Raw genomic sequence first — 51430 nt, 5'->3', positions numbered from 1 at the left:
CTTTTACATTCGACACACGGTCATATAAATACCAGCCTTCACCGGTAATATAAGTGAACTCTATATCATCACCCGCATTTCCCATGGTTACGGTACCTTGGGAATAGGCAGTAAAGTCAACCACGCATTTAGCTGTACTAGAGAACGTAGTCTTATAGTCATATACCCTGAAGTTAGACTTAAACGCTAAAGGGACTGTTAGCTTTACGGTCTTTTCTGATGGCAGAGCATTCCACGAAACACCATCCCACTGAGCATAATTTATACCATCATCAATCCATATACCGATTTGAAGTTCACCGGGGTTATTCTGGAAATACTGATCGCGCTCGATAGTATTGCCGAATTGGAACCATATGGGGACGTAAGGGTATACAATTTCAGGATTTACAGCATGGTCACAAGGAAGGAATACAATTTCATCCTCTTCTACCTGCTTAGTGTATCCGTGGATTGGCATATCATAAAATTCACGGATACGGATATTAGAGTAATGATTAGCAGCATTTAAGGTAGAAGGACGTACTTGGAGCAGTCTCTTCTCTGCGTCTTCTTTACCCTTAGCAATCTTTATACAAGTATAGATAGGGGTGTTTTGGTGCCCTTCTACTGGGTGAGTAAACCACCAGTTAACCGTAGCGCCTGCAGCATAAGCTGTACCAGTAAACTTCTGCTCGTATGCTTGCACACCAGTATCATCAGAACCATACCATACCTGATATATTAGCCAGTCACTCGCGGCCACTGGTTCTGTCACAATAAACTCTTGACCCAGCACAGAGTGGTTGCCTAGCATAGTAGCGGCCTTACCGTAGGCGACTGAGCCAACTCCAGCAGGGTCACCGTAGGGCTTAACTGTAATCATATCCTTGTAGATACGAATACTAGGTCTAACTATTCCATCTGCTCCACGGTTCTCAACGATGGCGTGGTTTTTAAGGCCACCCCATGCTGGGTAGAAGTTTACTCCGCTGTTTAGATTAGTGAAGAATACGTTCTCTGCTCCAGAACTGATTTTGTGCAGTTCACTTAGATAAAAACTATTCAGGGTGGTTTCGATTGCCCTTCTCGACTCAATGCGGTTTGAGTCTGGGTTATAACTTAAATATTTTGCAATATCTCCGCTAGATACGCTACCACCACCTACACCGCCATTCTTCCCAAAGTAGCCGCCCATGGCTATTCCTCCGCGTGAATGTAAACGTTACCAAATACCCAGCATTGCTCGCTGCCTTCACTGACAAAATAAAGGTTTTCAAAGCCAGCGGGGATAATGCGATAAGCAGCGGTGTTATTACTTGGTTTAGTTGGGCCAAAATGCAGGCGGTAAGGTTCGTTTGATTGATTCTGTATCGAAAACGGCTTACCCACATCTATGGAGAATAAGGCGTTAACCGATTCATATTCTTGGTTGTTTAGCTGTTGTCTGTTTGCGGTAGGCATTTTGTCACCTGCTTGCTTCTGGTTAATTCTCCTTTTTCAAATTAAGCCATCCTTGGCCGATCCCTTAAAACTCCCGAAGGTTAAATCCGATATACGCGCTTTGATAAATCGCGTTCTTCTGGCGTGTAATGGCGTCTAGCTTTTCGCGCTTCTCGCTGGCGCTAGCACTTGAGTTATTAACTACCTCAGCTTGCTTGTTAAGCGCTGACACTTGGCGCTGCACGCGGTTAAGCGCAATGCGCACGCCGAGTTTATCGCGGTTATCTTCAAGCACTTCCATCATGCGGCTTGAGTCTTGTTCCTCGGCTGCGCGCTTATAGCTGCCAAATGCTTGGTTAGCCGCATCAAGCGCCTTGTAAAACTCGTTCTGATAATAAGTATTGCCCTTTGGTGCATCGCCGCCGTAAAAGGCTTTGATGATTGGGTAGCGGCTGATAGGGGTTTCGGCGCTCTCGCGGCCAAGTATCTGGCGCGCCATCATATCGGACATAGCGAGTACATAGCCGCCCAATGTGCCAGCATAACCATTAACTAAGTGCTCGATTTTCTTAGGGCTAACGTTTAATAGCTGCCCTAATTCGCGCGCGGTGTCGCTGGTGTAAGCGTTATAGCGGTCGCCTGGCATACGCTGCTCATCGCCCATGCCCTCGATTGCAGTGCCTTTAAAGAATGACTTATTGGTCATCACTTCAACCACTGGCAAAGCAATTTGCGGGATTGGGTTTAATGCCATAGTGTTAAATACAGCATTGCCCACGGCGCGACCTAGGTCGCTGCCGGTCTGCGAACCTGTGCCAAAGCCAAGTAAGCGCTCAGGTAGGGTGCCGAAGATAATCCCAAGTTCAAACGGCTTAGGGATGCGGAAGTGATCATCACCTATCCAAAAATGCCAGTTGGCGTCTTTATCCCAGTCAGGCAATTCTTGATAGCGCTCGTCATCGTCATTCATCGCGGCAAGTGCCAGCGAGAAAGCGGCCACCTTAACGCCCTTCACCGCCAAATTTGCTGACAGTACCTTAAGCACTTTATCATTTTCGCCAGCGGCTGATGCCCGGGCTAATTTATACATACCCTGCAAGCGCGCGTTGAAGAACGGTAGAAAGTCGATCATGGTACTGATTAGCGCAAAGTTGCCTTTAAGTGAATAATCCATTAGGTCTTTAGCTTCAAAGGCGGCTTGACGGCGAGACTTACCCGCGGCTAAGCCTGCCTCATAGGTTGATAGCCGGTTAGCGTTTTCGACCTTATCGCTGGCGTTACGATACTTCTCTAGCAACATCTTGCCATTAGTGACTAAACTGCCCATGTAGCCGTCAATCTGCCTGCTCGATAATCCCTTCTTAGCCAGAGCACGGCGCATTTGCTGCGCGGACGCTTCTGGATCTGCCCCGTGAATATACCCGCCTTGAAACGCTGCGCCGCTGAATATTAAATCGCGGTAGGCTTCATCCTCTTTGAATGCCTTTTTCAATCCCTTAATTGAGTCAGTGCCTAGCTTGAAATCATCTTTGTTGATCATCCATGCGTGCGCCGCGTCGCGGACAAAGTTTTTAAAGATAAAGTCAGGCGACATGGTGATGCCAGTCGTTAAAAAGCGTTTGGCGCCTCGTCCCATGCGGTTAAACAGCGCTTGGCTGCCCACATCATTCACCGCAATTAACCCGCGCAGCAATGCAGGATCGGTAACGGCATAAGCTACCGCTTGACCATCGCGCATCACTTTAACTCGCTGGATGCTGTTAAGCTCGCGTTGGCTCAGTTTGGCAAACTCAGGGCTATCGACTTCGGTCATAAACTCGGTGCCACTTAAGTTATTAGTCACCTCTAGCATGGCTTTGTTTTTTAGCGCAGCGTCGAGCATGGTTGACTGACGCAAGATAATGTTTTCAAGCAGGTCTTTGGTGGATTGCTTGCCGCCTTTCAACTCTTTGATTTTGGCGTTCTGGCCTGCAATGCCTTTCTTGGTGAATGGCGCGGTAACCATCGAGGCAATATCCTGCATTTCTGGATCGACATCTTGCTCACGGAAGAACGGAACATAATACTGTTCGTCAAAACCGGCGCGCTGCTCTGCGCTGATAAGTCCTGCACCTTGGGCAACATCGAGCACGGCCGAGTTAATCTTGTTGTACTCGGCGCGCACTTCTTCAAATAGCTTTTCTTTGCCGTCGGCAAGGGCTAGCAACTCGTCAATATCAGCTTGAGATAGGTTATTCTCGCGGCCTTCGGCTTTAAGCTGCTTGGCGCGGTTAGCGCCCATCCATGCAAGCCAGTTATTGAACTCGCCATCAGGCAACATGCCAAACACTTCAAGCAATCCTTTCGTGTCTGCCTTGCGCTGAATGATGCCGTCTTTCCACATTGGCGCGCCGTAGTGTAAAACGCCGTGCAATACGTCCGATAAACCTGAGGCTAAACGGGCAGAAACATAACCCATCTTATTTGGGTCGGTAATTCCCGCGGCTTCTTCGGCTTTTTTGATACCGTGCAAACCGTCGAAAATTCCTTCATTTAAGCGGCTCCAAAAGCTTGATTGCTTAAGCGTGTCGGCGGTATTGCGGTAGTTCTCGGTGATCTTCTCTTTCAGTGTTTGCTCGGCTTCTTCCTCGAGCCCAAGCTTTTGTTTGGCGGTGCGGGTGTCATCCTCGAAAGCCATGCTAAAACGAATGTCGGTTTTTTTTACATCTTTTCTTGGGCCTGTACCCATTGAATCGATGATGGAATCTATATCAACTTTGCTTAACGCTTCCGCGCTTACTTCATAGCTACTTGAATAGTCGCCCAGTTCAAAGGGAATACCCATCCTAGTTAGCCTTTCGTACATATTTACGGATGCGTCAGAAAGTATAGTGTCTGAGTTCCAGCCAAGACCGTAAGATTGCGCTATTCTCAAGCCTTCTAAATATGCTCTTGTTACTGATCCTCGTCCGTGTATTTTTGGATTATCAGTAGTTGATAAGACCTCTAAATAAGGGCTCATTGTTGGTTTGTCGAATATTTCATTAACAGAAATAGTTAGTTGAAAATAATTATTTGCTTGGTCTGTTATAACTATTCTGCCATAGTTATCAGCTTTAACATCTAGTTCATAAACGTCTTTTAGCTCTATTTTGTTTCCTGCAAAATCATCAATAAAATCGGTAGCCTTATATTCTGAATCGTTAGAACTGTATGATCTGCCGTAAAATCTAGCGCCCTCTGGTGAAACGGTGTAATCTCTAAATGAAAGTGGCCTTGCCCCTTTGTTGAATCTAATCTCACCCATGCCTCTGCGTTGACGCTCCTTGCTGTGACGCTCAAGTAATTTTTGCGCCTTATATATCCTTAGTTTACGCTTATCAAATCCGCGCACAATGGCCTTCATCATATCTTCCATTTCATTGCGGGTAATGTTGGCCTTGATGATCCCCAACCCCTCGAGCTGACGGCGCAGCCATTTAGTCAACTCAAACCACCACGCCTTAGCCGTTCCGCGCTCTGGTTGATTTTGCACAAAGTTAGCAAAGACTTCCTCGGCTTTCACGGCATCGGATGCTCCTTTGTAATCCTTATCGATACGTGCCCAAAGCTCCTTAAACTCTTTACGGCTGCGGCTTGAATTTAGCTTGTTGATAAACTGCTGATACTTTTGCGCGCCGATCACGGTATGTAAGCCGCCGTGAGCTAACACCTCATGCACCAGCGTTGAGCGCAGTTCGTCAATGGATTTGAAGTTATCGAGGATCAAGTAAGCACTGTTGCGCCTGTCATCATAGGCGCCGTAAATGGTTTGGCCTTCCATTGCCATGGCTGGCACGTTGAAGCGTGATAAAAATTCATCCTGTGAGGTAAATAGGTTAACCCTGATCCCCGCTGCACCGGATAAGCGCTTCATTACATCATCAACGGCACGCTGCGCCTCGGCTTGAGTGAATAAGCGCGCGCCACGATTAGCGCCTCTGGCTTTAGCGCCACTAGGTTTATCGAAGAATGACAGCTGATCACTATCATCTACTGCTTTGGGTTCTGTTTTGGCTTTTAGTTTTTTAGTTGCTTCTGTAGCCTTAGGTTGTTCAGTTACTGTTTTTTCTGTGTTTGCTTCCGGCGCATCCAAACCAAACTCTTTGCGCAGTTCGGCATAGGCCATGCGGTTGATGCTTTCTGGCGTATCACTGTTAAATTGCTGGTAAGTTTCAAAGGATGACTCGGAAAGGGCTTTATCAATTTCGGTTTCGTATGAGTCGTTGAGCTTGGTTACTGCATCGCTGTAGCCTGGTGAATCCTTTTTAAAGCCCTGCTTTTTAATCTCAGCTTGTACCCACTTGGTTTTAGAGGTGCGCAGGATAGCAGGCGTGTCGGCTGTTTTGGCATCGGCTTGCTCAACGGTTGGTGTTGCCCCAGCCTGCGTTTCAGAACTTGGGAACTCACGGGCAAGAGTGATTAGCTCTTTAATCGGCGCATTCAGGCGGATCACTTTAATCTGCTCGCCCTTCTCGCGCTTGGTCAGCCATTGGTGATGGCCGTCAAGCACATGGTTATCACTCGATACCAAAATTGAACGGTCGCCACCTTCAAAACCTAAGGCTTTTTTCACTTTGGCGGGTGAAAACTCTGCCTGCGTTGGTTTAAGCGAGTCGGCTGGTACTTCTTCGGTAGTATGCTCAACGCCACGGGCTTTCATAAAGTTAACCATAGCGCCGCGATGTTCAGCCTTAATCTGTGGCATTTCAGAACGGGGAATATTCAGCGTGCCCGTTTCAGTGGCAAAGGCGGTCCACTCGTTATCTATCTTGTCGCCTGCGAGGTCTTGTGCGGGTTCAGCATTAGTTAGTGCAGTAGGCGTTGTTTGTTGCTCAGCTCTAACAGGAATATCCTCTGCACCGTTGGCTCGAGGTGTTTCGGAACTGTCTGAAACTTGCTCGGCGCTTGGTCGTTGTAGCTCAGAAACTGGTCTAGTTCCTGCGCTTCCTGCATCGATATTGCCTGCGCCTGTTGTGCTTGTTGTATCCATTGGCGCATTATTGATGCCCTCTATTGTTTCTGGCTCAACCTTAGGCACTACGCGCCAGCCAAAGCCATTATCCAACTTAACCGATTCAATCTCTGCACCTTCACGCTTAGCGGTACGAGCGCCTTTGCTGATTAATGCCTCCTTAGCGGAGGCAAATGGCGTGTTGTTCGATTTGACATTGATACCCTGCGATTGAGATGAAAAGTTATCAGGCGCAAAGATAACTCCCTTGTCGGCGATTTGCTTGGGCTGTGCTGCGGTTTGGCGCGCTGTATTGTCTGCAAATTGCTGCGCCGCCTGCATAGGTCGGCCATCATTAGCAAAAATGGTATCCGACTGGCCAATAAGGTTAGTTGGCTGCGCGGCCATCGTGTCGCGCGTGCGCTGGCGGCTTAGGTTTTCGCCGTCGATAAATGGCGCCGATAATAGCCCAGTAACAGGGCTGCGGCCTTCACCTTCTGGCGGTAACCATTCCCCTTCACGGCGCTGATCGGTAAGCCCCTGCACGGTATCCATTGCTTGCGTTAGTGGGCTCTTATTGAACTGTTCTGGCACAGTTGGAAAACTGCGGCCCTTCATTGCATTGTCTTTGGCGATAACGTCATCACCAAAGCGGCCAGCCTGCATAGTGTCACCCATGCCAGCACGACGTGCAGCGGTGGGTTGATCGTAATTAGGTTGCTGTAATGGCTGCGCTTGGCTTGTTTGCGCCATGCTGTCCATATCAGCTTTGCGGTCAGCGGCTTGCTGTGCGTCGGCATCCATAGCACCGGCTACGGTTGGGTTGCTTTCCCGAATAGGATCGGCGGCAGGATTCTTTGAGGGTTGAGAGTTAACAGGTTCACGGTTAGCAGGATTGCGATTAGCAAGGCCACCAACTGCTCCAGCGCCAGCACCAAAGCCAGCGCCAATAACACCCTCGTTAAGCGCGGCAAGTTTAACGCCAGCCATTGGATCACGTTGGTCTATTTGCGATAGCACGTTATCCACTGCATATTGACTCACCCCAGCTTGTGTGGCTTCGGTTGCGCCCTCGGTAATACCACCCGCTAATGCACTACGAAACGCGCCGGATTTTGCCAAGCGCACGCCCGTTAATGCGCGCCCAATAATCGGATCACCAATGGCAGAGGCGGCAAAGTTGGCTAGTAGCGCTTTTGGGTCGCTACGGACTTCGCTGGCAACTTGCTCTGCAAGCTGTGACTTTGCTTGGTTCCACTTGCTTACATCGTCTAAATCGGGTGATTGGGCATCAATATTTAGGAAGGTCTGCTTGAACAGGTCTGAATCTGCCAGTACTTGATCTGGCATCTTTAACACTTCTTGGCGCGCTTGCTCCATGGCTTGACCAGTCGCCGCACTGCCGCCAGTTGCGCCCATGCCTACCGCTTGCGCGACCTTTGCGCCAGTAGAACCAAGGCTTAGGGCTTTAGTGGCTAAACCTGCTGCGCCTGCGCCTGGCACTGCGGTAGGCACAAACTGCCCCGCGACGTTAGCGATTTGCAACAACCACGTATCAAGGTCTGTCATCCCCTCGCCTAACTCGGTTTCGCCTTGCGCGTTTTCGGTAAACATCTGTTTGCCCATGGCCTCTTGACCACGGCTAGACATTTGGTTGTATTGGTTATCAGCAATGCCATACAGTGACTTGGCAATACCATCGGCCCCAACAAAGTCAAAGATACCGCCTAAGCCAGAAGCGGCCCCCGCTTGAAATGAGTCCACCACATCACCAAAGCGGCCTTGTTCTTGTGGTTTAGTTTGCGCTGTGGTTGTAGTGCGGTATTTGTTAGGGTCAAAGCCGAGTAGCGACATTGTTCAGACTCCAAAAAAAGAAAACCCGTCACATGGACGGGTTAATAACGTTTTGCTGATTGTTTAGCGTGGCATCATTGAAGCGCCATAGGCGGATTGAATGCCGTTTTCACGCATCCGCTTTAGGTATTCATTTTGCTGCGAGATAGTATCTGGCGATAACAGCCCGGGCTTGCGTGTGATTTCGCCACGGTCGTTCAATAAAAAGTCCATTGCCATATCACGCTTAGTTTCGCCTTGCTTTGGCATTGCGCTACTAGCTTGTGCTTGTGCTTGTGGATGGCGCACGCCATTAGCCCAACCGCCAATATCAAAGCTTGGTTGCGCTGGTTGCGCAGACATTTGCGGCTCGATCACGGTTTTGGTTTCAGGCTCGGCTTCCGGCAAATACATGCTAAAGCCGTACTTATTGACTTGAGCCTCACTCATGCCGCTTTGCTGCACCATCCTGCTAGCGTCCTGCAGATAGCTTTTGTTTAGATCTGCCATAGCTGCGCGGTATGCTTCTTGGTCAGTGACTTGCTTGGTCATCGGGTCAACAAACATTTCTTGAATTTCTTTAGCTTTATCGTTCTTGATGGAGTCAAGACGCTCTAAGGCTTGGGCTAGCATGGCGGCTGATTGCTTTTCGTCCTGTCGACCTTCGCGGGCGTTGGCGCGGTTAGCATCTTGCTCGCGGAATTTTACCGAGTCTTGGTAACGAGCATCCTCTTTAGCGCTGCGCTCGGCGTAGCGTTGATCTTCCTTGGCTTGCTGCTGCTCATAACGGGCATCTTGCTTTGCAATGCGCTCGTCCTCTTTAGCCCAGCGCTTTTCCATGCTGGCTTCGCGCATCCGTTCGCGTTCATCGTCACGCATCGCCATGGCATAAGCATAAAGCCCTTGGCTAATCGCTTGACCAGCGCCCATTAAGCCTTGGCCTAATCCAACTAATAGAGACATTACATACCCCCTTGCGCGGCACGTTGCATTAACCCTTTAGGCGCTGCTGGTTGTGCACCTTGCTTTGGCACAATGCCCAACGCTTCGCCTTCTTTAGTTGCATCTTCAACTGACTGCTTTAGCTCGTTAACATCAAGCTCGCCCATGGCCTCTTTAGTTGAGATATAAGCGCTATAAGCTTGGCTGATAGCGGTATCAATAAACTGATCATTGATTTCATCGTTTGCTAGCGCGCCAGCTTCAACGGCCAATCCTGATAGTTCAAAAAAGATTTCCATGGCAAAAATAAGCTTAATATCGTCGCTAAATTCCATTTGCTTACTCACGGCTATGATCACCGTTGCGATAGCATTACCAATGCCCTTTGCAATATCCTCGGCATCTTTGATCATCGCAGCGATTTGGTCACCCGTTTGCCCTTCGCCGTGAATAATCACTTGGGCAACCTTCATCGCCTCGGCTAGCTGCTTTTCTTCCTCTGGCGTTAAATCTTCACCGTCGTCAGGCGCATTCATTGGTTTAGCTTGCATAGCCATACTCTTTGCCATAAATCAGCCCACCGAGTTAGTTAAGTCGTCTAGCGTTGACGGTTGCCAAGCGGGTTTAATGCCTGCGGGTGCAATGCTAGCCATAGGGGCAAGATTCACTTTACCCATCAAGCCGCCGATATTTAAATCGGTTTGATTGCCTTCGCCATCAACGCCCCAGTAAGTCATGCGCTTGCGGGCTTCTTCGGCTTCTTTTTCAGCCGCCTTACCCTGCATAGCACCGCCAATAAGCTGCGTTCCGGCTTGGATTCCAGTGCCTAATAACATGGCTTGGCCAGCACTCATGCCACCAAGCAAGCCGCCTCCAGTTGCGGCCCCTGCCGCGCCTGCTGCAGCTGCTGCGCCAGCTCCACCCGCAACAGCCGAACCGGTGACGCCTGCCGTGCCAGCACCAACACCAGTTGCATTGATCAGCGCCGTTTGTCCAGCCGCTAGCGTGGCGCCAGAACCAACCGCCGTACCTGCTCCGGTTGCGGCTCCTGCCCCTGCACCAGTGCCCCAAATGCCTGCACCAATCTGTGAAGCAGAGCCAGCGCCAACACCGCTACCAACACCAGCGGTTGTTGCTGCGGTTGTTGCACTAGTGGCTGCACCGCTTGCGGCTCCGGCAGTAGCGCCTGCAGTAGCACCAGCCGCTGCGCCAGCAGCCCCAGTCCAACCACCTGCAATTGCAGAACCAGCACCAGCTAAGTTGCCAGACATTAGCGCCGTGCCAGCGCCTTGCACCCCACCCCAAGCGGAAGCAATACCGCCTGCCGCCGTGCCGCCTGCGCTCATGGCCCCAATAAGGGCCGCACCTCCAAAGTAGATAAGCACGGCTGCGGCCACAACTTTAAAGATGGGGCTTTTCTCAATCTTTTCGCGGATTTTGGCGGTTTTCTTGTGAACCCATTTGAAAACAGGGTCTAAAGTCCCTGTGATTTTATGGGCAAATTTACGCAATTTTTTAAATGCTTTGCCGACAGCGCTCATACTGCCTCCTATCAAATAATTTGATTAATAGATGTATGGATTAGTTAAAGGATGCGATTGTAAAAACCGCCGACTAAGTTAAGCCCGTGCTTTTCGTATAACTGACCTATGCGTCCGTCAGCATCAAGGCCAGAGCTAACACCGAGTAAAATGCTTTTCACTTTGGGGAATGATTTAGCCCAGCGGATAAAGCGGCGCAGAAGCCAGACGGCTTGATCTGCATGCTCTGGTAGCACACAAAAGGTTAAGTCTGTGGCGTAACAGTCCTTGCTAAACCAGTGCTCCTCTTGCATTGCCAGCAAAAAGCCCACGACTTCGCCATCGACTACCGCAACAAATGCCTCCATGCTTTTATCGCTAATGCAGCGGCGCACCATATAGCTGGTTTTGGTATCGTCCATTTCAACCGGATAACTTGGCGCTTTGGCTAGGGTAATTCTGCCGATTTCTAAGATTCGTTTTAGGTCGGCGTGAGTGGCAGTGCGGATCATGGTTATCTCATTTGTTGGTTATAGCGATCATCGTTACCCGTTCCACCGCCACCAGATGAACCACCGCCAGTACCTCCACCAGTCGAACCTCCCCCACCCGTGCCGCCAGTCGACCCAGTACCGCCAGTGTTGCCGGTAGCAGGTGGAGGCGTAACGATTGGTTTAGGCGGCATTTGGCCGTCGCTTGCGCCATAAATAACTGCCAACATGCTGGCTTGGTTTTGTAACGAGGTCATGATGTTAGAAACTGCCGCTTTTTGCTGCTCTGCCGTCATATTGGGGTTTGACATTGCCATACCGATGGCTTGCATCGCTGCGTTAATCGCAGTGCTTTGGGCGTTGCCGTATTCCATCTTGGTTTGCTGATCAAAGCCTAATGCCTGTGATTTAAAGTTGGCTTCAATCTGCGCGTTAAGCTCCTTCCAACGCTGGTCATTTTGCAGTTCGTTAAGCTGGACGCTGTACTTTTGCAGCACAGCATCACGTTCAGTTTGAATTTGCGCGCTGCGCTCCATCTGTACTAACTGTAACGACTGCTGTTTATCGAGCGTGCCCAATTGCTGCTTATACTTTAAATCCTCAAGCTGCGCTTGGAATTGGCGATCGGTGTTCTTCTCGCCAGTTTGCCAACCCATTTGATTATTTTGCAGTTGGTTATTAATCGCGCCTTGCTTGTCAGCCATTGCCGCGTCTTGCTGATTCTTTTGGTTTAGCTGGTCTTGCTGCGCCTGTGTTTGCCATTGCTGGCTTTGCGCTTGGTTGTATGTCTGTGCGTCTTGCTGCGCAATGGGCAGTGCCTTATCAATCATTGACGATAAAGCCACCTCGTTACCGATAGAGCTTGACTGCAAACCACGGGCAGCGTTGTAACCCTGCGCGTTGGCAATCGCTTTGCGCATAATGTCGCTGTTAGGGTCGAGCAAGCCGGTAATTTGGTTTTGCACCAATGATTCTTTGCGCGGATCGTACTGGTATTGCTTATCGCTGGTAACGCCGTTAGTGCCAACGCTGTTATATTCATTTGGTTTGAAGGTGTTTTGCACAGGCGTTGGTGCGGTAACGGCGTACTGGCTGTTATCAATTGACTGTGTGCCCGTTGCATTAGTCGGCGTTGTTGCCGAGTTTTCGAGTCCACCTGTTGGTTGAGTGCCGGGCTTTTGCGGGACTTGATTTACAGGCACTTGGTTTGTAGTCGATGGGCTTGGCGCACTTTGGCTTGACGTAGTCATCTGCTGCGCTTTGCCCATTAACCCGCCAGTAGTGCTACCATCAAAGCCAAATCCCGCTTTATCCACGTTGCCCATCATGGACGCATTCTGCCCCTCATAGGGAAGCGTCTTATTGATTGGCTGCTCTGGTTTAATCGGATAGATGGGCTTGTTTTGTGGCTTTTCAGGCGCAGGCAGTTGCCCAATGCCCACAGGCTGAATCGTCTGCACTGGCTTAATTTGTTGCATGGCAAATGAACCTCGAAGAATGAGATTTAAAAAGTTATCAGTTAAGTGAGTAGAGATGATTTAAAGCAGATGGGCAGGCCAAATAAACACCTTTGGCACGATAGAAAAATCATATACCCATTAGATTTTAATTCAAGGTGTTTATAGCGTAATAAACTGCCAGTTTGCCGCCTTGTAGTCGTTAATGCGCGCGGCGGGTAAAGCTAGCGGCAAGCCAGCAGCATCAAGCAAGATTTGCGCCTCGTTCTGCGCTTTTACCATGGGTAGCTTTATCACTGGCGCGCCTGCTATCGCTGTATGTAGCTCGATATTGCTTATCACGCCGCGCAGACCAAAGGCGTATTCACTATCAGGCGCAAAACCCGAGCCAGTATCGCCAGGCACATTGTAAACGCGCTCGCCGTAACTTGGCCTACTACCTATGCGCAGCACCTCGCCTTTAGCGGTATTGGTCGGTTTTATTGCGCCATCAATGTGGTAAACCTGATAAATATCACTGCCTTTGGGTTTGCAGCTAATGCGCATCGAATCGTTTGTACCACTGCCTGTTAACCGGTAAAACTCAATAAGCCAGTCACCATCCTGCAGGCCAAATGCAATTTTACGCTGAAACACATAGCCAAAGTAATTCAGCTCCACAATGTCGCGCTGCGTTCCGCTAAAGCACAGTGAAACCTTAGCCATTTGCAGTTTATTGCCATAGCTAAACAGGGTTGATTTGCTGTTGATGGCGTCAACATTATCAAGCGTAAAGGCAATGCTAAACGCTTGATTGGCGCTAATCGCATCAGCTTGCTCAATCTCTATCGCGCTTTGATAACCAGTGAGCAGATAAGCAAAATGCCCGTTAGTTGGCAGTACAATAGGCGGTATCGGTTCGCTTGGGTTGTATGTTTTATCTCGATAGCGGTAAAGCAGTTGCAAGCGGTAATCTACTGCCATATCAGCTTGCTTTACAAGTACAGCGTCCGCTGTCACGGGCGTTGCGTATTCAATCGAATACCTATCCCGCTGCATCCGGTAAAAAATCGCACCAGAGCGCATATAGAACAGCATTACATCGCTGCGCGAATTAGACGTATCCCAACGAATATCAAATGTTGCATAAGGATAATTGCCGTCGCCAAACTCAGTAATAATATTTTGAACTAATACCGGATTAAACCAATATAACTTTAACTTATTATCCAGTGTTTCAAAAAACACCATAGGCCGACCAAGCTGGTCAAATGTAGCAGCCAATCTCTTAATGTTATCAACTAAAAAAACGGATGTTGCTGGTTCAAATACGGCGCCATTATGTTTGCTGGCGGTAACTTCGCTGCCTGTATATTCAAACAGCCACCATGCAGCCTTAATATTGCCGCCACTGGCATTTAATTGTTCAGGCCCTAACTCAAGCTCGAATGGATTATCTGAGGTATATTGCGGCTTGGTTATGCCGTAAGTGGCGAACGCGTTAAGTTGCTTATCATCACTCCATCCAGTTTCAGGAATCATATAAACTCCTATTTTCTGGAGATTGAGAATGATAGTGATACTGTGTATCCAACTGTATTATTTTTTGGTAGCGGCGGATCAAATGCTATCGCTATATTAGCAACGTTAGCAGATGTATATATTATGCAAAAACCTATGCTTGCTCCATTCGGTAATTGCGTCGTTGTTGGTATTGTACATGAAATAGTCTCTTTGATTACTCCGGCTACACTTCTGTCAGTTGTTGAACTGGCTGTTAGATTCACCCTATTTCCTGTGCCAGTATCTAGCCTTGCAGCTGTTCCAGTTGGTGGAATTGTCATTACTTCTTTAAAAAAGAATCCGTTAGTGGGTGTGTTTGCGTAAGGGTATCTAGTAGGTATTATAGATGCTTCTTTTGTGCTGCTAGATGCGTATGATTCTGGGTATCCAACAATAACGCTTGCTTGGTAATTAACGCCGCCTATAGTTAAAGTTTGAGCTGGCTGTCTTGTTTCAATTTCAACAAAAAAACTATATTCAACACTTAATTGATCCGACGCTGTTAGCGTTATGGAGGTTGGGTTTCCATTGGTGTCTTTTACTAATGTTCGAACAAGTATTGTGGACAATGTGGCGTTAGAGTTGTAAATCGCTATTTCTGATATATTCCCAACTACAGCACCCAAAGCAAAAGAGTAAACCATCTTTCTACCGACGGTAGCTACTGAGCCACTCCACGTTGTTGGTATTTCTGATGAACTTCCATTTGCACTGCTTGAAATAGGACCAATTCTATTAACTAATGCTGTATCTGTAACAGTAGGCTCGGTAGTGCCTGTCCCAACTCCGCAATAAGTAAATTCGGTAGCTGAAGTATTACTAAAAGCATTGTTAAGTAATAGATTTGAGAATTCAGATGATTCTTCTTTTCTACCATCAGAATGAGTTACAATTAATTTAAATTTACCATAAGCTTTAGCGTCAACACTTAATCCGCTCATAACTTTATTACTCCAACTGAATAAGTACATTTTCCTGTATCGGCATCTGTTGCTTTTACACCTACAAAACCCACTACCGAAGCGTTATAGCTAACTTTACCAGCGTCATTTATAGACGTTTTAACTAATCCACTTTTGATTACGCTAACAGCGTAAGTTACTACCCCGTAATCAACTTCTTTTGGATCTGTTTTAGCAATCAGTTCTACCGCAACGGAGTAATTGATTAATCCATAATCTAAGTCTGATAAATTGATTCCGCCTATTACACTAATGTCAGTCGAATAAGACATTGCACCTGTATCATCAAAGCATTTTACAGGGCTGTAAATCGTGCTTTTTAAAACACCATCCCGATAATAAACCCTCTCACGCCTTGCTTGTGCTGCGCCTGCTAATACCGCAAATAGCGCCTGCGCTTGGGTGAGCCCACTTGTTTTAGGTGAGTTTGGTTCGCTCATATTGGCTCGCTTACGGCAAAATCACTTCGCTGGGGTAAATATCCCCAACCATTAGCCACACGGTTTCGCTTAGGCTAATTAGTGCAATTGCCGAGTTTTGGCCGTAAGCCCGTAGCGTTCCGCTCGATAGGATTGTCACGCCTTGCGCGGTATCTGGCACTAGCCATAATTCTGCATCGGTAGCCGCGGTTAAAAAGATGATGCTGCCCGTTGCCACAACCGGATCACCGTTTACTGTCCTTAAGCTGCGCCCAACTGTCACTAGCACTTTACTTTGTGCTTCGGTCGGGTTTGCAGGCTTTACGTAGTTGCAAGTAATAAACTGGTTATGGCTATCACCATTCACGCTTATCGCATTGGTTGATTTGGTGACAAAGGTTAATTCATGGCTGGCATTAAGGATTAATTGCGCTGCTGGCAACAAATCCATGTTGCCTTGCTTATTGATATATAACAGCGTGTCAGCGTATGGCTGTAGCGGAATTTCGGTGTTACCGACAAAGTTAGGCGGTAGCTTTACCACAAAGCCGTTAATCTGCGCGGTAATTTGCTGCAAATTGGCCGAGATACCGCCTAACTTGGCGTTCATTGGTGCGGAACGGACTGTAGTGCCAGTCACAAACGGGCTAGCATCTTGCCAGTAGCTTAATTGAGTCATGACATTCCTTAGCGCCTACGGGCTCTTTGTTAGCGCCTGCGGCTTACGGGTTTACTGTGCAAATACAGGTTTGAAATGATATGCGGCGGCAACTGTTTGGAGGTGTTACTCAGGTGCAATGCGATATTGCGCGATACGCCAGCAATATACATATCAGCCCAGTTTGTTGAACCATTGCCCCATGTAGCATTGTCCCACTCGGATAAATCCCACTTGCTGCCAGAACCGACAATCAACTCACTGTCTGGTGTGTCAGGGCTCATAAAGTCAAAGTAAGCTATGGCGTGCATTAATACTTCGGTCACGCTGTCGCATTCAATCACCAGCTTGTGCCATTTCTTTTTAGTTTCTGGGCTACCAAAGTGCATAAAGCCAGTAAGTAAGTAACTCTCGTACTCGAGTCCATCAAAGCTAAAACCTTTGTCTAGCTGATACACAAAGCCGTTTTCGGCGCCAACGAATACCGATTCAATGCCAAAAGCATCTTCACCACTGAATGCACATCGTATAGGCACGCCGTAGTTTACTTGGGTGAATTGTGGCGCGCCGTCCGGTGCCAGCGTGATAAACAAGGCGCTGCCATCGGTAAAGAATAAGCGATATTGGTTTTTGGTTTTAATCGTCACGCTGCACATATCGCGGCCAGCGTATTGGTCAAGTAGCGGCTGCACCTTTTGGCTGATTGTCGCTTGAGCAAAGTCACCAAACTGCTGCACACGGGCCAGCATGGTTAAACCACGGTCATCGAGGAATAGCGTATCGCTTAAGCTTTGTGCGGTAGCTGTGCGCATGCCAACTTTTGTGCTTAAACTCTTTAGCTGAAAATCCGTCTTGCTGCTGCCGTAAAGCATGTACAGGCGGTTACGGCAACCAATGGCGCAAGTATTATCGGCTTGCACCTGCATATCGGTGATTTCGTCGGCCACCGCGATTTCACCGCCACCGTCCACACTGCTAAATTTAGTGGGGTCGCCAACGGCGCTAAACACAAACGAGCCGCCACGGTAGCCAAGTAGTAACGTTTGGCTTGGCAATACCTCAAGCGTGATTGGTGCGTCTGGCGTAATGGGGCCTGTTATTTGGGTAAACGTGGTGCCATTAAAGCGGAAAGCTTTATTCTTGCCATCTACGCCAATAATCTCAAGCGTGCCTGAGCTGCCGCTAAAGTTGGTTTGCCGCGTGAACAATCGGCCATTTGGCAAAAGCGCTGGCGTTGTAACCTCTGCCCAACCGGTAGATGTAGCGCGGTAAAGCTTGGCCGCGTTGCCGTCGCTGGTGTTACGCATCGCATAAACAATGCCAGCAAACATAAACACGCCGATAACGGGTCCGCTGCCCGGCACTGCAGTAATGAGTGCGCGCCTCGTTTCAACCTCGGCATTGAGCGCAGCAAGCGCGGCTTCATCTGTTTCAAATGGAAAACCTGCCAAGTCAACAACGCGCACTGCTGACGGCGACGGTCTGCCATCGAAGCGCTCAAAGCCTGTTACCCGCTGATAGCGGCCGGAGGTGTTAATCTCATAGTTAACTAACTCACGGCATTCGCCTGGCTTCATATCGCTATCGCTATCGGCCAGATTTAAACCACCACGCAATGAAAGAGCTGCAGGAGTAAAAGCCATTAGAACGGCCCCCGCGCAAATCCCATCCTTGGCAGTTGATCACTGCAAAGCTGTGATAGCTTTTCTTCATAACGCATTGCGGCCAATTGGTATAACGCTTGATCTTCTTCAAAGTGGGCGTAAAACATGAGCGCCTTTTGCACAATGCAATCGTGGTGTTCTTCTGGCATCTGCGGAACGTCAGCATCATTCACTAAGCGCGCTGGCTTACTGAAATAATCGATAGTCACGCTATAGGCTGTATCTGGGGCAGGATAAAAGTAAAAGCGGTTATCCGGTGCAATAGCAAAGACTTGCGGCAGTCCTTGCCCCGTCTGCAGCTCGTAGCATTCAACCCATTCATTCCAGTCAATCTCACGCAGAATCGTGTCACCTACACGAATGCGCTGCATCGATTTAAGCTCTGATACATTTAATTCGAGTGGGCTGTAACTTTGCTTGCCGACCACTAGCACCGTGAGCGCGCGACGCCACAGGAAACGCCATTCAGATTTCAGCTTCTCAATGTCGTTATTGGCATCACGCACCCAGCCGACAATTTTAGCCAGTACGCCAACCTGATTAACGGTTGACGCTGGCCCAGTGCCAGAAACGCCAGATTCCTCGCGCACGCGCACACACAGCTCTAGAAAGTTCATAGCGCACCCTATTAGTCGTAGTGTTTTTCAATGACGCTAAAGGGCCAGCGCTTGACCTTGGTCTCCTGTAAAGACTTCATCTTAGTTTCTTTATCGACTACGTTCTTAAAACGGCTTTCGATGGCGTTATTAAGCACATCGTAAACACCAGCGGGGACGCGCACATCTTGGCCCTTGATCACTTTAAACATGGTGCCATTGACGCCAACCTGCACGAAGTTATCAACTTCTTCATCTTCACCACTGTTGTCGTGAATGTTGATCGTGACAGCGGTAAGCTCCTTGTCTCCGGTGCCTTGCTCGTCCGCATCGCCAAGTTCTTGGTCAGCATTTGTTTTGGTGTCATCGAATAATGAAGGGTCAACCTTCTTCATTTCGGCAATCACTTCGGTGCGCTCTTTGCCTGTCAAATCAATGCCAAGATCATCAGCGGCGAATTTAATCAGTTTTGCGGTGCTGTCTTTGCTAGTAAATTTCATGGTCGTTCTCCAAAGCTGAAATAAAAAAGCCCCGCGATTAAGCGAGGGCTTTTGTGTGCTTACTGATTGGTTAGGTTGGGTCTACCGATGCCGCAACTTCGCCACGGACTAACCATGCGTCGTTGAGGATCAAAGCGGTGTACCATGTTTTCCACGCGACTGAACCGTTTTGACCCATTTCGTCTCCGTGTGAGGGCGAGCCAGGGTTACGCACCATTGGCTTGATCGCGCCGCCAGCTTCCTTGCTTCCTTTTAACGGGATACAGCCAAACGCTTTAGCGCCCATAAACAACACAGGGTAAACGTCGGCATTGGTGCCGCCAGTTGTTACCGCTGTACTGCCATGCGCGCCGCCAGCGTTAACCCAAGGATTAAACAGAGGTGATGCGATATAGCGTACATCTTCCACTGAGCCCACTTCTTCGGCGCAAATGGGTTGACGGTTGCCGTACTCTGCCACAGGAGTAAAGCCGGGCATTTTGCGCACGCTAGATACAACGTCCGTATGACATACCGCCACGTAAGCCGCTTCAATTGGCTTGGTCGCATAGTTAGGGCTACCGGCTAAAATTGAGGTGATACGCTTCGCGCGCTGCGCCATCAGTGTACGTACCGCTAAACGCTGCACTTTGATTGACAGAGGCGTGTTTACCGCGTTACGGGCTGCGCCGTTGGCATAAACAACGTTAGTGCCGGCAATCAGCTTGCCGTAGGTGATTAGCTCAACGGTTTCGGCTGCTTGCTCACCTGCCATCATTGCCATATCGGAGCCCACTGGGTCTTCGTGTAAGTCAACTACCTTGTCGGTAATTGGCATCCATGAGCCGTATTGCTGCAACGTGGCTTGCACATCGGCGTAACGGAAGTTGGTCGCTGCGGGGCGCACGCCTTCGGCAATGGGCGTGGTCGCTGCTGGCAGCGGGATTGGTCGGCGAAACTTAATCACTTCACCGGTGTTTTTAGGCATAGGCTTATGATCGCCCAGTTTGTTAAGCACTAAGATTGGCTCTGCGTGCTCAAGCATTTTCTTTTCGGCATACACGCCAACGCGCGCGCCAATGTCACCATAGTTATTCGCCATGATGTAACTCCTTAATTACTTGTGATTTGATTGAATAAAGCAACTGGATCAACGTCATCAGAATCAGCCGCCGCTTTGCCTGCGCCCTTGCGCGGGATTTCGGCGTGATCTGCTAACGTGCTTTGGGGTTTAGGCTTGGACGCTGGCGCGCTGGGCGCTTGGCGAGTGCCTTTGTACAAGTTGAGAAGTGCAATGTTGTCATCTGCAAAATCGCTCTGAGCCATGGCCTGCACAGTAGAAGGCTGTGAAGCCACCCACTGGTGAAAGTTAGGGTCTTGTGAAATTTGCAGGTAATCAGGATGCACGGTTGCTAGCGCTTGAAACTGGTTTTGCAGTTCCTCTTGCTGTTGCACCTGTGCTTGCTGGGCGCGCATTTCTTCAAGCGGCGTTAGCTGCTGCTGAAATGTTTGCTTTACTGCATCAACTTGATTGCGAACGAATGCGGCTAATTCGGGGAACTCGTCTTCAACTTCGGCAAATGATTTGCCTTTCAAGTCGTCGGCTGTTGGCAACCCGTTTGCACTGTTCGCATTTGCACCATTAGCCTGCTCATTCGCTTTCAGCCCTGCAGTCACTTCATTGAGTTTTTTAGTCAATGCAGAGACGCGGCCGGCATTGGCGCGATGATTTGCTTCAAGCTGTTGGTGCTGTTGTTTGAGCGTTAGATATTCGTTGCGTAAAGCCTCAGGCGCAGAGGACCAAGGGTCATCAGTTGCCGCTTGGCCTTCGCCGGCATCTGCGCCTTTATCGTCTGGCTGCTCTTTCGCTTCGGTATCCTGCTCTTGATCCAGCTCATCAACCGAATTACCGGAGTCGTTAGAGTCCTGTGTGATTTCGTTAAATAAGCTGATGGCATCAACACCGTCGTCTAGGTCTTGGCCTTGATTCTGTTGTTGATTAAGTTCTTCTTGCCCGTCTAGGTTTTTCATTGTGAGTGCCTTTTTGCAGTCATAAAAAACCCGCCGGAGCGGGTTAGTTAAAAATGAGGTATAAAAAAGGCCGCTATTCGTCAGCGGCCTGTGCTTGTTTCTTCAAATCGTTAGGATATAAGCGGATAATTTCATCAATCATTTCGATTTTTCCACGTATCTTTGCCGTGGCAATTTCGCTCATATCGTTAATCAGTGACTCGAGTAATTCTTCTCGATCTTTCAGTAAGCGCTTTTTAACCGCTTGCCATGACTCACTATTCACATTAAGCATTATTCAAGTCCGTAGTTTGCGGTTAAACCTTGGTTTAACTTCATGTTGCTTTCGGCAATAAACTTATCCCATTCAAGCGCTGAGCGGCTTTTTACCTTCTGCAATTCAACCATAAGCTTTTCAGTATTTAACTTATCGTTCTGCGCCAGCTTCATTAGTTCAATGCGCTCTTGCGACTCTTGGCGTTGCATATCAGCGGCAATTTGCTGTTGCTTCATTTGCAGTTCGGCTTGCTTTTCTTGCATACGCTGCTGGGCGTTAAACTGCGCAAGCTGCATATCCATATCGGCTTTAATCTGCACTTGCTGCAAACGCATTTGCTCAAGCTGCATAGCGGGGTCTTGCTGACCTTGCGCCTGCTGTTCTTCCATCTGCTTTTGATACTGAGCCAGTTCTTCGTCAGTTGGAATGATTTCATCAGGAAGTGATTGCGTCTTAGCCCACTGCTTGAGGATCTGTACTGATTTAAGCTGCAGCACCGGCGCGAATATCGGGCTATTACCAGCAATATTGATAAAGTTGGTTAGTGCTTGGCCGACTTGTTCTTTAATGAGTAACGCTGACGTTCCGCGAGCGTCAATTTGATAGTCGCCTTTCACGTCGTTATCTTCGCTGTGCATCATGTTGAAGTGATAGAAGTCACTGATAAGCGGCGCGGTGATAAAGTCATCCCACTGCTTAACTTGATTACGTCGCACTGTGTTAGCGGCATTCATCAGCATTGACATACCGCCGAGGGTTTGCGTCGATTGCCCTTGCTCGCCTTGCTGCAGCATTGGCACGCCTGATACTTCATCAAACAGAATGCGCGCGGTTTGGTAAATCTGGCTTAGCTCGTCAATGTGTGAATCAAATTCAAAGGTGGTAAACGCTTGCTTAATATCTTGTGCTGCTCCCTCAATATTCCAAAACTTACGCGGCTTTAAGTTCCACACGCCATCTTGCGGCTTAACTAGCTTTTTATTGACGCCGATTTGAGGGCCAGAGGTAATCGCGCCATTGTCGAGGATCATCCGCCAAGTGGTGTTAATAATTGCTTGTTCGTCACGCACCATGCGCGGGATGCCGTAACCAAACACGCTTGAGTCGTCTAACTCCCAGTTGTACACGCGGTACGGCATATCTTGGCTGTAATCCATTAGCGCAAGCTTGGCCCCCAGCACAATGCCGCCACAGTAAAACACCACTGCATCGTATTCGTCTTGTGCGTCAATCTCGTTTTCAGGGTCGATAGGCTCAAGAATCTTTAATTCTTCCAGCACTTGGCGCGAAACAGGACCGTGATACTCCCACGTTTCATAGCGGGTATCGTTTAGCGAATCGCTCAGCCCTGCAAGAATGCGCACGTCGTCCATATAAGTGCTTCTGTGCTGCGTCTGCATTGAGCGCATTTGCAGCACTTTGGCAACTTGCTCCTTTGGGAACCCTTTACGATTAACTAAGCCGCGGATCTGCTTCTTGCTCATAAAGCGGCGCTCAAATACGAACTCTGCTTCTTCAATCGTTGACGCCGACATATCAGGGTAAAAGTCCCACGGGCGCACCACTTCGCAGCCCGGTTGAAACTTTTGGTTAATCGTGACTACAAAGTTACCGCTTTCATCTTTGGTGTAAGCGCGGTCAGTTTTACCAAGTACAACTGGCCCTTTAATGATGCCCGTACCAACAGTGCAAGCATCGTGAATCACTTCGCGGCATTTGGCGTTGTACTTAGTTTCGACAAGCTGATCGCTAATCAGCTTTTCCATTTTGTCGCACGCGGCATTAATCTTTTCTTGCTTGCGTGCGGCCACATCAGCGTTAGATATTACGTTTCCTTGCTCGTCTTGATATTGCTCGCCGTTTAGCTCGAAAGGCGTCTCTTTATCCTCGAGCATTTCGACCAGCTCAGGCACAGGCGTTGGCTTGATCCCCCAGTTCTTATCGTCATTTGGGAACAGCAAATCAACTAACTGCGCCTCGCCAGCATTAGTTTTAGCGCGGGTTAACTTAATGAAAACCTTAGCGGTTTCATTCTTATTCATTGCCTCAAGCGTGACTTGATCGTACTGGCCGTGATAGTTGCGTAAATCCTCAACCATGCGCACATCGATATTGCCGCGTTGATAAATAGTGTCAGATAGTTTGCGCTCAAGCTCTTGGGCCAGAATGTCCAAATTAGAATTTTGATCATAATCATGGCCGTAAGCTTTAGGATTTGCGCCTTTTTGCTCGTCTGACATTTGTTATCTCACTAATAGCCGGTTAACGAATCCGCTGCTGCGGTTTGTTCTGATGTCTGTCTAAGTTGCTCTGTGCGCTCATAATCAACTTCGCCTTGCGCGCCTTGGGCGAGGTACTGCAGCGCATCGTGTGGATGCGAGTATTTGTTCTTATCGGCAACGCTGGTGTAACGCGCATCGCCAGCCACTTGAATACGGCGCAGCTGATAGCCACCGTTAAACCCTTTGCGCAGGGTTTTACAGTCGGCGCTCATTTCAAAGGCGCATTGGTTATCGATTTTTTTGGTTAAGAAGAAGCGCACCGCCTCCCAGCGATTCTCCGGTTTATTGGATGTTGTCGCGTAAGCGGTGATGCCGTATTCCATATTGATTATTTCAATCGGGCTGTTTTCATCGTTGCCCGATTTACCCCAGCCTGACGGGTCGCAAAACGCCTGCATATCGGCTTTGCTGTAGGCGGGGAACTCGCGCTTAAGCTCAGGGACAAGGAAATCCATAAAGCTGCGCACGCCCATGTTTTCGCTAACGTACTCGCGCAGAACGCGCAACTTACCGAGTGGCGTTAGATGCCCAATAATCGCAGCTGGTGTCCGACCAAAGTCGAAGCCTATTAGCAAATCACCGTGCGACTTAATGGGTAACAGCTTGTTATTGTTGATGTGTAAAACATCATTCCACTGGCCCTTATAAATTGGCTGGCCTGTCGCAACTGTGCCGTACTGGTTTGCAAGGTTAATCTTGATCCAGTCATCAGCTTTACCTTGCACCTGATTGATGTAGTATCCATCCGGCAGGTTGGCGAGGTTTTCTGCATTTGGGTTGGCAATCCATTTAGTGACCGCATGTTCACCCTTACCGACAGTCACCTCGATAACACCACCTGGCTGGCGTAAAAAAAGCCACCCTTCTGGATGGCTTTCTTCTGCTAACTCGTAATACCAGTGATCATCATCTGGGGCGTTGGTATCCCCTATCATCCCGTGCCAACTGGGACCACCTTCTGCCGCGCTTGGATAGCGACCATGACGACCGTCGCACATATCGACAATGGCCTTCGATAACTCTTTAACTTCGTTCAGCCAAAACCCTGTTACCTGCAAACCCCTTAGCTTACGCACTGCATCGGGTCTATCGAGCGCCAAGAAAACCAGCTCAGCCTTTACTCGGGTGCCATCTTCCAGATCAAAATCTAGGTAATGGGTCGGCGGGAAGTCTTGGTTAAACTTCCCTAGCTGGCAGTCCTCGTTGTGATATAGGTCGCACCAGTCCTTAATCGTTGTACCCTTGAGATCAGGATAGGTGTTACGCACCGCAACGAAACGCGATTTACGAACGCCAAACGAATTGGGCGCTTGTTCGCACATCTGGTCAAATACGCGCATGGCGCTGCCGTAAGTCTTACCGGAACCGATAGGGCCCATGATGAAAGTGTTACGGCCTCGAGCTGTAATATACTGCTCAAGAACATCGCCCTGAGCAGCGACATGGAATTCATAAGTTGTTTGCTCTGACACACGCTGTTACTCCTCCTGTGCCTTAGCCTTATTTCTTCCGGTATAGCGACGAACAACCACTTTAGGCCGCTCGCTCACTTCCACTTTATCCGTCCAAATCTTGTGGTACTTACCAAGCAATTCAAGGGCTTTCATCTTGTCCCATTGCTTAAACTTCTTGGTAAATCCGACTTGTTCACGGTCATCACCCACGCCTTCAAATAGCTCGTCAATCTCCATACCAGCACAGGCACGGCGACAATGCTCAGGCCATTCGTTAAACGCTTTAACGCTGCCGTCCTCGTTGTAGATGCCCTCCATGTCCGCAAAGGCGACGACAGCAACCTCTCGAATAATGCGCTCAACTGTAACGCCAGCAATCTCAAATAGATTATTGATATGCCAGTCAATTGCATATTTTACATGTGGACGGTTGTACATCTCCCAACCTGTTTTCTTTGGCTCTTTGGCCTTGGAGCCAGCGCGGATCATCGCATTGGTTTTGCTTTGATCAATCAGATACTCGGCAATAAACTTGCGTTCCATATCCGTGTATTTGTGATAGCTCCAATCAAATTTAGCTTTTTTGGGTTTGCTATCTTCGTTAGCTTTATTCGTCATTTACCGCTCAACTCTTTAGCTAAACGCGCCTTGGCTAACTCAGATTCAAGCCGAGTAAGCTCAGCCTCGCGCTTATCCTTTCGCGCGTTATAAACTAAGTTGACGATGAACGTCAGCAATGCCAGAAATAATCCACCCCATAGCGCCAAGTCGTTCACAGTAAAAGCGCCTCCTGCTGCAGTAGTGATAGATGCGCCATAACTGGCCGCTGCAGTCGCTTTTTGCGAACTCATGTCACTAATGGGTTGATGTAGATTGTTCATTTGCCTTTGCCTCTCGCCAGTCTTTCAGCGCTCTCCAGTCGATATTGCATCGCTTGATTGCGCCTAAGAGTGATACCGAGTAGTTAAAAAGTTGCAGGTTTGTTTGGACCATGTACTTGGGGATCACGCATTCGCTCATGAGTTCCGGCGGAGGCAGTACATAAACCGTTTGCGTTACTGTCACCGTGCGCACAATTGGCGGAGTATTCGAGCAACCGATTAAGCTCAACAGGCACACTAGCAACAGCCCATGCTTTAACAATGTCATCAGTCGAATCCTCAATCACTGCCTTGGCTTTGGTTTGTGTACTGACTAACTCACTATCAACCGCATCGCGGCCTTGCTCGCGCACAGTGAGCGTTTTAGCAGTAAGCGCAGCATCCAGCCGCAATCGCTCCTTCTCAACCTCAGCAGCTTTAAGCTGCACTGTTGCGTTGTCCAAATCGGTTTGAATCACGGCCTTGGCCGCAATTTCATTGGTTAAGCTGGTGTTCGCTGCAGATAACTGGCCTGCCGTTACTGCCCACATAGCGCCGCTCACAATCACGGCAATAGTTAGCAAGGCAATCACCGCCATCGCAAAGTTATCTTTAATGGTTTGAAACATGGGTAAGCTCCTTTAAGCACAATCGCCGTTCTGCTTCACGGCGATTAACAAGCCCTTGTAGCTTTTTGCCTTTGGCATAAACCCACTTAGGCAATTCATTGCACGCGCCAACACGGTCGCCACGCAGCAACTTCTTTCTTAACGTCGAGTCGCTAAAATTCTGCGCGCCAACGTTGTACATAAAACTGAGATACGCCGCGCGCTCGCTATCCGTAATGGGCACGCGCACTAGATTGGCTAACTGGCGGTCAAACACTTCCAGATCATCAGCTAGCATCGCTAGACATTCTTGCTCGCTAAAGCGCTGGCCTAATTCCAACTCTGGCCCAGTCTGACCAAAGCACGCGGTTACAATGCCAACTGGATCAACGTAAGTGCCCAGCTCTAAACCTTCGTGTTGCGCAATAAAAACGCCTCCCGTCACCACTGCACCAGAAAAGCCAGCAGCGAGAAGGAAGGCGCGGATTTTGGACATCACTTCACCCACATACCTGGCGCGTAAGAATCACCGGCAGGCGTGACGAATTGATCGCCAACCACTTCACCACCGCCAAACTTTTCAACCAACTCAGGCCAGTTAGCGCCGTTGAATCTGATGCAGCCGCAATCTTTTAGGCGCCAATGCAAGCACTCGATATAATCTTCCATTGCAGCAGATTGACGGCTCAACAGTAAGCGAACGCGACTATCTAACGACTTAAATTTGTCGCTTTCGATAAACCCATTCAACTTGACCAGCTTAGCCATTAGCTCGTTGTACTCAATGATTATGCGGTCTACATAATCAGTAACCGGAGCAATTCCATTGACTTCTTTAGAAAGGCAATAACCTTCCAGCTCCAAAAGTTTTTCTTTGGCTTGCGCCATAACTTTTTCAATAGCGTACTTAGCACCAAGGTCTGCGTTAAACTTGCGCGGATCGGCGCAGCCGCTAATTGCCGTGGATAAGGTGAACATAGAATCACCGATAGGCAGCAAGGCAACTGCTACGGTTGTCGTCGTTCCTTCGACAATGTGGGTCTTGCATTCGACAGTGGCGAGTAACGCCTCAATCATTGCGGAGGTAACGGTCTTAATCATCACGGAGTCCTCGGAGTCCAGAAACAAAAAAGCCCCAGCGGATGCTGAGGCTTTAATGTGTTTCATAATAAAATGGGTGTTAAGTACCGGAATCGAACCGATGTAATCCGTTCACTTCCACCGAGTGCATTGCGCAATGACTATTGGTGGTTAGCGCTCTTAAGCCATCGTCACGGATGCATAGCCACTCTGCCAACTTAACAAATCTGAACAGAATATTTATACCAAGTGCCTTGAAGCATTTACTCATGAATTTTGTTCACGCTAGCCATTATAACAACTTAAGCTTGCAATAAACACAAAAGCCACCCCGAATGATGGCTTTGATGTGACGTGAGCGATAAGCGCACTAATCACAGGATAGAAAAATCATATACCCTCGGATTTCTATGTCAACAGTAATTTAAGGTCGATACGTAACCATGCCCTGCAATCTCTGCTTAAGTGCCGCATTCTCAACCGTCAATTGCCCAATCCTAGAGCTATCAGCAAACGACTTACCCTGCAGCTCGCTAACTAAATCCTCGAGAGCCATGATGTAAGCTTGGGCTTCAATCGATTGTTTGCCTGCACATACGCTTTCTTCATACTCGTCGCAAAGCCGCTCGAGTGACTTTTCTGCACTTTCAACCTGTTCGAAATCTGCCGCGAGTTCTGGCTCAGCTTTCAGCACTTCTGCGCGTTGCAGATCAGCAATGCGCAGGCCAAGCGGAAGATTGTTCAGGTGAGTGATAGCCTCGTCTAGTATCATTGAGCCACGGCGTGACTGAGCATAAAGCCACGCCGAAAGCATTTTCAAATTCGCACCATAATCATCAAGATAAATGCCAACGATTTCTCTTGATGCAGCATCACATTCAGCAGTCGTCACGTCGACCAATTTCATCTCAAGGATGGCGTTTTTGATTTCACCGACACGAGCGTTAAGTAGTTTGAGCCTTTCTTTGCTATCCATAAATCACCTTCAAAATTTATCAGTTAAGTGAGCAATTAGCTTTAATTTCATAACCCGCATCGACCAACAGCGCGCAAATCCCCTCAATGCTGGTCGTAGGGCATTGGCGCGCAATCGCGGCCATGGTGTTAATCTTCGCTTGGCGATTGCTGCACTCGTGACCTTCACGTTGACGACGCGATAGCAACTCGAATGCTTCTCGTTCTTCTGGCGTTTCTGTGTAGCTGCTCATGCTGTCACCCAATCTTGATGGTTAAAAACGAAAAGCAAAAAGCCCAAGCGCAGGAAACTAAAACCCAATAGAACGCGCCCAATAACCGATACCTGAAAGACTTAGAAAATAACCCTTCATTTAAACCGCCAAACGTCGTTACGAAGCACAGAATGCTAATCCAAAGGCAAAACAGGAAGCAGCCAAACCAGCCGATAATTGATAAAAATTGCATATTTACCCCCAGAATTTCCACCAAGGACGTTTAATTTCAATTGACTCAACAGGTTCAAGCTTAATTTCCACCATAGGATGCTGATCATCGGTTCTCTGCATCGCCTCGATGACCATTTTCATCTTGTCGTTAGCTTGTGACTCACGGGCTTTTATTAACGACAACTGAATTTCTCGGCCTTGTTCTTTAGAGAAAACCGTGTGCAAGGCATGCCCGTCCCAAACATCGGTGATAGATAGATTTGGATTAGTACGCCAATAGGTAACTCGTGGTGAATTGACGTGATAAAACGTATGCGTTTCAAAAACCCACTTCTCAGGCTCGTTACGCAGTGACTCACAAATCTTTTTCACTGTGTCAGCCATTAAATCGAATCTGCTCATACCTACCTCCAGCGGTTAGCGCGGTTGCGCTTGCGGTCTGATTTGTTGCGGCTCTTAAATCTGTCATCGACCATTACGTACGGCTTATATGGTTGAACAGGATCACCAAGAAAAACCCCTGTAATCTCACCGTGTTCAGGCTTTATGTCGCTAATATCAGCCACGGTTACCACCGCATTTCTTAGCTGTAACGTCATTAACGCCCTGCTCAGCATTGACTTGCCAACGCCAATTGGCCCGATAATCACGATATTCTCATCCATTAACCACCTCGCTTTCCGCTTCAACCATTCTTAAAACCTTGGACGCATACTTCGCCGCTTCGCCTTCTTGCTGATACAGCTCGTCGATCGCTTCCATGTAAACGTCGTAATAAATCTGGCTGAATTGCTGCTCGCTGATTTTCAAGCCTGATAGCGCGTTAAACTGCGCTGCCATCTGCTTAACGGTACGAACGTTTTTAATCCCAGAACCTTGACACGCGCGACAAGGGCGCAAACGCGCATCAATCGAGCCAACGCCATTACACTTGGGGCAACGGTGCGCACTGCAAACCTCTGTCACCGCCATAAACGCCAGCGCCTTAGCTGCTTTTGGATGAACGTTTCGCGCCTCAAATGTCGCGGTTAGCGCATAAGCCAACTCTGCGCCGCTGTTGTGATTGCCACCAATCTTGGCCTCGAGCACTTTCACCCCAATCGGGTTAACGTGCTGCACCATGGCAATCACGCCTGCAGCATCTTCGCGGCTAAAGATGCCCTTACCGGCTGCGACTGGCGCTATGCTTATCGCTTGCTGCGACGTTAAACAAAACAATCTTTCAATCGATACGCACATGCGTTGTTCTCCAAAGTCTCGACAAGTCTTAGCGCCTTCTCACCGCGCGCTCTTTCACTCAAAACAAAATAACCTTTTAAATCAATAAATTAAAACGGAATATCATCATCCCACCCTTCATCGAGGTCAGGCGTAAAATTCTGCTGCGGTTGTTGCTGATATTGCTGCTGTGGAGTTGGTGCCGGTCTTTGTTGTGGCGCAGGCCGTTGTGATGGCTGTTGACTTGGGGAATAAGCATTCTGCTGCTTTGGTTGATACGCTGGTGCCGATTGCTGCGCAGGTGCGCGGTATTGCTGTTGGTGCGCAGGGTCTTGATAACCGCTATTGCCCTGCCCTTGACCTTGCGCTTGAGACTGCCCAGTTGGTTTTGAGCCAAGCATTTGCATTGAGCCGTGCATATCGACCACGATTTCAGTTGTATAGCGGTCTGAGCCATCTTGCGCTTGCCACTTACGCGTTTGCAGCTTGCCCTCGATATAAACCTGTGAGCCTTTGCGCAGATACTCTCCGGTAATTTCGGCTAGCTTTCCAAACATCGTTACACGGTGCCATTCTGTGCGCTCTTGCTGTTGCCCTTGCTGGTCCTTCCAGCTTTCGCTAGTTGCTAAACTGATGTTGGCCACTGCATTTCCTGACGGCAAATACTTCACTTCTGGGTCTTGCCCTAAGTGTCCAACCAAAATGACTTTGTTAACGCCTCTTGACATAACTTTCCCCTTATCCGTTATCTGTTATCCGTGTAGCGCGATTAACGCAGCATCGCGCGTATCTTCGTTAGTGCGCCCACCTTGCCAGCCCGTTAGCTTGCAAAAGTAGACGTGATTTTTTTTCGCCATCATCTTCACTTCGCCCTTAAGCGGTTTAACCAACTGCACGTCAATGCCCTTGCTATTGAGCATTTCTTTGATGAGGCTTGCAGTCGCTTTCACTTGGCCGACGTTCTGCGAGATTTTGCGCATCGCTGCTGGCCCTGTTCCTGCTCTGTGCTTCACACCTGCCCAGGCGTTTACATCTTCCAGCTTGACGATGATTTCGTTATCCGCTGCGAGTGTTGTGATGTACTCAATCAACTCAGGAAACGGCATTTTCTGCATCGAGCTAATTTTGTTGCGGATCACGATGGCGACGCCGCTAGCTTGTAAATCTGGGTCGATACCGATAATTAACATTTCACATTCCCCTGTAGCTGCTGGCTAAATCGTGTAGAAACTTTTTGGCGTTGTAGCGACCTTCTCGCCCACCCTCTGAAAACAGTCTTTCAAACTCGAGTGATGCCCAGTGTTTTAAGTTGTCTGGTATCCAACGCATTCGGCTTAAAACAAATTTCTTATCAGAATCGCCACCTCGACAGTGATAAAACAGCGGGTATTGCCTAATCGGCCTAACGTGCTCAACTCGCCTTGCTAACTCGTTTAAACTGGGTTCATCATTCGCCGCCTTAGGCGCATTCACGAATGCGTACATATCTGGCGCATCATCGGGTAATGCTTTAAGCGGTCTAGCCATGGCTCATAGTCCTTAAGCGACTGTTGGCTTTACGTCGTCTAAACGCTTCGCGGCGTTTGGCTTTCAACTGCACCTTGAGCACACGAATTTCAATCGACGTTCTCGCTACGCGCTTGCCGATCTGCGCTTCAAAATCCTGATTGAATTGGCGAGGCTGGCCTTTGCGTTCAAGTAACTTGGTATCGCGGCTTGGGATAAACTCGCCGCGCGCTTGCTTTGCGCTGTATGCACGCATGTGTGAAGTGAATAGCGCCAAAGCTTTGTCTTGCGGAAGTTGATTGCGGCATTGGTACGCGCACTTAAGACGTGCAGCGTGCTCTACGTCAGTCAGTGGCTTCTTGCGCTCAATCATCCGATTGAATGCCTCAAGCACATCGACATCGGATAACTCGCTTGGATTGCACCACTGGATAAATTGGCCTGAGCTTGGCATAAACGGGCTTGGGTCTAACTGAGCGCGCTTAATGCCGAGTTCGATTTGCTCAAGCGTTCTGATGCCATGTTGTGCAAATGCAATCGTCCAAGACTTCTTCCATTCTGCAACAGCGCCTCTGGCTGACAGTGCCTGCTTGTGCGCTGGCTTGACTGCAATCAAGCGCTTAAGCACTTCGTTTACGATATGCGCCACAGGGCTGTTAGGACCAAGCTGCACCGATGGGCTTTGTGCTTGCTGCTCGTTGATATACTCAATCGCACGGCTTTGCAGTTGGCTTAGCGCTAATGGTCCGTTCATTGGTGATACTCCATGTCAGGTATAACCAAACCATTCGCCCAGCTTGTGTCGTCCAAGTCATCCAATGCCCGATTTGAGTTCAAAAAATCGGTTTGGCGATTAGCAAGCCACGTATTCACAAACTGCAAGATTGCCGTTTTAGGTTTGAGCTTTTCAGGATTGGCATCAAACCAGCCAATCATGTTCCTCAGCTCTTGCTCGCTGTCTATGTTCGGATAGAGTTCTTTGAACCGCTCTAGCTGTTCCGGCTTGATAGCGAAGAAACTACCACCTAGCAGCGGCAAGCCAATCGCGCTTTTTGCGATTTGCGCTGCTGTTTGTTCCTGTTCATGATCATGTTCTTGATCTTGGCTTCGAAGGGGCTTGCAAGGGGCTTCTGAGGGGCTTGTGTTTTTCACGGGCTTTTCTAGCCCTAACACCTCCCAGTAAAGTCCAGCAAACTCTTGTTTTGCTTTGCTTTCTGGTAGTTCGCCAAACTCCCTTTTAATCGCTTTTACTCGGTTATCTTTAGGGCTTAAATTCTCGCCAACCTGAAACTTGAGCATGTTCTTAACGAACACTGTGTCAGTAGCCGCGTCAAAGGTGCAAAACCCCCCTTCTAAGAGGCTTGCAAGCCCCTTCGAAGCCCCTTCGATACTCAACCCAGTCTCGTAAGCCATGTACATGATTGGACAATGAAAAACGCCAATCATCGTACTGTGCGGACTGGTCATTAAGTACATCGCTAGGAGTTGCGCCTCAGGTTTACCACGTAATTCCTTGCCAGTTTTACCGATCCAAAAATGAGGCTTAACCACGCTATATTCACGCATAAAACACCCCTTCATAAGGGGTTCTTATACCCCTTGCTAAGCCCCTTCGAAGCCCCTTCGAACCACCTTTAAAACCCCTTGATAAGGGGTGAATAACTGCTAAAGTTAACAGTCCAAAAAAGGAAATAAGTAAGGGAATGCAATGGGACAAGAGCACAAAATTAACTGTGAAAAATGTGGGCAGCAGCAGAGCTATGGCAACCACAAATATCACCTGACTAAAAACCACAGGTACGGCATGATGCTCTGCGATATATGTGTCGCTGCTAACCACGACGGCTTTAGGCCAGAAGATGAGGAATGGCTTCATTTAATGTGCCTTAAATACAATCGTGAGCCACCGGAACAAGACGAATTGGGCTTCTTTCCGTTCGAATGACACCCGCTTGTCGAAGTGAGCAATCGCGTCATATGGCTTAATCGTCTGAATCTCGATATGTAAATAGCAACGCAGCCAGATAAGGTGCAGCACGCGCCGATGCAATAACGTCATCATATTTTCGACGCGATAGTAGTAATCAAACTTAGGCTTCCAATACGCCTTGATATCTTTATGGGTGATACGCGCTGGCTGTCCTATGGATGCCGTCAGCGTGTACCCTTTCTTACCTGTCTGGCGTAACTGCGCGTAATGTGCAATCACCTCAGGTTGTTCAAATTGGTGATTTGTTCTTTTATCCATGATTAGCCAGCCAGTGACTCAGCTTGTTCTACAGACTCAGCACCTTCTTTATTCAGCGCTGCTTGGATTGCAGTAGCCTTGCTAAATGAAGGCTCAGGGATGATCCCTTTTGCGACTCGGTAAACGTAGTTAAAGCTGAGGTCATGCTTTACGCAGAAAGCATTCAACTCACCTGGTTTCTCAAGCATTTTTTTCAACTGTTCTTTAAAGTCAGTCATCTATCACTCCAATATCATTTCACTAAAGAAACTTTACGAGTGATGATAGCTTATAAAGTTTCATATTCGCAACTAGATATATGCTTTTAAGGAGTAAAACAATTGCAGAAAGTCTGTATGATTCAGATTTATTGAGATTTTTTTGGAATGTAATGCGGTGAAATAGTTACTTATTTGGTGGTTTATAAGTATATTGCCTAGCTGTTTCTTGCGTTTACGAAACTTAGGGTATTATAATAAAGAATCATTAATTCATTCAGTTTGTACGCTTGAGAGGAACTTATGTTAGTCGACGTAGTTGCTAACAATGTGGCTGATTTGCTTATCAAGCACGGCATCAGGGCCGCAGACTTAGCGCGCATGTCAGAGGAAGCTGGTCTTGATATAAACAAGACATTCATGTCTAGGCTTTTCAATATAAAGCACGACTTCTTGCTGTCTAAAGTGGACTCGTTGATCATTGTAATCAAGAGGCTTGAACCAAGCTTTAATGATCATGAAATATTCATACCTAACTTTTTCCAAGGTGAAAGCGCGGTATCGCAAAAGTTAACTCAAGATGATCTAAATGATTTATTCAAAGAAATACTGTTTGATTTAATCGATATGAATTGGTTAGACGTAAAGCAAGATGTACCAGCTCAAGTTGTTAGCGACTTTATGACGTCATCGGTTAAAAAGAACTTTCCAAATCTCCTGTCTGACACAAAAGAAAAAGCCGCTGTATAGCGGCTTTAAACTATTCAAATGCTCTTTTAATCGTTATTAACCACCAGTTTTATTGAGCTTTGTTTATCACAAAACTCGCTGCTATTTTCATAATCTTTAGCATACTGTGCGACTTTTGCTTTCCAGCTTTTGAGCGCTTGTATCTGTTTATCAGACGGTTTCATTCTATCTATTTGGCTCCGTTCCATAATTAGCGAGTGAGCTCTGGCCTCGTTCATTGATCTAATGTTAGATAGCTTCACTTGCCTATAGGCTATTAAGCAGGCTAAAACAAAGATGATCATAACGAATAGAGTCCAGTAGTGTGTCATTTGAAGGTCCATTTCTTATTCCTGTGCGTGGCGAAAATTAATGATTGAAAATGAAAGCATTAAAGCCATTAGAACCATTGGCGCCATACTTAGAGACAGAATGCCATACTTGTAAATGACAGCAAAATATTCAGTTTCAAAGATGATTCTATCTGTATATCTAACAAGCTGAATCACAGCCATGGTGGTAAAAGAAAAGCAAATAAAAACGCTAAATTTATCAAAACTAATTCTTAATTTTCTATGTGATAAATAAATTGACCAAACGCAAATAGTATCAATGATAACAAACGATAAATACCAGAGCTGGCGTATAAGTTCTGTATCCGTTTTGGCTACATCAAGCATAACCTCTGCGAGTCTTTCCATTACGAAATTAGCTAACACCCAAATAGCTAATGAGATATTTGTCGATGTAACTCTATAAAGAAAAAATGATATGCAAAGCAGCGTGAATGATATCAGCGTTTCGGCATCATCAATTTTATAGGCTAATTCCTGCCAGCTCATGGCGTCACTCCTTGACTATATTAATTCGCCTTTGGTGGCTCAGTTCCCGAGCCGTTCCCTTGAGTTTCTACTAATGGAGGCTCAGTGCCGCTGCCATTTCCATCAGTACCAACCAACGGTGGCTCGGTGCCAGAACCGTTACCCTGTGTTTCAGTATCACTCGCGGCCGCATCTAAAGCGGCTTGAGAGATGGTTACTGTATCTGTCTGCACAGTGTAACTGTCTACTTTATCAGCTTGCGCCGAGTCTTCAATGTTTTTTGTTGCTGCGATGTTACCAGATTGCGCGGCATAGGCGCCACTAATACCACTTTGATTAACTTGCATAGAAACTCCGTTATTAAAAATAAGTACATAGCCGCTTTGCGGCAATTTAATACTAGCAACAAAGTTTCGTTTAGGAAAGTTTTTCTTGACAATGTTTTCTCACACGCCTAAAGTTTCGTTATCGCAACTTTTGCTGAGTTTTGTTTCAGCAACGCTCTTTAACAGACTGGCCCATGAACGACTAAACCCGCCTAGAGCGGACTAGGTCACTCCGAGGATCACGCGGCGGAGGATAGTAATCCGCGTAAACAGACCTATACACCGCTATTGGCGACCGGACTGTTTGAGTGGGAAGAGCCCATAAGAACAGGTACTGAACGGTTTTACTGCGAGCATGACCCAAATATGTGTATAGCCCCGCCCAGTTCTGGCGGTGAGGTAAGAACACCATGCACCTGTTAAATCAGGTTGCATTGGGAAGGTGACTGAATAGTAAGACTCGACTACCTACTGAGCCAACAGTGGCGCTATAGGCACCACCCTTTAGGTAACTGGAAATGAGCGCCAGTCAGTCACCTTCACCAATGCGACTTACAAGCCAGCCTGCGGCGTCAGTAGGCATACCAACAGAGGACAAGCCCATGTGACTAACTAGCCGTTAGAAGCGGCCACTTACAAGCGCAGGTTATGACTGCGCCCCGAGTCGAGCGTAGTTCTCGAGCCAGCTTTGGATCTGGTTAGGGTTAATAAACAAGGGCCCACTGGTAAAGCAGCGCGAACGCCTGAAAGTCGCGCACCAGTTATTAGCGGCAAGATTGCGGCAGAGGACGGGTTCAGGCCGCCGGATGACGTAACCGGCAACGTTTTATCAAAGATTTTCATCGAAAGGCTTTGATAAAGCCTATCAAGGAGGACTTATGGACGACCGCTATTCGGTTTATGAAAACCAACTGCTTTACGCGCTAACCGTTGCGCTGCTCGCTAGCAAAAATGGCGACGCAATGAACGATAGCGCGGTTAAAAACTGTCTCGAATCAATCGAGCAGCACAGCTTAATCGGCCCACTCAGCGATGCGTTTGATATGCACTTCTGCCAGTTCACTGGCTATCTGTATCACTACATCGACGACAAGCTAACCGCTATCGGCACGCTGCGGATCAGCTGCTTAGGCCGCGCTCGCATTGCAAAGATTGGTGGACCAGTTCAGCACGCCATCAATACCACTGACCGCACAGTTAACTACATTGAGCGCAAAGAACGGCGCCGCGGTGTTTATCGGATTGACTTAACGGGAGCACTGCCATGTTAACCAACGCCAACGCAGCAGGTGATTACCTTGCTTCCCAGCTATCACGCTCAATCGCGCTCGATAGCGCCAAGGCCGAAGCGATAGACGCTAAAGCCGAGTGGATTGAAAACCAACTGCAGCGAGGTATTGCCGTGGAAGGACACGACCTAGACACCATTATCGAAACCGTACTCGATAACGATGGCATTAAAGAAGCCTTGAAAATCGCTTATCTGTACGGCAATCCGCACGGTATCAACGTGTTAGTTGATGCCGAAATTACCCGCTTAGCCAATGCGATAGCGCCTGACTTGGTTCAAGCGCACTTGGATAGCATGGAGGATGCAGCATGAGCGACGCGCAGCTAGAAGAAGGTAGTTTATGTCCAGAGTGTGGCGTAGGCAGTCTCGAATTTAAAAATCCTGATAGTGACAGTTATTGCAATTGTCACGTTTGCCCACCTTGCAATCACTGTGTAAGCAAAGTGCTTCACTGCGCTGAATGCAATTGGTTTGATCTTGATGAGGAATATTAGCCATGAGCAAGCTCTTTAAAATGACCTTTAACCCAATGGCGAGCGCGCCAAAAGGGACTTGCAGTATTACTTACTGCATTGAGGTCGATAGCCTGGCGGACGCAGAACGCCAAGCAGAAACCAACCTTGCCGCCGAGGGTTACAACCGTCGCCACTTTCGCCGCAATATAGAAAGTCGCTGCACGCTAGTTGAGTCGCAAGCTGTTGTTGATACGGTTGAAGCGGTCAAATACGACGATTTAATTGACCACGATAAAGGTCTGTATGCAGACGCGCTTAGCCCTGATCCAAACGCTTCAATCGAAGATGATGACCCTTTCGCCGCCTTTGCGCCAAAACCGTGGACCATTGAATCACTAAACGCGCGCTTAGAACAGTTAGTGCCAGGTGAGCGCTTAATCATCGACGACTTACCCGATGACATTTACCACGGCGCAATCGGCGTTAGCTCAAGCAAGCTCAAGCTGTTTATTGAGTGTTCACAAAAGTACCACGCCAAGTACATTGCCAAAATCATTCCGGATCCGGAGAAAGCCTACTTTGATTTTGGTAAGGCTGTGCATACCACCTTCCTTCAACCTTGGTTGTTCACCTCAAGCTACGTGCGCCAACCTGACTCAATCAAAGTGCGCCGCAGCAACGCGTGGGATGACTTTAAAGCCGCCGCTGATAGCGCAGGCCAAGTGGTACTTACCGCTGACCAGTGGGACGATATCCCTATCTTGCGCAAATCGCTTGAGTCAAACCCCAAAGCTAAGGCGCTAACAACTGGCGGCGTAGCAGAACGCAGCATCTTCACCCGCGACGTTGAAACAGGCCTGATTATCAAATGCCGACCAGACTACATGATAGGTTCGCTGATTATCGACCTTAAGAGTGATGCAAGTGCAGATCCGCGCTTCTTTGGTGCCAAAGCCAAAAAGCTTGGCTACCACATTCAAGATGCGCTTTATACCGATGTGGCTGGTGCCGATGAATTTGCCTTTTTGGTTGTCGAGTCAAGCCGCCCGTTTGTAATCACCGCGCCTGTGATACTCGATGCCGATGTTAAGCGCCTCGGTTATCTCAAGTACCGCAAAGCCATGCGCGAGCTTAAACGCTGCATGGAGCACAACGTCTGGCCAGCGTACACCGACGTCGCGGTAACAGTTGGCCTCAACGCCTTTGAAGCGCAAGAGCTTGATGCGCTTGAAAACGAGTTTTCCGAAAGTAACACCATCAATATGGAGCGTGCAGCATGAGTAGCAAGCTAGTGTTTCCAATGTTTACGCCTGTATTTGAACGTGACGGGCCTGATGGAGAGCAGATTTGTTTTGAATCCTACCTAATAGATGCAAAACAAGCACAAGAAAAGATAACTCTTTTCAAAGGTAAATATGGCGCCGCTGCAGTTGGCATGGTACTGCCATTTGCTAATCGCATAAAAGTAAGCGGATTCATCAAAGACCCAGTTTTTGAAGCGACATTCTTAGGCTTAGGTACTGACTACGAAGAATTTGAAAACGGAGTAGTGCCTTTCAGTGTTGCGATTTATCTAAAGGACGATGGACAGTTAGGCAGCGCCGCAGTCCATCGTGTTCAGTTTATCAATACCACAGAGGCAGCAGCATCATGATCAGCAATAGCACTCAGCTTAAAAAAGTCGAGCCAGAACAGCCTAACCGCTTTCTGGTTCCGGCAAACTTTCAAGAAGCCTTTCAAATTGCTGAAATGCTGTCGCAATCTGAAATGGTGCCTAAAAACTACCAGCGCAAGCCAAACGATATTGTTATCGCTATGGCAATGGGCGCAGAGCTTGGATTTCAACCGCTACAATCGCTGCAAAATATTGCAGTGATTAACGGGCGCCCATCGGTTTGGGGTGATGCGTTCCGCGCGCTCATTATTGGCTCGCCTGATTTGGTCGAGTTTAAAGAATGGTACGAAAACGACACTGCGCACTGTCTAATCAAGCGTCGCTTAGCGTCTGGCGCAGTTGTGGAGTTTAACGGCTCATTCAGCCTTGAAGATGCCAAACAAGCTGGCTTACTTGGCAAGCAAGGCCCGTGGACACAGTACACCAAGCGCATGCAACAATGGCGCGCACTGGGATTTGCTGGCCGTGATGCCTACGCCGACCGCCTGCGTGGTATCTGGCTCGATGTTGAGGCGCAAGACTTACCGCCAGAGCGCGACATTACCCCGCAGCCAGAAAAGCGCGCCGACTCACGCTTAAATCAAGTGTTAAGCGGTGCGGCAGTCGCTAATGAACAAGCGGTGATGGATCATGAGCCAGCGCAATTGCCAAACCTTGGTGAAAAGCTCGAGTGGTCGCTGCAAGACTGCACTTGCATGGATGAATTGCTAGAGGTTGGTGAGGCCATAAAAAGCGCAGTTGGTACAGGCCAGATTAGCGCCGAGCAACGTAAAAGCCTAGGCAAACTGTTTACCACTAAGCAACGCGATTTTACCGCAGTCAACCCCGAAACCGGCGAAGTCTCCTAAACCCTCTTTCCCCTTTTAACCCTTAATATGGCGGCGCCATAGCCGCCAAGGAATATCTATGTCTTTAATTCTACCCTTCGACACAGAAACCACAGGTTTGCCAGACTGGAAATCCCCCAGCGAAGCAGATCACCAGCCTCACCTTGTACAGTTAGCCGCACTGCTGGTTAACGATAAGTTTGAAATCGTTAAAGAGCTCGATGTGATCATCAAGCCAAACGGCTGGATTATCCCCGATGAAGTGGCTGCAATCCACGGTATCACCACCGAACGCGCCATGGATGAAGGCATTCCAGAGCAAGATGCGTTAGCGCAGCTCCTAGAAATGGCGCAAGGCGCGTTGCGTATTGCCCACAACAAAACCTTTGACCAGCGCATTATCCGCATTGCCACCAAGCGCTATAGCGATGAAGCCACCCAAGAGGCTTGGGCTAATAAAGATAACTTTGAATGCACCATTCGCATGTATCAAAAACAGTTTGGCGGCAAGAATACCGACTTAGCCACCTGCTATGAAAAGCTGACAGGCAAAAAACTCGAAAACGCTCACAGCGCCATGGCCGACACTAAAGCCTGTTTTGAGGTTTACAAAGCCATCGTACTAGGCGCTAACAAAGCCGCTTAATCCATACCCCACTAAACACTCATTCACGGCGCGCAGTTAGCGCGCTGTGGCTTTGCTTTATCTAAAATGAACTAAGGACCAATCATGGCCGCAAAATCCCCTAAAAATGTTCAGGCAACTGCGCCAGAACAAACCGCTAACCTACCCGTTCCGTTTGAAGAAATTACCGAAGCCAAGGCCGTAGAACTCGGGCCATTGCTTTACACTGAACCAGGCGCGTTAAAGCCATATCTTGATCACATTAAAGCCAGCGTTAACGAAGTGCCAGATCTAACCACCACCAAAGGCCGCGACCGTATAGCCTCGCTTGCTGCCAGCGTTAGTCGTAGCAAAGGAGTCGTCGAAAAACCTTGTCGCGCTTATCTTAAACATCTAAAAGCCGTGGTTAAGCCAATCGAGCAAAACATTAAAGAATTTGTTGATGAATGCGACGCTTTGCGCGACAAAACGCGCGAACCATTAACCAAGTGGGAAGAAGAACAAAAGGCTATTCTAGCGAGACTTAAAGCCAAGGTTGATTACTTTGGCGAAGAATACCAAAGCATGCTTGAAAACATGCCGAGCAACCTGCATGAGCGCGCCGACTTTATCAAAGCCGTGCTTGATGACATTAAAGCCGAGCCCGTGGGCGACGATTTTGAGTCGATGAAAGAAGCAGGCGAAGCCGCCAAAGCGGACGTTATTAGCAAGATGACACTGGCCTATCAAGCCGCGATCATTGAGTCAGACAACCAGCGCAAAGCCGACGCACAAGCCGAGCAAGAACGCTTAGCCCGTGAAAAGCAGATTGCCGAAGAAGCAGCGGCGAAAGCTAAAGCGGATGCAGAGGCGGCGGCACAAGCCAAAATTGATGCAGCTAATGCAGCCGCACAAAAAGCAATTGACGACGCAGCGGCAGAACAGCGTCAGCGAGAGCAACAGGCACAACAGGACGCAGCTAACAAGCTACGCGCGGTGCAGCTTATCAATCAATTGAATTCATTTAGCATGCAGATAAACGAAGCTCAAGACAGTAAAGCTATGCAGCAACTCGTTAGTTCAGTGTCTGAATTCAATATACCTGACGATTTAGGCCAAGAGTTTAGTCAAGTGTTAAGTGCTTATGACGTTGTTTACTGCGCTTCTTATGCAAAACTTGGTGCAATGCTACGTGCAGATGAAGAAACCAAAAAAGCCCTTCAAGTCAAAGAAGAAGCCGACCGCAAAGCCGCCAATGTTGAGCACCGCCGCGCAATCAATAAAGCCATTATGAAGCAACTTATTACCCTTGGCGCAAGCGAAGAACTCAGCAAAGCCATCATCACTGCCGCAGTTAACGGCGAGCTTGGCGCGATGACCATCAACTACTAACGCGTGACTCACTTCAACCCATTAAAAACCTAAGCGCGGCAAGCGCATAGCCTGCCGCGATAGGACTCTTATTTTTAAAGATTTGGAGAACCATCATGGCAAGAGCAAGACAATATCATCGCGGCATCGGCGCATGTGCAATCGAAGCGCCAAAGTCCGAAGGCTGCAAACGTGGTGACATTCTAGTAGGTCAAGCCACGGTTAAAGCGTTTAAACATGGTTGGGCATTGTTAGGTTCGCGCTTTACCAGCAACAAACTGCGCGCTATCGAGCACGCCAAGCGCATCGACCGCATGTTAGTAAGGGGGTAGCCATGTTTAGAGTATTTGGCATAACCCGCAGCCACGCGGAAAAGTTAGCAAAGTTAAAGGTTAATCGCGTTAAAAAGGTCGGCAAAAATAAAGTTGAATTAACTGAGGCTGAGTTTCAGCAAGCCTTAGCTGATGAAATAGCCCACCAGCTACGCACGGCCAAGCCTAAGCAACTCAGCCACGATTTATCCACCCCTAATATTTGCCGCGAATACATGAGCCTGATTAAAGAAGAAGCGCGGCTTTTAATCATGCACCGCAAAGAGGGCGAGATAAACCCTAAAACACGCAAACCTAAAATGGAGTGGGTAGTTTATGAGGCCTAATAAACACCGCTCAGAGCCGCTAACGCCTTTGGATACCCACGGCAAAACGCCGTGGAACCCAAGCCGACGCGCGCTAAAGCGAGTCAAAGACAGGGTAGAAATACCCTGTATTTGCCCCTACTGCCGAGGTCTTGTGATTATCGCGCATCACAAGGTTATTTACGGCGGTAAGCAATACGGCGAATGGCCTTGGGTTTATGCCTGCGAGGACTGCGACGCCTACGTCGGTATGCACCCATTCACTAACCTGCCGCTTGGTACGCTGGCTGATGGCGCAACCCGCAAAGCGCGCACCAAAGCCAAAGCCACCTTTAACCGCTATTGGCAATCACGCGGCATGAGCAGGAATGATGGCTATCACTGGCTAGCGCAACAGCTCGGTATCGAAAAATCAAAATGTCACATTGGCTGGTCAGATACGGCCCAATGTGAGCGGATCATTCAAGTTTGTCAGGGGGAAGCATGAAACAGCGTCCTATTATCTTCAATACCGAAATGGTGCGCGCCATTCTAGACGGGCGCAAAACGCAAACGCGCAGGCCAATCAATCCACAACCAAATCCTGACACTGAAACATCAAAGGGCGGTTATTGGTTTCCTTGTGCTGCATTTCAGTCGATGGTGCATGTAGAGGATTTTAAAAATCCACTCTGTCGCGGCATGGCGAGTGATGCTTGCCCAATTTGCTCAGTCGGCGATCAGCTTTGGGTGCGCGAAACATGGTATCAAAAAGGACATTACTGCATGCCGATGTGGGATAGCACTGAATATGAAGATGCCTTCTGGAGTGGAACAAATCAGGCAAAGTATTTTGCTTCTGATCGGATAGAAAAAGTATCACATAAATTTGGTGAGTATTTTTGGAGAAAGCGCCCATCTATTCACATGCCGCGTTGGGCTGCTCGCATCATCCTCGAGGTAACCGATATTCGTGTAGAGCGGTTAAACGATATTAGCGAGCAAGATGCAATTAAAGAAGGCTGCAACGCTATAGAAGGATGCAAATGGCACACCTTTGAAGAAGCCGATCGTGGAATACCAATGCATGACCACACGGCTAAAGATGCTTTTTGGGCTAAGTGGGAATCAATCTACGGCTACCAATCTTGGCAATCAAACCCTTGGGTTTGGGTAATTGAGTTCAAGGTGATCAGCACCACAGGCGGTGCAGCATGAACCTCCTTATCCAAGGCGGTGAATCTGCCGAGCGCTTTAAGCTGCTACTTAGCCTAACCAAAATCAAAGAGCCGATTAGCTCAGCACTCTTTGATTACTACGTTAAAGGCGTTAGCTCAGGCAACGCGGCAGAACTGAGAGGCATCAAGCACGGTAATGTGAGTCGAGGCATGGAATCACTCGAAGAACGCGCTGCCATCGTCGAAGCCATCAAACAGCTTGATTGGGAAAAGCACATTGCAAAACTCAATCAAGCCAACGCACGGATAGCAGAGCTAGAAGCGCTGCTTGCAGATACCAACAAATAGCCGCTCACTTAACTGAGACATAAGGATACTAAAATGTATGTAATACTTTACTCTGGCGGACACAGCTCAGCTTTATGTGCAATTGAAGCTGTAAGATTATATGGAAAAGAAAAAGTAATTTTATTAAATCATGATATTACTAATAAAGTAGAAGATGCTGACATTAAACGATTCAAGACTGATGTTGCTAACTACCTAGGATTGCCTATCACTTACGCAAATCATGAGCAATGGGACACAGCTACGCCAATAGATGTTTGTGTTGATGCAGGGGCGTGGAAGGTTGGAAATGGTCAAATTCTTTGCACTAATAGATTAAAAACGGCACCTTTCAAACGCTGGCTGAATGAAAATGATCCGGACAAGCAGAATATATACATCTATGGATTTGACTCATCACCAAAAGAACGAGCTAGAGCCCAACGTCGCGCCCAGATAATGGGGCTTGATGGCTATAAAACAGAATTCCCAATGATAAGCTGGGTAAAGACTATATCAGTTACGAAAGAAATTGGCATTGATCCGCCTATGACGTACAAAAGATTTAAACATGCTAATTGTATAGGTTGTCTAAAAGCCGGATGGCAGCACTGGTACATAGTTTATTGTGAAAGGCCTGACATTTGGCAAGCTGCAAAAATTGGTGAATATGAAATTGGATACGCAATACATAAAGACGATGACGGTCCTGTATATTTAGAAGATAAAGAACATCTTTTCAAAAAAATGAAAAATGCAGGTATTGAACCGACAGAGCATATATCAGCATCAAAATTCTGGTCTCAAGCAAAAAAAACAATAAATCATCTTAATTTAGATATATCAACGAGTCAGCTTGACATGTTTGAAAAGCATGATGATGGTGTTTGCTTAGATTGCATTGCTTAATTTATGAGTATCAAATTTTGCAAATAGCCGCTCACTTAACTGATAAAAATAACAGTTAAAACCTCTTAACCCTTCCCTATCGAGATAATCCTATGAGCATAAGCACCTATGCCGAATCGTTGCGCGCGCTAAAAAGTAAAACGGCTCACCGTCTCAATGAAGTCGGCGACCAATGGCGCACGCCAGACGCACTTTACTGGGGCGTATTCGCCAAGTTTGGCCCGTTTGTACTCGACCTGTTTAGCGATGGCGACAACGCCAAATGCCCTCGCTATTACACCGTTGAAGATAACGCCCTCACCCAAGATTGGACTAAGGACTTAGCAGGCCGCAAGGCGTTTGCAAATCCTCCGTATTCCCGCGCCAGCTACGAAGATAAACAAGCCATCACTGGTATGCGCAACATTATCGATAAGTCGATGACTGAACGCGACAAGGGCGCCAAGTTTGTTTATCTCATCAAAGCGGCCACATCTGAAGTCTGGTGGCCGGAAGAAGCAGATCACATATGCTTTATCCGTGGTCGCATTAGCTTTGACCTGCCAGAGTGGTTTATTCCCGCTGACAAAAAACAGGAATCATCAAGCGCCGGATTCGCCTGTGCGATTGCGGTATTCGATAAAACGTGGCGCGGCGAGCGTATGAGCTATGTCAACCGCGATGACCTACTCCGCGACGGCCAAGTGATGCTCGATATGATTGCAGCGGCGGCGAATAAACAGGAGGCAGCATGAACGAACCTGACGACAGCGAAGAATCGCGCGGAACGTGGGCGATGATCGGCATTGTAGTAACGCTATTTATCTTAATGATTTACCCAGTGCTTGAGGCTAAGGGGGTGATATGAAGATTACAGACGAAGAACTGATGCAGTGCATTTGGCAAATGCAGTTGCGCACTATGGTTGTTGGCATGCTGATTTATTACGTAGGCAATCGCTACGGGGTGATAGCTGAAAAAATCGGCTCTGGTTTATGCTCAACATCCCGCATGAGCATAGTCCAGCGCCAACATTTAACCAACGCAATTTGTAAAAACCAGTTGCTATTCCGCTTACGCGACTTGGCCCGTCAAAAGCTAATCAAAATGGATAGCTTCTCATTCTACATTGACAGCCACGAAGCGCACGAAGCCTACCAGCTTGCGCGTCAATGGTGGATAGATAATGGCGTCCCAACTGGCTACGACAGCGAGCGCAACTGCATGCTCTGCGTCGAGCTACCAAATTACAACACCATGGTTGAGCAGTGCCTAGCGCACCTCAACCACCACTTTAGCAAGCAAGGCTTACGAGGTGCGGCATAAAGCCTAGCCAATGCAAATCAAATTATTTATTGGAGTTAAAAATGGATATGCCAACACCCTGCCCACGATGCGGCGAAGTAGTTGAGTTTGATGATATGGTGCGTCATCCAAACGAGTTTAAAACCCTTGTCTGTGAAGATTGCCATGACAAGATTGAAGAAGAAAATAACCGAGGTTCTGAAACTGATTCATTCGGCAATGTAGTCGAGTGGCATGCCGATCCTGATGATGGTCTGATTAATTTTAGCGTTAACGGTGTAACAGTTGCTGATTGGAGCTTTGAAGATGATCCAGAGGATGCACTTAACTGCTTTATGAAGATTTGGAACAAGGCCCAAGAGTTAACCAAAAATGAAAAGCTCGAAGCAATCACCGCAGAGCGTGATCAGTTGGCGGCAAAATTAGCAAAGCTAGATAAACTTGCGACCAGATTTATCGAAGATTCAGAAGAAATTGCTGAATTTATTGATGCCATGGGCGGAAGAAACCACTTGGTTTTAGCAAAAGATATTAGAGATATTGCTGATGAAATGGCGGATGTTCTAAACGAACAAACTGCCAATGGCGGTGCAGCATGAAACCACTTTCACTGTCAGAAAGATTAAACCAATTCGCTACAGATCAAGATGATTTATCTCGTCGTGGTGAAAAGAATCTTGCAGCAGAAGCCGCTCAAGCAATTGATTCACTCACCGCAGAACGCGAACAGCTAGCGGCTCAGGTTGAGGCTCTTAAACACGGCGTTTATCACTTCAACCGTAGTCATGGCGATCTTAATCCATTACTTAAAGCTGTAGCAGAATCACCAAAGCAATGCCTTGATGATATCCGCGCCAAAGCCATCTGTGATTTTAAGAATGAACTTTTAGCTGCGACTAGCGTTATGTTTAGGCCGCATATCGAGGGTGTTTGCGCCGTTGTTACTGAAAGAATGCAAGCCGCTAAGGATGGTGCCAAATGAAAACCACACTAACCGCAGTGCTTACATGCTTAGTTGTATCGCTTCTAACCACGCTAATTGTGTTGGCGTTGTTTGGCTTTAGCGTCAACACATCTCCGCGAATTATCGCCTTCATTTGGGGAATAGGTTTTATGTCAGCTTGGTTTTCGGTATTCGCAATCACCAAAGTCTGCAAAGTGTTAGTGCTAGACGATAAAACCAGAGTGATTGTTGTTGACGAACGCAGCAATAAGGCAGGTGCATGATGGAAAACGCACGTAAATCTTGCCATCAATGCAAACACCTTGAGTGGGCTGAAGGCGAAACAGAATGCACCACTGGATGGGCATGCGATAAAAGGCAGGGCGCAATTTATAATTCATCCTCTGACTGGCAAGTAATTGAGTCGGAATTTTTATCAAAGCTAGAAGATGAAAAGTACAGGAATCGATACAAAAGATGTTTTGAACAAGGTGGTGCGTGATGGCTCTCACTATCGGTGAAATGTACCAGTTCAAAGGTGGGCGAGAAAAAATTATCTACGTCGGCAAACAAGGTAATTGGCATCAGTTCGAGCTTGATGGAGAGACTGGTGTTATTTGGTGCGAGCTATTAGATAGCGATTTGCATTTAATCGAAAAGGTAGGTGCTGCATGACTCTAAATGACCGCATGAATTTGCTGATCGAAGAAAACCAGCAGCTAAAAGCCGAAGTTGCAGAACTTAAGAATCAAGTGGCAATCCTCAGCCAGCGCCCTGAATTTGATCTATCAACTGTTCAAGGCCGCGAGCAAGCAGTGATTGCTAGGCTAGATATGATGCGATTAAAAGCAGACAACCCTAATAAATTAATTGTAATTGGTGGTGCATGATGGCAAAGCAAAGCGTTGAAACCACCCCTGCTAAGTGGGTGCGCGGCAATTTACTGCCAACTGTATTTGGCATAACATCCGAGGCCGCGCGCAAATATCGTGAGCGTGGCGTATGGTTAGAAGGTCGGCAATGGCGTTACGACCCCGTTAATCGCGTTGTCTATAACGTCAATGAGATAGAGCGCTGGATGGAAGGAGTCGCATAATGAGCACTTTACCAAAGGGAGTTGAAAAACTCCCTGTTGGCGTCGAAATCAATTACAACACGGTTCGCATCGTGTTTATGCTAAACGGCGAGCGCTGTAGAGAGCCATTAACCGGCTACTCGAAGATCACAAAATCAGTTATCAAATATGCCGAAAACAAGCGCAACGCCATCTTAACCGAGATAGCTGAAAACCGCTTTGATTATCTGGCGCACTTCCCTGATTCAGCAAAAGCCGCAGCGCTAGCGGGGATGATTAAAACCAAGTTAACCGTAGTTGACGCGGTAAACCAATGGCTATCAGTTCAGGAGGCAACCAAAGCCAAAAGCACTTTTAAAAATTACAAAACCAAAGCGCAGCATGTGATCAATAAATGGGGATCACGCAAGCTTGCAGACATAAGCAAGTCTGAGTTTGAGCTATTCCAAGCTGAACTGTTGCGCGGTGGACTATCACCTAAAACCGTCAATGATATTTTTACCATTGTGCGCGGCGTATGGTCTGAGGCGTTTCACGAAGGCGCAATCAAAGCTAACCCGCTTGACAGAGTTAAAAACGTCGAGCGCGATAATCTTGAGGAAACAGCCGACCCGTTTACTCGGGAAGAACTCGCACGGATTGAGAATATCAACACAGTTCGCCAAGGCGATATAAACATGATCATGTTTTGGTGTTGGGCTGGTTTATCGCTGTCGGAGATCATCGCGCTGGCGTGGGAAGATATTGATACCGAAACGTGGACCATCAAAGTGCAACGCGCCAAGGTACTTAATCAGTATAAAGTTCCAAAAGAGCGCGGACGTATCCGAGTCATTGAGTTGTTAGAGCCTGCTAAAGTATGGCTGCAGCGACAGATGGAGTTAACCTACATGCAGCAAACCGCAGAGTACACGGTGCAGCAACGGGATAACATCACCAGCCGACAAGAAGCCATCCGCTTGGTTTTCTTAAACGGTAAAAGTAATGAACCTTGGTATGACAATTCTGTGCGCCGTTGGTTTGCAAGCATACTTAAGCGCGCTAAGTTGCGACACCGTGGACCCAACCAATGCCGCCACACTTTTGCTAGTCAGTTACTTTCAAACTACGTACCGCTTGAATGGGTCGCGCGCCAACTTGGTCACAGTGACACAACCATGATCAAGAAACACTATGGCAAGTGGATACCTAAAGACTCGCAAAGAATGGCAAGCCGTATATCTGAAATGATGGGCTTTAATGCGGACATAAACGGACAGGAAAACGCAGATTTTGCCCAGATTTTGCCCAGAAGCAACATAGGGAATCAGTAAAATACTGATTCCCTTTGTTTTTATTTGGCGGTGAGAGAGGGAGTCGAACCCTCGATACGTTTCCGTATACACACTTTCCAGGCGTGCTCCTTCGGCCACTCGGACATCTCACCAGATTGTTTGGATATATTTTTATGTGTTTATCATTCACATTGATAACAACATGCTTAACTAACTCATTTAGCATTCGCTGTTAACGGAGCGGTACTGTACGCAAAAGCATAAGGACGGTCAAGTAAAAAAGAGATGATTTCAGGCGGTTGCACAATTGCTAAGCAAACCGCCTGATGTATGAGCTGAAAATGTATGCTAAGGCTATTTTACAGTAAATTTATGGACTTCCTTAGACATAAGATCGGCATCGTAGGTCAATGCTTTCGTTAACCCTCTAAGCTCATCGGAGATAAGTTGAGTATTTAAATAAATTTCATTTATCTTCAATGCATTACGATTCACATCTTCTGACACAGCAGTTTGTTCGTGTGTCGCAGTTGCAATTTGTTCATTCATACGGTTGATGATATCGACTTGTTCAACAATACGCTTAAGTTCAAGTCCTGCTTGCTCTGCTTCCTGAACACTAGTATTTGCCTGAGACAACCCACGCTCCATGGCTTTTACTGCCATACTCGCAGCGGATTTTAATCTATCTGTCATATTTTTAATGTCAGAAGTCGATGCTTGAGAACGTTGAGCCAAGCTTCTTACTTCATCAGCAACCACCGCAAAGCCTCGCCCCATTTCTCCCGCTCTTGCTGCTTCAATTGCAGCGTTGAGTGCCAGTAAATTGGTTTGCTCTGCAATACCACTAATCACATCTAACACAACTACGATGCCGTGGATTTCGCGGTCGAGTTCATTGATCGCTTGTGAAGCGCCATTAATATCATCGGCAAGTGCTTTAATCGCTTTGCTCGTTCTGCCGACTTCAAGATTACCTGTTTTGGCCTCTTGATTTGCCGAATGCGAAGCTTCAGAAGCATGCACCGCATTACTCGCGATTTCAGCAACTGTCGCACTCATTTCAGTCATTGCGGATGCCACCTGCTCTGCCTCACTATGACCAGCCATGACATCTTGCTCCATTGCATGGGTACAAGCGTCCATCTGTTCAGCCGCTTGCTGTAACTTGCTGACACTGGCGCGTACCTGCAATATAACGTTTTCAAAATCATTCATCATGTCATTGAAAGCGATGGCGAGTTCACCAAACTCATCTTGGCTGCTGTGAATTAAGCGAACGCTGAGATCGTAGTGTTTCCTTGCATTGGTTACGGTGGAATAAAGCTGATGCACGCTGGAGTGCAGATACCGAATCACGGATAAGCTAAGTAGTAACACAATAATGAGAATTAAGATTAAAGTGGCTAGCACAAAAATCATTTGTTGATTAGCCGATTCAAGGCGTTCATGGGTAACCTTCAAAAGGTCTGCTGAAACTTGCTGTTCAAAATCCCGTAAACTGTCTATCCGAGCGGTTGATTTTGCAAACCAATCCTCTGGATTTTGTTGCTGAATTTTTTGGTTATCTTGGTCAAATGCAATTTGCCTCAGTGCTTCAACCTCTTTGACTTCATTAGTGTTTT

General features: G+C 47.7%; 65 protein-coding genes and 1 tRNA gene (1 of these 66 only partly in view). 24 read left to right on the top strand and 42 right to left on the bottom strand.

Annotated features, from left to right (window positions below):
- The 37 genes from H9J30_RS12025 to H9J30_RS11845 form a co-directional block, all read right to left on the bottom strand.
- Positions 1 to 1177, bottom strand: a 1177-nt coding sequence (locus tag H9J30_RS12025) for a hypothetical protein (protein ID WP_240131250.1), incomplete at its 3' end; no start/stop codon positions are given.
- A 2-nt stretch (positions 1178 to 1179) separates the two neighbouring features.
- Entirely contained in the window at positions 1180 to 1443 is a 264-nt protein-coding gene (locus tag H9J30_RS12020) for a hypothetical protein (RefSeq protein ID WP_240131249.1), read from the bottom strand.
- Between the two features lie 64 nt (positions 1444 to 1507).
- Positions 1508 to 8248 carry an LPD38 domain-containing protein gene (locus tag H9J30_RS12015; RefSeq protein ID WP_240131248.1) on the bottom strand — a complete coding sequence of 2247 codons (6741 nt, stop codon included), beginning with the start codon at positions 8246 to 8248 and terminating at the stop codon, positions 1508 to 1510.
- Positions 8249 to 8311: 63 nt separating this feature from the next.
- The gene (locus H9J30_RS12010; protein ID WP_240131247.1) at positions 8312 to 9190 is read right to left on the bottom strand and encodes a hypothetical protein; all 879 of its coding nucleotides are present in this window, start codon (positions 9188 to 9190) and stop codon (positions 8312 to 8314) included.
- A complete protein-coding gene (locus tag H9J30_RS12005) occupies positions 9190 to 9738 on the bottom strand; it encodes a hypothetical protein (RefSeq protein WP_240131246.1) in 549 nt (182 codons plus the stop codon). The genes H9J30_RS12010 and H9J30_RS12005 overlap by 1 nt, the downstream gene beginning before the upstream one ends.
- Before the next feature lie 3 nt (positions 9739 to 9741).
- The gene (locus tag H9J30_RS12000) at positions 9742 to 10710 is read right to left on the bottom strand and encodes a hypothetical protein (protein ID WP_240131255.1); all 969 of its coding nucleotides are present in this window, start codon (positions 10708 to 10710) and stop codon (positions 9742 to 9744) included.
- Between the two features lie 44 nt (positions 10711 to 10754).
- On the bottom strand, positions 10755 to 11201 hold the full coding sequence (locus tag H9J30_RS11995) for a GNAT family N-acetyltransferase (protein WP_240131245.1): 447 nt from the start codon (positions 11199 to 11201) through the stop codon (positions 10755 to 10757).
- Between the two features lie 2 nt (positions 11202 to 11203).
- Entirely contained in the window at positions 11204 to 12658 is a 1455-nt protein-coding gene (locus tag H9J30_RS11990; RefSeq protein ID WP_240131244.1) for a hypothetical protein, read from the bottom strand.
- Between the two features lie 141 nt (positions 12659 to 12799).
- On the bottom strand, positions 12800 to 14158 hold the full coding sequence (locus H9J30_RS11985) for a hypothetical protein (protein ID WP_240131243.1): 1359 nt from the start codon (positions 14156 to 14158) through the stop codon (positions 12800 to 12802).
- 8 nt (positions 14159 to 14166) lie between these two features.
- The gene (locus H9J30_RS11980; RefSeq protein WP_240131242.1) at positions 14167 to 15120 is read right to left on the bottom strand and encodes a hypothetical protein; all 954 of its coding nucleotides are present in this window, start codon (positions 15118 to 15120) and stop codon (positions 14167 to 14169) included.
- Complete coding sequence (locus H9J30_RS11975) at positions 15117 to 15581, bottom strand: hypothetical protein (RefSeq protein ID WP_240131241.1); 465 nt, start codon at positions 15579 to 15581, stop codon at positions 15117 to 15119. Before H9J30_RS11975 ends, H9J30_RS11980 begins: the two co-directional genes overlap by 4 nt.
- A 10-nt stretch (positions 15582 to 15591) precedes the next feature.
- A complete protein-coding gene (locus tag H9J30_RS11970; protein WP_240131240.1) occupies positions 15592 to 16239 on the bottom strand; it encodes a hypothetical protein in 648 nt (215 codons plus the stop codon).
- A 29-nt stretch (positions 16240 to 16268) separates the two neighbouring features.
- Positions 16269 to 17861, bottom strand: coding sequence for a hypothetical protein (locus tag H9J30_RS11965; RefSeq protein WP_240131239.1), 1593 nt, complete (start codon positions 17859 to 17861; stop codon positions 16269 to 16271).
- Positions 17861 to 18499 (bottom strand): phage adaptor protein, encoded by a 639-nt coding sequence (locus H9J30_RS11960; RefSeq protein WP_240131238.1) that lies wholly within the window; start codon positions 18497 to 18499, stop codon positions 17861 to 17863. The genes H9J30_RS11965 and H9J30_RS11960 overlap by 1 nt, the downstream gene beginning before the upstream one ends.
- 11 nt (positions 18500 to 18510) lie before the next feature.
- A complete protein-coding gene (locus H9J30_RS11955) occupies positions 18511 to 18978 on the bottom strand; it encodes a hypothetical protein (RefSeq protein ID WP_240131237.1) in 468 nt (155 codons plus the stop codon).
- Between the two features lie 70 nt (positions 18979 to 19048).
- Entirely contained in the window at positions 19049 to 20059 is a 1011-nt protein-coding gene (locus H9J30_RS11950; RefSeq protein ID WP_240131236.1) for a N4-gp56 family major capsid protein, read from the bottom strand.
- A gap of 11 nt (positions 20060 to 20070) precedes the next feature.
- Positions 20071 to 20988 carry a hypothetical protein gene (locus H9J30_RS11945; RefSeq protein WP_240131235.1) on the bottom strand — a complete coding sequence of 306 codons (918 nt, stop codon included), beginning with the start codon at positions 20986 to 20988 and terminating at the stop codon, positions 20071 to 20073.
- Positions 20989 to 21061: 73 nt separating this feature from the next.
- Positions 21062 to 21262 (bottom strand): hypothetical protein, encoded by a 201-nt coding sequence (locus tag H9J30_RS11940; protein WP_240131234.1) that lies wholly within the window; start codon positions 21260 to 21262, stop codon positions 21062 to 21064.
- Positions 21262 to 23484: a portal protein gene (locus H9J30_RS11935; protein WP_240131233.1), complete on the bottom strand. Its 2223-nt coding sequence runs from the start codon at positions 23482 to 23484 to the stop codon at positions 21262 to 21264. The genes H9J30_RS11940 and H9J30_RS11935 overlap by 1 nt, the downstream gene beginning before the upstream one ends.
- 11 nt (positions 23485 to 23495) lie before the next feature.
- Entirely contained in the window at positions 23496 to 24998 is a 1503-nt protein-coding gene (locus tag H9J30_RS11930; RefSeq protein ID WP_240131232.1) for a hypothetical protein, read from the bottom strand.
- 6 nt (positions 24999 to 25004) lie between these two features.
- Positions 25005 to 25598, bottom strand: a complete 594-nt coding sequence (locus H9J30_RS11925; protein WP_240131231.1) for a terminase small subunit — start codon at positions 25596 to 25598, stop codon at positions 25005 to 25007.
- Positions 25595 to 25861 carry an HP1 family phage holin gene (locus H9J30_RS11920; RefSeq protein ID WP_240131230.1) on the bottom strand — a complete coding sequence of 89 codons (267 nt, stop codon included), beginning with the start codon at positions 25859 to 25861 and terminating at the stop codon, positions 25595 to 25597. The genes H9J30_RS11925 and H9J30_RS11920 overlap by 4 nt, the downstream gene beginning before the upstream one ends.
- A complete protein-coding gene (gene lysC / locus H9J30_RS21750) occupies positions 25836 to 26129 on the bottom strand; it encodes an Rz1-like lysis system protein LysC (protein WP_427915913.1) in 294 nt (97 codons plus the stop codon). Before lysC ends, H9J30_RS11920 begins: the two co-directional genes overlap by 26 nt.
- Positions 26130 to 26452: 323 nt before the next feature.
- Positions 26453 to 26944, bottom strand: coding sequence for a lysozyme (locus tag H9J30_RS11910; RefSeq protein WP_240131228.1), 492 nt, complete (start codon positions 26942 to 26944; stop codon positions 26453 to 26455).
- Positions 26944 to 27549, bottom strand: a complete 606-nt coding sequence (locus H9J30_RS11905) for a Gp49 family protein (RefSeq protein ID WP_240131227.1) — start codon at positions 27547 to 27549, stop codon at positions 26944 to 26946. Before H9J30_RS11905 ends, H9J30_RS11910 begins: the two co-directional genes overlap by 1 nt.
- 403 nt (positions 27550 to 27952) lie before the next feature.
- On the bottom strand, positions 27953 to 28504 hold the full coding sequence (locus tag H9J30_RS11900) for a hypothetical protein (protein ID WP_240131226.1): 552 nt from the start codon (positions 28502 to 28504) through the stop codon (positions 27953 to 27955).
- A gap of 19 nt (positions 28505 to 28523) precedes the next feature.
- On the bottom strand, positions 28524 to 28736 hold the full coding sequence (locus H9J30_RS11895; RefSeq protein WP_240131225.1) for a hypothetical protein: 213 nt from the start codon (positions 28734 to 28736) through the stop codon (positions 28524 to 28526).
- A 216-nt stretch (positions 28737 to 28952) separates the two neighbouring features.
- Entirely contained in the window at positions 28953 to 29333 is a 381-nt protein-coding gene (locus H9J30_RS11890) for a hypothetical protein (protein WP_240131224.1), read from the bottom strand.
- Between the two features lie 2 nt (positions 29334 to 29335).
- Positions 29336 to 29596 (bottom strand): hypothetical protein, encoded by a 261-nt coding sequence (locus H9J30_RS11885; protein ID WP_240131223.1) that lies wholly within the window; start codon positions 29594 to 29596, stop codon positions 29336 to 29338.
- Positions 29589 to 30170 carry a hypothetical protein gene (locus H9J30_RS11880; RefSeq protein WP_240131222.1) on the bottom strand — a complete coding sequence of 194 codons (582 nt, stop codon included), beginning with the start codon at positions 30168 to 30170 and terminating at the stop codon, positions 29589 to 29591. Before H9J30_RS11880 ends, H9J30_RS11885 begins: the two co-directional genes overlap by 8 nt.
- A gap of 89 nt (positions 30171 to 30259) precedes the next feature.
- Complete coding sequence (ssb, locus tag H9J30_RS11875) at positions 30260 to 30877, bottom strand: single-stranded DNA-binding protein (protein ID WP_240131221.1); 618 nt, start codon at positions 30875 to 30877, stop codon at positions 30260 to 30262.
- Between the two features lie 24 nt (positions 30878 to 30901).
- Positions 30902 to 31339 carry a hypothetical protein gene (locus H9J30_RS11870; RefSeq protein ID WP_240131220.1) on the bottom strand — a complete coding sequence of 146 codons (438 nt, stop codon included), beginning with the start codon at positions 31337 to 31339 and terminating at the stop codon, positions 30902 to 30904.
- A gap of 1 nt (position 31340) precedes the next feature.
- On the bottom strand, positions 31341 to 31676 hold the full coding sequence (locus H9J30_RS11865; protein WP_240131219.1) for a hypothetical protein: 336 nt from the start codon (positions 31674 to 31676) through the stop codon (positions 31341 to 31343).
- Positions 31669 to 32409 (bottom strand): replication protein P, encoded by a 741-nt coding sequence (locus tag H9J30_RS11860; RefSeq protein WP_240131218.1) that lies wholly within the window; start codon positions 32407 to 32409, stop codon positions 31669 to 31671. The genes H9J30_RS11865 and H9J30_RS11860 overlap by 8 nt, the downstream gene beginning before the upstream one ends.
- Positions 32406 to 33221: a hypothetical protein gene (locus tag H9J30_RS11855; protein WP_240131217.1), complete on the bottom strand. Its 816-nt coding sequence runs from the start codon at positions 33219 to 33221 to the stop codon at positions 32406 to 32408. Before H9J30_RS11855 ends, H9J30_RS11860 begins: the two co-directional genes overlap by 4 nt.
- Positions 33222 to 33531: 310 nt before the next feature.
- A complete protein-coding gene (locus H9J30_RS11850; RefSeq protein ID WP_240131216.1) occupies positions 33532 to 33903 on the bottom strand; it encodes a hypothetical protein in 372 nt (123 codons plus the stop codon).
- 2 nt (positions 33904 to 33905) lie between these two features.
- Entirely contained in the window at positions 33906 to 34121 is a 216-nt protein-coding gene (locus tag H9J30_RS11845) for a hypothetical protein (RefSeq protein WP_240131215.1), read from the bottom strand.
- 282 nt (positions 34122 to 34403) lie between these two features.
- On the opposite strand from H9J30_RS11845, the gene H9J30_RS11840 reads away from it, so the two are divergent.
- Entirely contained in the window at positions 34404 to 34850 is a 447-nt protein-coding gene (locus tag H9J30_RS11840; protein WP_240131214.1) for a hypothetical protein, read from the top strand.
- Positions 34851 to 34876: 26 nt separating this feature from the next.
- Here the strand turns inward: H9J30_RS11840 and H9J30_RS11835 are convergent, their stop codons facing one another.
- Genes H9J30_RS11835 through H9J30_RS11825 form a run of 3 tightly spaced genes read right to left on the bottom strand, consistent with a single transcriptional unit; the run spans position 34877 to position 35997 of the window.
- The gene (locus H9J30_RS11835; RefSeq protein WP_240131213.1) at positions 34877 to 35173 is read right to left on the bottom strand and encodes a hypothetical protein; all 297 of its coding nucleotides are present in this window, start codon (positions 35171 to 35173) and stop codon (positions 34877 to 34879) included.
- A gap of 3 nt (positions 35174 to 35176) precedes the next feature.
- The gene (locus H9J30_RS11830) at positions 35177 to 35671 is read right to left on the bottom strand and encodes a hypothetical protein (RefSeq protein ID WP_240131212.1); all 495 of its coding nucleotides are present in this window, start codon (positions 35669 to 35671) and stop codon (positions 35177 to 35179) included.
- A gap of 20 nt (positions 35672 to 35691) precedes the next feature.
- On the bottom strand, positions 35692 to 35997 hold the full coding sequence (locus tag H9J30_RS11825; protein WP_240131211.1) for a hypothetical protein: 306 nt from the start codon (positions 35995 to 35997) through the stop codon (positions 35692 to 35694).
- Positions 35998 to 36854: 857 nt separating this feature from the next.
- Between H9J30_RS11825 and H9J30_RS11820 the strand changes: the two genes are divergently transcribed.
- The 23 genes from H9J30_RS11820 (at position 36855) to H9J30_RS11710 (ending at position 49844) form a co-directional block, all read left to right on the top strand.
- Positions 36855 to 37247, top strand: a complete 393-nt coding sequence (locus tag H9J30_RS11820) for a hypothetical protein (protein ID WP_240131210.1) — start codon at positions 36855 to 36857, stop codon at positions 37245 to 37247.
- Positions 37241 to 37579: a hypothetical protein gene (locus H9J30_RS11815; protein WP_240131209.1), complete on the top strand. Its 339-nt coding sequence runs from the start codon at positions 37241 to 37243 to the stop codon at positions 37577 to 37579. Before H9J30_RS11820 ends, H9J30_RS11815 begins: the two co-directional genes overlap by 7 nt.
- A 184-nt stretch (positions 37580 to 37763) precedes the next feature.
- The gene (locus tag H9J30_RS11810) at positions 37764 to 39002 is read left to right on the top strand and encodes a PD-(D/E)XK nuclease-like domain-containing protein (protein WP_240131208.1); all 1239 of its coding nucleotides are present in this window, start codon (positions 37764 to 37766) and stop codon (positions 39000 to 39002) included.
- Positions 38999 to 39376 (top strand): hypothetical protein, encoded by a 378-nt coding sequence (locus H9J30_RS11805; RefSeq protein ID WP_240131207.1) that lies wholly within the window; start codon positions 38999 to 39001, stop codon positions 39374 to 39376. The genes H9J30_RS11810 and H9J30_RS11805 overlap by 4 nt, the downstream gene beginning before the upstream one ends.
- Entirely contained in the window at positions 39373 to 40245 is an 873-nt protein-coding gene (locus H9J30_RS11800; protein ID WP_240131206.1) for a hypothetical protein, read from the top strand. Before H9J30_RS11805 ends, H9J30_RS11800 begins: the two co-directional genes overlap by 4 nt.
- A 58-nt stretch (positions 40246 to 40303) precedes the next feature.
- Entirely contained in the window at positions 40304 to 40870 is a 567-nt protein-coding gene (locus tag H9J30_RS11795) for a 3'-5' exonuclease (protein WP_240131205.1), read from the top strand.
- 84 nt (positions 40871 to 40954) lie between these two features.
- Positions 40955 to 42220: a hypothetical protein gene (locus H9J30_RS11790; RefSeq protein ID WP_240131204.1), complete on the top strand. Its 1266-nt coding sequence runs from the start codon at positions 40955 to 40957 to the stop codon at positions 42218 to 42220.
- Between the two features lie 95 nt (positions 42221 to 42315).
- Positions 42316 to 42531 carry a hypothetical protein gene (locus H9J30_RS11785; RefSeq protein ID WP_240131203.1) on the top strand — a complete coding sequence of 72 codons (216 nt, stop codon included), beginning with the start codon at positions 42316 to 42318 and terminating at the stop codon, positions 42529 to 42531.
- Positions 42532 to 42533: 2 nt separating this feature from the next.
- On the top strand, positions 42534 to 42857 hold the full coding sequence (locus H9J30_RS11780; protein WP_240131202.1) for a hypothetical protein: 324 nt from the start codon (positions 42534 to 42536) through the stop codon (positions 42855 to 42857).
- On the top strand, positions 42847 to 43323 hold the full coding sequence (locus tag H9J30_RS11775; protein ID WP_240131201.1) for a zinc-finger-containing protein: 477 nt from the start codon (positions 42847 to 42849) through the stop codon (positions 43321 to 43323). Before H9J30_RS11780 ends, H9J30_RS11775 begins: the two co-directional genes overlap by 11 nt.
- The gene (locus tag H9J30_RS11770) at positions 43320 to 44033 is read left to right on the top strand and encodes an ASCH domain-containing protein (RefSeq protein WP_240131200.1); all 714 of its coding nucleotides are present in this window, start codon (positions 43320 to 43322) and stop codon (positions 44031 to 44033) included. Before H9J30_RS11775 ends, H9J30_RS11770 begins: the two co-directional genes overlap by 4 nt.
- Positions 44030 to 44341, top strand: a complete 312-nt coding sequence (locus H9J30_RS11765; RefSeq protein ID WP_240131199.1) for a hypothetical protein — start codon at positions 44030 to 44032, stop codon at positions 44339 to 44341. Before H9J30_RS11770 ends, H9J30_RS11765 begins: the two co-directional genes overlap by 4 nt.
- Before the next feature lie 33 nt (positions 44342 to 44374).
- Entirely contained in the window at positions 44375 to 45229 is an 855-nt protein-coding gene (locus H9J30_RS11760; protein WP_240131198.1) for a hypothetical protein, read from the top strand.
- 92 nt (positions 45230 to 45321) lie between these two features.
- On the top strand, positions 45322 to 45963 hold the full coding sequence (locus tag H9J30_RS11755; RefSeq protein WP_275679608.1) for a phage N-6-adenine-methyltransferase: 642 nt from the start codon (positions 45322 to 45324) through the stop codon (positions 45961 to 45963).
- Positions 45964 to 46072: 109 nt separating this feature from the next.
- Positions 46073 to 46534, top strand: coding sequence for a hypothetical protein (locus H9J30_RS11750; protein ID WP_240131197.1), 462 nt, complete (start codon positions 46073 to 46075; stop codon positions 46532 to 46534).
- A 41-nt stretch (positions 46535 to 46575) separates the two neighbouring features.
- Positions 46576 to 47112 carry a hypothetical protein gene (locus tag H9J30_RS11745; RefSeq protein ID WP_240131196.1) on the top strand — a complete coding sequence of 179 codons (537 nt, stop codon included), beginning with the start codon at positions 46576 to 46578 and terminating at the stop codon, positions 47110 to 47112.
- Entirely contained in the window at positions 47109 to 47495 is a 387-nt protein-coding gene (locus H9J30_RS11740; RefSeq protein ID WP_240131195.1) for a hypothetical protein, read from the top strand. Before H9J30_RS11745 ends, H9J30_RS11740 begins: the two co-directional genes overlap by 4 nt.
- On the top strand, positions 47492 to 47740 hold the full coding sequence (locus H9J30_RS11735) for a hypothetical protein (protein WP_240131194.1): 249 nt from the start codon (positions 47492 to 47494) through the stop codon (positions 47738 to 47740). The genes H9J30_RS11740 and H9J30_RS11735 overlap by 4 nt, the downstream gene beginning before the upstream one ends.
- The gene (locus tag H9J30_RS11730; RefSeq protein ID WP_240131193.1) at positions 47737 to 47958 is read left to right on the top strand and encodes a hypothetical protein; all 222 of its coding nucleotides are present in this window, start codon (positions 47737 to 47739) and stop codon (positions 47956 to 47958) included. The genes H9J30_RS11735 and H9J30_RS11730 overlap by 4 nt, the downstream gene beginning before the upstream one ends.
- The gene (locus H9J30_RS11725; RefSeq protein WP_240131192.1) at positions 47958 to 48131 is read left to right on the top strand and encodes a hypothetical protein; all 174 of its coding nucleotides are present in this window, start codon (positions 47958 to 47960) and stop codon (positions 48129 to 48131) included. The genes H9J30_RS11730 and H9J30_RS11725 overlap by 1 nt, the downstream gene beginning before the upstream one ends.
- Entirely contained in the window at positions 48128 to 48346 is a 219-nt protein-coding gene (locus tag H9J30_RS11720) for a hypothetical protein (protein WP_240131191.1), read from the top strand. The genes H9J30_RS11725 and H9J30_RS11720 overlap by 4 nt, the downstream gene beginning before the upstream one ends.
- Entirely contained in the window at positions 48343 to 48552 is a 210-nt protein-coding gene (gene xisR, locus H9J30_RS11715) for an excisionase family protein (RefSeq protein ID WP_240131190.1), read from the top strand. The genes H9J30_RS11720 and xisR overlap by 4 nt, the downstream gene beginning before the upstream one ends.
- Positions 48552 to 49844, top strand: coding sequence for a tyrosine-type recombinase/integrase (locus H9J30_RS11710; RefSeq protein WP_240131189.1), 1293 nt, complete (start codon positions 48552 to 48554; stop codon positions 49842 to 49844). Before xisR ends, H9J30_RS11710 begins: the two co-directional genes overlap by 1 nt.
- A gap of 25 nt (positions 49845 to 49869) precedes the next feature.
- On the opposite strand, the gene H9J30_RS11705 is transcribed toward H9J30_RS11710, so the two are convergent.
- Together H9J30_RS11705 and H9J30_RS11700 are read right to left on the bottom strand one after the other, a co-directional pair.
- Positions 49870 to 49957: transfer RNA gene (locus H9J30_RS11705), tRNA-Ser, on the bottom strand.
- A gap of 202 nt (positions 49958 to 50159) precedes the next feature.
- Positions 50160 to 51430, bottom strand: partial view of a methyl-accepting chemotaxis protein gene (locus tag H9J30_RS11700; RefSeq protein WP_240131188.1) — the 3' portion only. 724 nt of this gene lie beyond the right edge of the window; only the last 1271 of its 1995 coding nucleotides appear in the window; its start codon lies off the right edge, out of view; the stop codon is at positions 50160 to 50162.

Origin of the sequence: Shewanella cutis (genome assembly GCF_022410515.1) — a bacterium.
In the GTDB taxonomy this organism is placed as follows: domain Bacteria; phylum Pseudomonadota; class Gammaproteobacteria; order Enterobacterales; family Shewanellaceae; genus Shewanella; species Shewanella cutis.
Note: the sequence above shows the minus strand (reverse complement) of the source record. Positions and strands in the feature narration are given on the sequence as shown.

Excerpts from the sequence above, each read along its gene's own strand:
- H9J30_RS11800 (WP_240131206.1), top strand. The coding sequence starts at position 39,373 with ATGATCAGCAATAGCACTCAGCTTAAAAAAGTCGAGCCAGAACAGCCT.
- H9J30_RS11910 (WP_240131228.1), bottom strand. The coding sequence starts at position 26,944 with ATGTCCAAAATCCGCGCCTTCCTTCTCGCTGCTGGCTTTTCTGGTGCA.
- H9J30_RS11855 (WP_240131217.1), bottom strand. The coding sequence starts at position 33,221 with ATGCGTGAATATAGCGTGGTTAAGCCTCATTTTTGGATCGGTAAAACT.
- H9J30_RS12015 (WP_240131248.1), bottom strand. The coding sequence starts at position 8,248 with ATGTCGCTACTCGGCTTTGACCCTAACAAATACCGCACTACAACCACA.
- H9J30_RS11755 (WP_275679608.1), top strand. The coding sequence starts at position 45,322 with ATGAGCATAAGCACCTATGCCGAATCGTTGCGCGCGCTAAAAAGTAAA.
- H9J30_RS11970 (WP_240131240.1), bottom strand. The coding sequence starts at position 16,239 with ATGACTCAATTAAGCTACTGGCAAGATGCTAGCCCGTTTGTGACTGGC.
- H9J30_RS11885 (WP_240131223.1), bottom strand. The coding sequence starts at position 29,596 with ATGGATGAGAATATCGTGATTATCGGGCCAATTGGCGTTGGCAAGTCA.
- H9J30_RS11975 (WP_240131241.1), bottom strand. The coding sequence starts at position 15,581 with ATGAGCGAACCAAACTCACCTAAAACAAGTGGGCTCACCCAAGCGCAG.
- H9J30_RS11940 (WP_240131234.1), bottom strand. The coding sequence starts at position 21,262 with ATGCTTAATGTGAATAGTGAGTCATGGCAAGCGGTTAAAAAGCGCTTA.
- H9J30_RS11945 (WP_240131235.1), bottom strand. The coding sequence starts at position 20,988 with ATGAAAAACCTAGACGGGCAAGAAGAACTTAATCAACAACAGAATCAA.
- H9J30_RS11725 (WP_240131192.1), top strand. The coding sequence starts at position 47,958 with ATGGCTCTCACTATCGGTGAAATGTACCAGTTCAAAGGTGGGCGAGAA.
- H9J30_RS11835 (WP_240131213.1), bottom strand. The coding sequence starts at position 35,173 with ATGGACCTTCAAATGACACACTACTGGACTCTATTCGTTATGATCATC.
- H9J30_RS11730 (WP_240131193.1), top strand. The coding sequence starts at position 47,737 with ATGATGGAAAACGCACGTAAATCTTGCCATCAATGCAAACACCTTGAG.
- H9J30_RS11965 (WP_240131239.1), bottom strand. The coding sequence starts at position 17,861 with ATGGCTTTTACTCCTGCAGCTCTTTCATTGCGTGGTGGTTTAAATCTG.
- H9J30_RS11770 (WP_240131200.1), top strand. The coding sequence starts at position 43,320 with ATGAAACAGCGTCCTATTATCTTCAATACCGAAATGGTGCGCGCCATT.
- H9J30_RS11780 (WP_240131202.1), top strand. The coding sequence starts at position 42,534 with ATGTTTAGAGTATTTGGCATAACCCGCAGCCACGCGGAAAAGTTAGCA.
- H9J30_RS11865 (WP_240131219.1), bottom strand. The coding sequence starts at position 31,676 with ATGGCTAGACCGCTTAAAGCATTACCCGATGATGCGCCAGATATGTAC.
- H9J30_RS11720 (WP_240131191.1), top strand. The coding sequence starts at position 48,128 with ATGACTCTAAATGACCGCATGAATTTGCTGATCGAAGAAAACCAGCAG.
- H9J30_RS11830 (WP_240131212.1), bottom strand. The coding sequence starts at position 35,671 with ATGAGCTGGCAGGAATTAGCCTATAAAATTGATGATGCCGAAACGCTG.
- H9J30_RS11925 (WP_240131231.1), bottom strand. The coding sequence starts at position 25,598 with ATGACGAATAAAGCTAACGAAGATAGCAAACCCAAAAAAGCTAAATTT.
- H9J30_RS11870 (WP_240131220.1), bottom strand. The coding sequence starts at position 31,339 with ATGTTAATTATCGGTATCGACCCAGATTTACAAGCTAGCGGCGTCGCC.
- H9J30_RS11740 (WP_240131195.1), top strand. The coding sequence starts at position 47,109 with ATGAAACCACTTTCACTGTCAGAAAGATTAAACCAATTCGCTACAGAT.
- H9J30_RS11785 (WP_240131203.1), top strand. The coding sequence starts at position 42,316 with ATGGCAAGAGCAAGACAATATCATCGCGGCATCGGCGCATGTGCAATC.
- H9J30_RS11745 (WP_240131196.1), top strand. The coding sequence starts at position 46,576 with ATGGATATGCCAACACCCTGCCCACGATGCGGCGAAGTAGTTGAGTTT.
- H9J30_RS11860 (WP_240131218.1), bottom strand. The coding sequence starts at position 32,409 with ATGAACGGACCATTAGCGCTAAGCCAACTGCAAAGCCGTGCGATTGAG.
- H9J30_RS11955 (WP_240131237.1), bottom strand. The coding sequence starts at position 18,978 with ATGAAATTTACTAGCAAAGACAGCACCGCAAAACTGATTAAATTCGCC.
- H9J30_RS11710 (WP_240131189.1), top strand. The coding sequence starts at position 48,552 with ATGAGCACTTTACCAAAGGGAGTTGAAAAACTCCCTGTTGGCGTCGAA.
- H9J30_RS11765 (WP_240131199.1), top strand. The coding sequence starts at position 44,030 with ATGAACCTCCTTATCCAAGGCGGTGAATCTGCCGAGCGCTTTAAGCTG.
- H9J30_RS11890 (WP_240131224.1), bottom strand. The coding sequence starts at position 29,333 with ATGAGCAGATTCGATTTAATGGCTGACACAGTGAAAAAGATTTGTGAG.
- xisR (WP_240131190.1), top strand. The coding sequence starts at position 48,343 with ATGATGGCAAAGCAAAGCGTTGAAACCACCCCTGCTAAGTGGGTGCGC.
- ssb (WP_240131221.1), bottom strand. The coding sequence starts at position 30,877 with ATGTCAAGAGGCGTTAACAAAGTCATTTTGGTTGGACACTTAGGGCAA.
- H9J30_RS11895 (WP_240131225.1), bottom strand. The coding sequence starts at position 28,736 with ATGAGCAGCTACACAGAAACGCCAGAAGAACGAGAAGCATTCGAGTTG.
- H9J30_RS11810 (WP_240131208.1), top strand. The coding sequence starts at position 37,764 with ATGAGCAAGCTCTTTAAAATGACCTTTAACCCAATGGCGAGCGCGCCA.
- H9J30_RS11850 (WP_240131216.1), bottom strand. The coding sequence starts at position 33,903 with ATGGATAAAAGAACAAATCACCAATTTGAACAACCTGAGGTGATTGCA.
- H9J30_RS11905 (WP_240131227.1), bottom strand. The coding sequence starts at position 27,549 with ATGATTAAGACCGTTACCTCCGCAATGATTGAGGCGTTACTCGCCACT.
- H9J30_RS11815 (WP_240131209.1), top strand. The coding sequence starts at position 37,241 with ATGTTAACCAACGCCAACGCAGCAGGTGATTACCTTGCTTCCCAGCTA.
- H9J30_RS11805 (WP_240131207.1), top strand. The coding sequence starts at position 38,999 with ATGAGTAGCAAGCTAGTGTTTCCAATGTTTACGCCTGTATTTGAACGT.
- H9J30_RS11990 (WP_240131244.1), bottom strand. The coding sequence starts at position 12,658 with ATGCAACAAATTAAGCCAGTGCAGACGATTCAGCCTGTGGGCATTGGG.
- H9J30_RS12005 (WP_240131246.1), bottom strand. The coding sequence starts at position 9,738 with ATGGCAAAGAGTATGGCTATGCAAGCTAAACCAATGAATGCGCCTGAC.
- H9J30_RS11825 (WP_240131211.1), bottom strand. The coding sequence starts at position 35,997 with ATGCAAGTTAATCAAAGTGGTATTAGTGGCGCCTATGCCGCGCAATCT.
- H9J30_RS11750 (WP_240131197.1), top strand. The coding sequence starts at position 46,073 with ATGAAGATTACAGACGAAGAACTGATGCAGTGCATTTGGCAAATGCAG.
- H9J30_RS11920 (WP_240131230.1), bottom strand. The coding sequence starts at position 25,861 with ATGAACAATCTACATCAACCCATTAGTGACATGAGTTCGCAAAAAGCG.
- H9J30_RS11760 (WP_240131198.1), top strand. The coding sequence starts at position 44,375 with ATGTATGTAATACTTTACTCTGGCGGACACAGCTCAGCTTTATGTGCA.
- H9J30_RS11980 (WP_240131242.1), bottom strand. The coding sequence starts at position 15,120 with ATGAGCGGATTAAGTGTTGACGCTAAAGCTTATGGTAAATTTAAATTA.
- H9J30_RS11935 (WP_240131233.1), bottom strand. The coding sequence starts at position 23,484 with ATGTCAGACGAGCAAAAAGGCGCAAATCCTAAAGCTTACGGCCATGAT.
- lysC (WP_427915913.1), bottom strand. The coding sequence starts at position 26,129 with ATGACATTGTTAAAGCATGGGCTGTTGCTAGTGTGCCTGTTGAGCTTA.
- H9J30_RS11950 (WP_240131236.1), bottom strand. The coding sequence starts at position 20,059 with ATGGCGAATAACTATGGTGACATTGGCGCGCGCGTTGGCGTGTATGCC.
- H9J30_RS11795 (WP_240131205.1), top strand. The coding sequence starts at position 40,304 with ATGTCTTTAATTCTACCCTTCGACACAGAAACCACAGGTTTGCCAGAC.
- H9J30_RS11880 (WP_240131222.1), bottom strand. The coding sequence starts at position 30,170 with ATGTGCGTATCGATTGAAAGATTGTTTTGTTTAACGTCGCAGCAAGCG.
- H9J30_RS11900 (WP_240131226.1), bottom strand. The coding sequence starts at position 28,504 with ATGGATAGCAAAGAAAGGCTCAAACTACTTAACGCTCGTGTCGGTGAA.
- H9J30_RS11735 (WP_240131194.1), top strand. The coding sequence starts at position 47,492 with ATGAAAACCACACTAACCGCAGTGCTTACATGCTTAGTTGTATCGCTT.
- H9J30_RS11775 (WP_240131201.1), top strand. The coding sequence starts at position 42,847 with ATGAGGCCTAATAAACACCGCTCAGAGCCGCTAACGCCTTTGGATACC.
- H9J30_RS11845 (WP_240131215.1), bottom strand. The coding sequence starts at position 34,121 with ATGACTGACTTTAAAGAACAGTTGAAAAAAATGCTTGAGAAACCAGGT.
- H9J30_RS11840 (WP_240131214.1), top strand. The coding sequence starts at position 34,404 with ATGTTAGTCGACGTAGTTGCTAACAATGTGGCTGATTTGCTTATCAAG.
- H9J30_RS11960 (WP_240131238.1), bottom strand. The coding sequence starts at position 18,499 with ATGAACTTTCTAGAGCTGTGTGTGCGCGTGCGCGAGGAATCTGGCGTT.
- H9J30_RS11985 (WP_240131243.1), bottom strand. The coding sequence starts at position 14,158 with ATGATTCCTGAAACTGGATGGAGTGATGATAAGCAACTTAACGCGTTC.
- H9J30_RS11995 (WP_240131245.1), bottom strand. The coding sequence starts at position 11,201 with ATGATCCGCACTGCCACTCACGCCGACCTAAAACGAATCTTAGAAATC.
- H9J30_RS12000 (WP_240131255.1), bottom strand. The coding sequence starts at position 10,710 with ATGAGCGCTGTCGGCAAAGCATTTAAAAAATTGCGTAAATTTGCCCAT.
- H9J30_RS12020 (WP_240131249.1), bottom strand. The coding sequence starts at position 1,443 with ATGCCTACCGCAAACAGACAACAGCTAAACAACCAAGAATATGAATCG.
- H9J30_RS11790 (WP_240131204.1), top strand. The coding sequence starts at position 40,955 with ATGGCCGCAAAATCCCCTAAAAATGTTCAGGCAACTGCGCCAGAACAA.
- H9J30_RS12010 (WP_240131247.1), bottom strand. The coding sequence starts at position 9,190 with ATGTCTCTATTAGTTGGATTAGGCCAAGGCTTAATGGGCGCTGGTCAA.
- H9J30_RS11820 (WP_240131210.1), top strand. The coding sequence starts at position 36,855 with ATGGACGACCGCTATTCGGTTTATGAAAACCAACTGCTTTACGCGCTA.